Annotated in this window: 52 protein-coding genes (2 of these 52 only partly in view); 10 read left to right on the top strand and 42 right to left on the bottom strand. The window is 42.5% G+C overall.

Going from position 1 to position 57,671, the window contains the following annotated elements:
• The 8 genes from MKY99_RS12230 to MKY99_RS12195 all read right to left on the bottom strand — a co-directional run.
• Positions 1-897 carry the 5' portion of a response regulator gene (locus tag MKY99_RS12230; RefSeq protein ID WP_339270726.1) on the bottom strand. 702 nt of this gene lie to the left of the window's left edge, so the window shows 897 of its 1,599 coding nt (coding positions 1-897); its start codon is at positions 895-897; the stop codon falls past the left edge of the window.
• A 16-nt stretch (positions 898-913) separates the two neighbouring features.
• On the bottom strand, positions 914-2,260 hold the full coding sequence (locus MKY99_RS12225) for an extracellular solute-binding protein (RefSeq protein WP_339270724.1): 1,347 nt from the start codon (positions 2,258-2,260) through the stop codon (positions 914-916).
• 33 nt (positions 2,261-2,293) lie between these two features.
• Positions 2,294-4,018, bottom strand: a complete 1,725-nt coding sequence (locus MKY99_RS12220) for a sensor histidine kinase (RefSeq protein ID WP_339270722.1) — start codon at positions 4,016-4,018, stop codon at positions 2,294-2,296.
• 83 nt (positions 4,019-4,101) lie between these two features.
• Positions 4,102-4,965 carry a carbohydrate ABC transporter permease gene (locus MKY99_RS12215; RefSeq protein ID WP_094868591.1) on the bottom strand — a complete coding sequence of 288 codons (864 nt, stop codon included), beginning with the start codon at positions 4,963-4,965 and terminating at the stop codon, positions 4,102-4,104.
• The gene (locus tag MKY99_RS12210) at positions 4,962-5,915 is read right to left on the bottom strand and encodes a sugar ABC transporter permease (RefSeq protein ID WP_042187483.1); all 954 of its coding nucleotides are present in this window, start codon (positions 5,913-5,915) and stop codon (positions 4,962-4,964) included. Before MKY99_RS12210 ends, MKY99_RS12215 begins: the two co-directional genes overlap by 4 nt.
• A 156-nt stretch (positions 5,916-6,071) precedes the next feature.
• Positions 6,072-7,427, bottom strand: coding sequence for an extracellular solute-binding protein (locus MKY99_RS12205; protein WP_042187481.1), 1,356 nt, complete (start codon positions 7,425-7,427; stop codon positions 6,072-6,074).
• A 136-nt stretch (positions 7,428-7,563) separates the two neighbouring features.
• Complete coding sequence (locus MKY99_RS12200; RefSeq protein ID WP_339270721.1) at positions 7,564-8,166, bottom strand: hypothetical protein; 603 nt, start codon at positions 8,164-8,166, stop codon at positions 7,564-7,566.
• A 329-nt stretch (positions 8,167-8,495) separates the two neighbouring features.
• Positions 8,496-9,089, bottom strand: coding sequence for a manganese efflux pump (locus MKY99_RS12195; protein ID WP_339270720.1), 594 nt, complete (start codon positions 9,087-9,089; stop codon positions 8,496-8,498).
• Positions 9,090-9,270: 181 nt separating this feature from the next.
• On the opposite strand from MKY99_RS12195, the gene MKY99_RS12190 reads away from it, so the two are divergent.
• The gene (locus MKY99_RS12190) at positions 9,271-9,483 is read left to right on the top strand and encodes a hypothetical protein (protein WP_042187476.1); all 213 of its coding nucleotides are present in this window, start codon (positions 9,271-9,273) and stop codon (positions 9,481-9,483) included.
• A 72-nt stretch (positions 9,484-9,555) separates the two neighbouring features.
• Here MKY99_RS12190 and MKY99_RS12185 read toward each other — a convergent pair whose 3' ends face one another.
• The 4 genes from MKY99_RS12185 to MKY99_RS12170 form a co-directional block, all read right to left on the bottom strand.
• Positions 9,556-9,720, bottom strand: a complete 165-nt coding sequence (locus MKY99_RS12185) for a hypothetical protein (RefSeq protein ID WP_179085705.1) — start codon at positions 9,718-9,720, stop codon at positions 9,556-9,558.
• A 144-nt stretch (positions 9,721-9,864) separates the two neighbouring features.
• Complete coding sequence (locus tag MKY99_RS12180) at positions 9,865-10,758, bottom strand: polysaccharide deacetylase family protein (protein WP_339270717.1); 894 nt, start codon at positions 10,756-10,758, stop codon at positions 9,865-9,867.
• A 127-nt stretch (positions 10,759-10,885) separates the two neighbouring features.
• Positions 10,886-11,479 carry a TIGR00730 family Rossman fold protein gene (locus MKY99_RS12175; RefSeq protein WP_339270715.1) on the bottom strand — a complete coding sequence of 198 codons (594 nt, stop codon included), beginning with the start codon at positions 11,477-11,479 and terminating at the stop codon, positions 10,886-10,888.
• Positions 11,480-11,567: 88 nt separating this feature from the next.
• Entirely contained in the window at positions 11,568-13,124 is a 1,557-nt protein-coding gene (locus MKY99_RS12170) for a stalk domain-containing protein (protein WP_339270713.1), read from the bottom strand.
• 192 nt (positions 13,125-13,316) lie between these two features.
• Between MKY99_RS12170 and MKY99_RS12165 the strand changes: the two genes are divergently transcribed.
• A complete protein-coding gene (locus MKY99_RS12165; protein WP_149644218.1) occupies positions 13,317-13,988 on the top strand; it encodes a tetratricopeptide repeat protein in 672 nt (223 codons plus the stop codon).
• A gap of 96 nt (positions 13,989-14,084) precedes the next feature.
• Here the strand turns inward: MKY99_RS12165 and MKY99_RS12160 are convergent, their stop codons facing one another.
• The 8 genes from MKY99_RS12160 to MKY99_RS12125 form a co-directional block, all read right to left on the bottom strand.
• The gene (locus MKY99_RS12160) at positions 14,085-15,473 is read right to left on the bottom strand and encodes a lytic polysaccharide monooxygenase (protein WP_339270710.1); all 1,389 of its coding nucleotides are present in this window, start codon (positions 15,471-15,473) and stop codon (positions 14,085-14,087) included.
• A 297-nt stretch (positions 15,474-15,770) separates the two neighbouring features.
• Positions 15,771-18,932, bottom strand: coding sequence for an MMPL family transporter (locus MKY99_RS12155; RefSeq protein ID WP_339270708.1), 3,162 nt, complete (start codon positions 18,930-18,932; stop codon positions 15,771-15,773).
• Positions 18,929-19,384, bottom strand: coding sequence for a MarR family transcriptional regulator (locus MKY99_RS12150; protein WP_076282879.1), 456 nt, complete (start codon positions 19,382-19,384; stop codon positions 18,929-18,931). Before MKY99_RS12150 ends, MKY99_RS12155 begins: the two co-directional genes overlap by 4 nt.
• Before the next feature lie 173 nt (positions 19,385-19,557).
• On the bottom strand, positions 19,558-19,998 hold the full coding sequence (locus tag MKY99_RS12145; RefSeq protein ID WP_076299436.1) for a GNAT family N-acetyltransferase: 441 nt from the start codon (positions 19,996-19,998) through the stop codon (positions 19,558-19,560).
• Between the two features lie 3 nt (positions 19,999-20,001).
• On the bottom strand, positions 20,002-20,481 hold the full coding sequence (locus MKY99_RS12140) for a VanZ family protein (RefSeq protein WP_339270705.1): 480 nt from the start codon (positions 20,479-20,481) through the stop codon (positions 20,002-20,004).
• Positions 20,478-21,158, bottom strand: coding sequence for a ribose-5-phosphate isomerase RpiA (gene rpiA, locus MKY99_RS12135; protein ID WP_143764014.1), 681 nt, complete (start codon positions 21,156-21,158; stop codon positions 20,478-20,480). The genes MKY99_RS12140 and rpiA overlap by 4 nt, the downstream gene beginning before the upstream one ends.
• A 38-nt stretch (positions 21,159-21,196) precedes the next feature.
• Complete coding sequence (locus MKY99_RS12130) at positions 21,197-21,679, bottom strand: GNAT family N-acetyltransferase (protein ID WP_339270703.1); 483 nt, start codon at positions 21,677-21,679, stop codon at positions 21,197-21,199.
• Positions 21,680-21,757: 78 nt separating this feature from the next.
• Positions 21,758-22,210 (bottom strand): hypothetical protein, encoded by a 453-nt coding sequence (locus MKY99_RS12125; protein WP_143759423.1) that lies wholly within the window; start codon positions 22,208-22,210, stop codon positions 21,758-21,760.
• Between the two features lie 235 nt (positions 22,211-22,445).
• Between MKY99_RS12125 and fsa the strand changes: the two genes are divergently transcribed.
• A complete protein-coding gene (gene fsa, locus MKY99_RS12120; RefSeq protein WP_339270700.1) occupies positions 22,446-23,093 on the top strand; it encodes a fructose-6-phosphate aldolase in 648 nt (215 codons plus the stop codon).
• A gap of 55 nt (positions 23,094-23,148) precedes the next feature.
• Here the strand turns inward: fsa and MKY99_RS12115 are convergent, their stop codons facing one another.
• The 3 genes from MKY99_RS12115 to MKY99_RS12105 all read right to left on the bottom strand — a co-directional run bounded on the left by MKY99_RS12115 (position 23,149) and on the right by MKY99_RS12105 (position 28,156).
• Positions 23,149-24,462 (bottom strand): MFS transporter, encoded by a 1,314-nt coding sequence (locus MKY99_RS12115; protein ID WP_339270698.1) that lies wholly within the window; start codon positions 24,460-24,462, stop codon positions 23,149-23,151.
• Between the two features lie 134 nt (positions 24,463-24,596).
• A complete protein-coding gene (gene helD, locus MKY99_RS12110; protein ID WP_339270696.1) occupies positions 24,597-26,948 on the bottom strand; it encodes an RNA polymerase recycling motor HelD in 2,352 nt (783 codons plus the stop codon).
• A 161-nt stretch (positions 26,949-27,109) separates the two neighbouring features.
• Positions 27,110-28,156 carry an aromatic acid exporter family protein gene (locus tag MKY99_RS12105; protein ID WP_042187452.1) on the bottom strand — a complete coding sequence of 349 codons (1,047 nt, stop codon included), beginning with the start codon at positions 28,154-28,156 and terminating at the stop codon, positions 27,110-27,112.
• A 188-nt stretch (positions 28,157-28,344) separates the two neighbouring features.
• Between MKY99_RS12105 and MKY99_RS12100 the strand changes: the two genes are divergently transcribed.
• Entirely contained in the window at positions 28,345-28,878 is a 534-nt protein-coding gene (locus MKY99_RS12100; RefSeq protein WP_076282886.1) for a hypothetical protein, read from the top strand.
• Positions 28,879-28,973: 95 nt separating this feature from the next.
• Here MKY99_RS12100 and MKY99_RS12095 read toward each other — a convergent pair whose 3' ends face one another.
• On the bottom strand, positions 28,974-29,615 hold the full coding sequence (locus MKY99_RS12095) for a phosphatase PAP2 family protein (protein ID WP_339270693.1): 642 nt from the start codon (positions 29,613-29,615) through the stop codon (positions 28,974-28,976).
• 110 nt (positions 29,616-29,725) lie between these two features.
• Between MKY99_RS12095 and hfq the strand changes: the two genes are divergently transcribed.
• Entirely contained in the window at positions 29,726-29,947 is a 222-nt protein-coding gene (gene hfq / locus MKY99_RS12090) for an RNA chaperone Hfq (RefSeq protein WP_042126951.1), read from the top strand.
• Between the two features lie 124 nt (positions 29,948-30,071).
• Here the strand turns inward: hfq and MKY99_RS12085 are convergent, their stop codons facing one another.
• Complete coding sequence (locus MKY99_RS12085; RefSeq protein ID WP_339270691.1) at positions 30,072-31,178, bottom strand: lactonase family protein; 1,107 nt, start codon at positions 31,176-31,178, stop codon at positions 30,072-30,074.
• 181 nt (positions 31,179-31,359) lie between these two features.
• Here MKY99_RS12085 and MKY99_RS12080 point away from each other — a divergent pair, with 181 nt between their 5' ends.
• Together MKY99_RS12080 and MKY99_RS12075 are read left to right on the top strand one after the other, a co-directional pair.
• Positions 31,360-31,695 (top strand): hypothetical protein, encoded by a 336-nt coding sequence (locus MKY99_RS12080; protein WP_042126947.1) that lies wholly within the window; start codon positions 31,360-31,362, stop codon positions 31,693-31,695.
• Positions 31,696-31,880: 185 nt separating this feature from the next.
• Positions 31,881-33,050, top strand: coding sequence for a peptidylprolyl isomerase (locus tag MKY99_RS12075; protein ID WP_339270688.1), 1,170 nt, complete (start codon positions 31,881-31,883; stop codon positions 33,048-33,050).
• 76 nt (positions 33,051-33,126) lie between these two features.
• Here MKY99_RS12075 and MKY99_RS12070 read toward each other — a convergent pair whose 3' ends face one another.
• Positions 33,127-33,321 (bottom strand): DUF2188 domain-containing protein, encoded by a 195-nt coding sequence (locus MKY99_RS12070; RefSeq protein ID WP_339270686.1) that lies wholly within the window; start codon positions 33,319-33,321, stop codon positions 33,127-33,129.
• Positions 33,322-33,394: 73 nt separating this feature from the next.
• The gene (locus tag MKY99_RS12065; protein ID WP_042187439.1) at positions 33,395-33,994 is read right to left on the bottom strand and encodes a nitroreductase family protein; all 600 of its coding nucleotides are present in this window, start codon (positions 33,992-33,994) and stop codon (positions 33,395-33,397) included.
• 208 nt (positions 33,995-34,202) lie between these two features.
• Here MKY99_RS12065 and MKY99_RS12060 point away from each other — a divergent pair, with 208 nt between their 5' ends.
• The gene (locus MKY99_RS12060; RefSeq protein ID WP_339270684.1) at positions 34,203-35,618 is read left to right on the top strand and encodes a metallophosphoesterase; all 1,416 of its coding nucleotides are present in this window, start codon (positions 34,203-34,205) and stop codon (positions 35,616-35,618) included.
• A gap of 103 nt (positions 35,619-35,721) precedes the next feature.
• On the opposite strand, the gene MKY99_RS12055 is transcribed toward MKY99_RS12060, so the two are convergent.
• Positions 35,722-37,242 carry a copper amine oxidase N-terminal domain-containing protein gene (locus tag MKY99_RS12055; RefSeq protein WP_339270682.1) on the bottom strand — a complete coding sequence of 507 codons (1,521 nt, stop codon included), beginning with the start codon at positions 37,240-37,242 and terminating at the stop codon, positions 35,722-35,724.
• Between the two features lie 94 nt (positions 37,243-37,336).
• Entirely contained in the window at positions 37,337-38,005 is a 669-nt protein-coding gene (locus MKY99_RS12050; protein ID WP_339270680.1) for a TraX family protein, read from the bottom strand.
• 473 nt (positions 38,006-38,478) lie between these two features.
• On the opposite strand from MKY99_RS12050, the gene thrS reads away from it, so the two are divergent.
• Positions 38,479-40,392: a threonine--tRNA ligase gene (gene thrS / locus MKY99_RS12045; protein WP_339270678.1), complete on the top strand. Its 1,914-nt coding sequence runs from the start codon at positions 38,479-38,481 to the stop codon at positions 40,390-40,392.
• A gap of 99 nt (positions 40,393-40,491) precedes the next feature.
• On the opposite strand, the gene MKY99_RS12040 is transcribed toward thrS, so the two are convergent.
• The 12 genes from MKY99_RS12040 to MKY99_RS11985 form a co-directional block, all read right to left on the bottom strand.
• Positions 40,492-41,481: an aldose 1-epimerase gene (locus MKY99_RS12040; RefSeq protein ID WP_339270676.1), complete on the bottom strand. Its 990-nt coding sequence runs from the start codon at positions 41,479-41,481 to the stop codon at positions 40,492-40,494.
• 85 nt (positions 41,482-41,566) lie between these two features.
• Positions 41,567-42,283, bottom strand: a complete 717-nt coding sequence (locus tag MKY99_RS12035) for an MgtC/SapB family protein (protein ID WP_042126933.1) — start codon at positions 42,281-42,283, stop codon at positions 41,567-41,569.
• Between the two features lie 169 nt (positions 42,284-42,452).
• Positions 42,453-43,244, bottom strand: a complete 792-nt coding sequence (locus MKY99_RS12030; protein WP_094868564.1) for an SDR family NAD(P)-dependent oxidoreductase — start codon at positions 43,242-43,244, stop codon at positions 42,453-42,455.
• 114 nt (positions 43,245-43,358) lie between these two features.
• Positions 43,359-44,471 (bottom strand): rhamnogalacturonan acetylesterase, encoded by a 1,113-nt coding sequence (locus tag MKY99_RS12025; protein ID WP_339270671.1) that lies wholly within the window; start codon positions 44,469-44,471, stop codon positions 43,359-43,361.
• A 30-nt stretch (positions 44,472-44,501) separates the two neighbouring features.
• Entirely contained in the window at positions 44,502-45,341 is an 840-nt protein-coding gene (locus MKY99_RS12020) for a carbohydrate ABC transporter permease (RefSeq protein WP_042126927.1), read from the bottom strand.
• 3 nt (positions 45,342-45,344) lie between these two features.
• Positions 45,345-46,265: a sugar ABC transporter permease gene (locus tag MKY99_RS12015; RefSeq protein ID WP_339271605.1), complete on the bottom strand. Its 921-nt coding sequence runs from the start codon at positions 46,263-46,265 to the stop codon at positions 45,345-45,347.
• A gap of 142 nt (positions 46,266-46,407) precedes the next feature.
• Positions 46,408-47,745 (bottom strand): extracellular solute-binding protein, encoded by a 1,338-nt coding sequence (locus MKY99_RS12010; RefSeq protein WP_149644202.1) that lies wholly within the window; start codon positions 47,743-47,745, stop codon positions 46,408-46,410.
• 120 nt (positions 47,746-47,865) lie between these two features.
• On the bottom strand, positions 47,866-49,434 hold the full coding sequence (locus MKY99_RS12005; RefSeq protein ID WP_339270668.1) for a response regulator: 1,569 nt from the start codon (positions 49,432-49,434) through the stop codon (positions 47,866-47,868).
• Positions 49,427-51,202 carry a sensor histidine kinase gene (locus tag MKY99_RS12000; protein ID WP_339270666.1) on the bottom strand — a complete coding sequence of 592 codons (1,776 nt, stop codon included), beginning with the start codon at positions 51,200-51,202 and terminating at the stop codon, positions 49,427-49,429. The genes MKY99_RS12005 and MKY99_RS12000 overlap by 8 nt, the downstream gene beginning before the upstream one ends.
• Positions 51,203-51,383: 181 nt before the next feature.
• A complete protein-coding gene (locus MKY99_RS11995; protein WP_339270664.1) occupies positions 51,384-52,178 on the bottom strand; it encodes an ABC transporter ATP-binding protein in 795 nt (264 codons plus the stop codon).
• On the bottom strand, positions 52,171-53,094 hold the full coding sequence (locus MKY99_RS11990) for an ABC transporter permease (RefSeq protein WP_076282900.1): 924 nt from the start codon (positions 53,092-53,094) through the stop codon (positions 52,171-52,173). Before MKY99_RS11990 ends, MKY99_RS11995 begins: the two co-directional genes overlap by 8 nt.
• Before the next feature lie 61 nt (positions 53,095-53,155).
• Complete coding sequence (locus MKY99_RS11985) at positions 53,156-54,226, bottom strand: ABC transporter substrate-binding protein (RefSeq protein ID WP_042187416.1); 1,071 nt, start codon at positions 54,224-54,226, stop codon at positions 53,156-53,158.
• A 325-nt stretch (positions 54,227-54,551) separates the two neighbouring features.
• Between MKY99_RS11985 and MKY99_RS11980 the strand changes: the two genes are divergently transcribed.
• Positions 54,552-55,487: an NlpC/P60 family protein gene (locus MKY99_RS11980; RefSeq protein WP_339270660.1), complete on the top strand. Its 936-nt coding sequence runs from the start codon at positions 54,552-54,554 to the stop codon at positions 55,485-55,487.
• A gap of 95 nt (positions 55,488-55,582) precedes the next feature.
• Here MKY99_RS11980 and MKY99_RS11975 read toward each other — a convergent pair whose 3' ends face one another.
• Positions 55,583-57,671, bottom strand: partial view of a calcium-translocating P-type ATPase, SERCA-type gene (locus tag MKY99_RS11975; protein WP_339270658.1) — the 3' portion only. Its footprint extends 638 nt past the window's final position; only the last 2,089 of its 2,727 coding nucleotides appear in the window; its start codon lies off the right edge, out of view — the gene reads right to left on this strand; the stop codon is at positions 55,583-55,585.

The raw sequence follows: 57,671 nt of genomic DNA, 5'->3' as shown, positions 1-57,671 counted from the left end.
CCCGGCAAGACCATAATAGAAACGTTGATACAAAGCCTTCGCAGCCAATGGATACACCGTACTTAATTGATCAATCCCTTGTGTACAGCGGCTGATTCCTACAGAGCAGCTTAGCTTGGAGTATCTTTTGATCCCTGTAATTAAATGTTCACCTAGTTCTCTTCTGCTCGCGCTTAAAGATCCAGGAAAGAGCAATATCCACTCCCCGTTATGAAAAGGAAAGACTGTAAGTACTCCATGTTCCAGAGACCACTCTTCAACAATATTACGGATCGCAAACAGCCACAGCCGCTTTTCTTCCACACTCCACTGCCCAGTAAGCACAGAATAATCATCCAATTGGACAACAGCCATGAAATATCCACTCTCAAGTTCACTGTTCTCCAGCCATTTCAGGTGCTCAAGCGGCCTTGCATTTCCCAAAGTAATTTCAGCAAACATCCGTTCACGAGCTAGCATCGACAGCATCTGAACGGAATGCATCATCTGATCGTTCTCTTTTTGCTCATCCAGCCTCGTTTTCGCTCGGTATAGCATTTCAACCAGTTCGTCATGGTCGATGGGCTTCAGCAAATAATCAAAGGCTCCCTGACGCAAAGCTTCTCTCGCATATTCGAACTCCCCATAACCACTTATAAAGATAAATACCAGCTTAGAATTCTTTGGTAATACTTCCTTCATCAAAGTGATTCCGTCAATCACAGGCATACGGATATCGCTGATTATAATATGCGGTGTAGTTTCTTCTATTAAGCGGAGGGCTAGTTCTCCATTTCGAGCCTCTCCCACAATTTCCATCTGGAGATCATCCCATGGAATAGCTACTTTTAGACTACGAAGAATTATCGGCTCATCATCTACGAGCAGTACTTTATATTTCTCTTCTATCTCATCCATTCCAGCACCTCCATGCTTATTGAACACTTGAGTTTTGGATCAGATTCCAGTATTCCATCGATGATGCCTGCACTAGCTTTAAAGCGTGATCTGCAGACATTTCTTCGTTAATCATTTTTTCGATGACACTTAGGAACATTTTCTTAACTTCAGGTGATAATACGTTATCGTAAGGCACAAAGCTCTTGCGGTTCACTTCCATCATTTCCATCACTTGCGCGAATACCGGACCGGTCTTCTCCGGATCAAAAGCAATACGAATGGATGGAATTCTCAGTCCTTCATATACAATTCGGGTCTGAACTTCCTGCGTGTAAAAAGCCTTCATAAGATCCAAAGCGGCTTCCCGTTTAGCTCCATTAAGTTCGGAGGAAAGACCGATGCCGATGGTATATCCCCCCGCAATCGAAGGCTCCTCTCCTTGCTTCAAGGCAGGAAATGGAATAACGCCTACCTCATTCTGAAAATCAGCTGGAGCCGCACTACCAGAAAATAAATTGATATCCCAGTTCCCGTTTAAATACATCGCAGCCTTGCCACTTGTAAACAAACCGACTGCATTTTCAGTTGAGAGATCATTAGACTGGGTGCTAAAGGCACCTTCTTTTATCCATTGATCCAAATGCTCAAAAGCCTTTAAATAGGACTCATTCTGAAAGCTCGCTTGATCTTCACCTGTAATTAGCTTCTGAATCAGCTCGGAGCCAGCATAACGATCCATTAAATAATGTGCAAAGATCCCGGCTGGCCAGCGATCCTCGTTCCCGAGTGCAAACGGAATATATCCTCCAGCCTTGAGCCCCAGTATGACATCATCGAGTTCTTGAAGCGTTGTAGGCGCCCCGAGACCAAGCTTGTTGAAAATAGTCTTATTGAAATACAGTGGTTCAGCGTTTCCTTCGATGGGCAATCCATAAATATGGTTGTCAAAGGTCCATAGATGCAGATCCTTGAATTGATTGGTTAGACCGTTTTCTCGGACAAAATCAGTCAGATCAACCAGCCGATTGGAGCGCACGTACGGCTCTATTTCAGCTCCACCAAATAAGACAAACATATCTGGTGGCGTGCCAGTAACCATTTCGCTTTTCAGTTTTTGTTCACGGTGAATCGTCTGGTCTAGTCCTTCAAAATTGACCTTCACATTCGGATGCGCAATTTGGTATTTATCCACGATCTCTTCAAAGATAGCCAATAGTGGCCGATCATGCTCTTTGATCCAGAAATGACGGAAGGTCAGCGTTATTTTTTCTGGTGAGTTATCTTCAATCGGTTCGTGATCTCCTAAAGTAATAAATAGAACAGCGCCAGATATCAGCACTAGATATATCCACATCCAGCCCCACTTCAATAACCACTTCATGTCAATCTCCCCCTGTTTCCTCTGTATGATCGATTATGGCAGTATTTTTGGTATACGAATTCGAATCGTTGAACCAAATCCAGGGGATGAACACACAAGTAAGCCATATGGACTGCCGAATCGGATATTCAGGCGCTCATGAACATTCTTAAGCCCTACGCCACTGTCACTATATTTCTTCTGGCCGCCTCCCTCGTTATCCCATAGATTCATCATCTTGGCTAAGTCGAAGCCCGGACCGTTATCTTTTACGATAATGATCATATCCGTACCCATTTCATAGGCTGTGATTTCTATGATTCCAGGGTCCTCCATCGGCTCAATCGCATGGTACAATGCATTCTCTACAATGGGCTGAACAATCAGCTTTTGAGTCATAAACGTTCTAAGATTCTCAGGAAGATTTATAATATACGAGAATTTATCCTCGAAACGAAACTTTTGAATATCCAGATAATGGCGAACATGTTCAAACTCCATTTGCAGAGGTATCAGCTCTTGATTCTGACTAATACTGATTCGCAGCAGCTTGCCGAGTGAAATGACCATTTTACTAATATCTTTATTACCTTGCAGCACGGCCATCGAATTAATCGATTCTAATGAATTATAAATAAAATGAGGATTAATCTGCGCCATTAATGCCTTCATTTCCGCTTCCTTTTTGCGACCCTGCTCCGTCTGCACTTGCACAATCAACTCGTTGATCTGTGTGCTCATCCGGTTAAAGCCATCAATCAGAAAATCACTTTCATCATCCGCACGATAACGTGTAGTGATAGGTGTAAAAATCCCCTGCTTCACCCGTTTCATCCCGTTGACCGCGCTGTTAATGCTATAAACGAGCCTTCTAACAAAATATCGGTCAAACAAAATGGCGGATAACAATGAAACCGTACTCAAAATAATCGCAATATTACGAATAGATATAGATTCCGAAGAGATTAGATTCATCGGTGTAATCGCTGCCAAATACCAGTCTTTATTATGTGAAGGAAGGAAGGTTATGAGTGATTTTTCCCCCTGATAGTTGTCGATGTAATAGTTTTGTTCCTTGGCATAATCATTTTCTAAAAAAGGGAACTGCGTGCGCTGCCCAATATGTTCACCGGATTTGTTAAAAACGATATTCCCCAGCTTGTTCACCAGCAGAATATCACCCTTCTTAAGAGTTGCTGCCTCCCAGAAAATCTGATCCAGTAAATCAGGTTTAACATTAACGACCAAATAGCCTATATCTTCAAGAGAATAATAATCTTTGATTACTCTGGCTTGCACAAGTACCGGATGGCCCGATAACGCCGAACCGTTCTCACCAGGTCCTGACCATACAGGGCGACCCTCAGCACTTTCCATAGTATGAAACCAGCTCTGCTTCTTCATCTCCTCAAAGGACATCGGCGCATTGTATTGATAAAGCAACCGATCTTTACTATATAAACTAAATGAAGTAATCATCGGGTGATTAATGAGTAAATTGTTGAGTTCCTGCTTGCGATCATAGGTGAGCACAAAGTTAGTCTGCTTTAGCGATTGTTGAATAACCGGTTGTGTGATCGCAGAATTTGAGATCGAGGAGATCTCACTAAGGGCGAATTTGAGCTTTCGATCCGTTTCGAGTAGTGAAACCCAGTAGAAGTTACTTGATTTTTTCTCCATAGCGTTAGAGAAGTTAACGTAAGTAACAATCCCCATCAGAATCACTGGAATAAAGACGAGAAGAATAATAGCGAACAAGATTTTACGGCGGAGCTTCATGGTATTCCCCTTCCCCCTGCTGTCTCTGTCCTCTAGTATTCTTCACGAAACCGCCCATTCCCTTGTAAATGTTAAAAGTAAAATCAGCTCTTAATAGCTCCTGAGGTTAGTCCTGCAATTACCCAACGACTAAATAACAGGAAGACGATCAGCAGTGGCAAGGTCGCCGTAAACGTAGCTGACATGATCATTCCATAATCCAGACCGTCGCGATTGGAGAATAACTGCTGGAGCGCGATTTGTATTGTAAAATGTTCTTGGTTCTTTAACACGACCAAAGGCCAGAAGAAGTCATTCCATACGGTCATAAAATTCAGTATGCCTAGAGTTGCCATAGCTGGAGTGATAACTGGAATGGCGATGTTCCAGAAGATCCGGAAATGTCCTCCGCCATCAATCCGTCCAGCTTCGATCAGTTCCGTATGTACAGCTGTAGAGATATACTGCCGCATCCAAAAGATCCCAAAGGCATTAACCATTGCAGGAACAATCAGCGCCTTGAAAGAGTCGATCCAGTGGAGCTTGGCCATAATTACATAAGTAGGTAACACACCAAGCTGCTGGGGTACAAATAGAGTGGCAATAACAAAGTAAAATAGAATATTTTTAAACGGGAATTCATATTTAGCAAAAGCATAACCAGCCAGTGTACAGAAAAATACGACCGATATGGTTACCATAGACGAGACGAATAATGAGTTTCCAAGGGCTTGGAAGAAATCCGTTTTATCCAGAACCCGCTGGAAATTATCAAAAAACTGGTTCCCAACCGTAAGCAAAGGGGGGACATGGAATACTGCGCCCCTATCATTTGTGCCAACTACAAACATCCAGTAAAAAGGAAAGATGGACACGAGTGCACCAAGAATCAGAATGAGATAAAATCCTACTTTGCCGAAAATCCCAAGATCATCCGGATCTTTTTTTAATAGACGCACAGTACTCACGCTTTACCCCCTCCTGTATCTCCACCCATGCGGCTTGAAACCAGCATATTAAGGACAGAAAATATAATCGTGACCACAAACAGCAGGACTGCCGTAGCCGCCGCCGTACCGAAGAATCCATTGCGGAATGCCTCGCTGTACAAATAGGTAACCATAGTGATGCCTTCCTGACGTGTAGATCCCGTTCCTGATTGTCCTAAGAATACATAAGGCTCAGTGAACAGCTGCAGGGCGCCTATAGTCGAGAGCAAAGTGACAAATACGATGAACGGTTTCAGTAATGGCAATGTAATGAAGGTTAATTGTTGCCTTCTGTTCGCTCCATCAATACGGGCTGCTTCATACAAATCCGTCGGAATACTTTGAAGTCCTGATAGAAAAATAATGGCATTATACCCTGTCCAGCGCCACATCACCATGGTTGAGATCGCGATTTTGACCCCCCACCAGCCAGAGTTGAAGGCCACACTATCAAGCCCTAAACCACTGAGCATCCAGTTGATCATCCCGTTGTTCCCAAACAGCGTACTAAACACCAGGGTAACCGCAACGATAGACGTAATATTGGGCATGAAAAAGAGAACACGGAACGTTTTCTTGAAACGAGTCATCCCCGAATTCAACAATACGGCAATCAAAAGCGCCAATAGGATCTGTGGAACAGTTCCGAGCAGTCCCATAATTAAGGTGTTGCTAAAAGAAATCCAAAAGGTAGGGTCGCTTGTGACCAATTCATAATTTTTCATTCCTACGAATTTCATAGGATTCAAGGCATCCCATTTAAAGAATGAGAGGTAGATCGTAAAGAAGATCGGATATAGTCCAAATATCGAGAACAGAATAAAAAAAGGAGAAATGAAAGTATAAGCGGTGATGCGGCTCCTTCTTTGTTCAGTTAAAAACGGGCGCTTGCTCTCGGCATGCGGACTCGAAATAACAGGCTCAGCCATGTCACACCTCCAGGTAATCTAACGTATTAAGCAAAAACGTCTTCCGCGTCTCTATAAGGACGCTAAGCGTTTATGCGAGATAAATCCGAATTCATAGAGAATACCGTTCTCCATGAATCCGGACCTTCTAGAAATAGAGTGCTTTTATTAGAAGTCTTAACTGCGTTCAGCCAGTGTTTTCGCTTGTTTTACAGCTTCATCCCACTCTTTAGCCGGATCAGCCTTTTTCTCCAGCACATTTTTCAGTGCATTTTTGAAGAAGGTATCGGTTTGGTCATGAAGAGGACCGTAGTATACAGGTTTTACACGATTAGCAGCTTTACCAAATTCAACAGCTGTTTGTTGTCCACCGAAGAATTCATCTTTGAAATCTACGAATGCCGGATCTTCGTACAGTGCTGGAATGGAAGGCATCAAACCTTTTGTTTTGAATGATTCCAGTTGATTATCCTTGTTATCCATCCATGCGATAAAGTCATAAGCTTCTTTGGAATGCTTACCTTCTTTAGGGAGTGTCAGGAACGAACCACCCCAGTTACCAGCACCTTCTGGAAGCTGCGCGATTTTCCATTTGCCAGTGGAGTCTGGAGCATTACTCTTAACATTCCCTGCCATCCAAGCAGGTCCCATAACCACTGCAAATGATCCGTCGTTCATGCCTTGGCCCCATTCGGGAGACCAGAGCATCACATTGCTGATCCAGCCTTCTTGGATACCTTTAACTGTGAAATCATAAGCTTTGCGAACTTGCGGATTGGTGTCTCCGATAAAGCTGCCATCCGCTTTGCTGAAATAGATTTCATCCGCAGATTGGTCACGTAATGCGTTAAATGTAAGATCAGTAAGGTCTACAAAAGGTTTGCCTGTCTTTTCCTTGAAAGCTTTGGCTACAGCTGCGAACTTGTCCCAAGTATCAATCGCTGCGCCGAATCCCTCGGAGTCACTTGGCAATCCCGCTTCTTCAGCCAAATCTGTTCTGTAATACACAACCGTTGGACCGATATCTGTAGGAAGACCCAGCTGGAAGCTTCCATCTACGGAAGAGGCTTGTTTCCATTTCCAATCCAGATAGTTCGCTTGAATATCTTTGGCTCCGAGATCATTCAGGTTATAGAATTTATCCTGTGCATTGATAAAACGCTCCATGAAACCGATTTCAAGTTGGAAAATATCTGGTGCGCCCGACCCCGCCGATAAAGCAGTGGTCAAATTATTATGGTGAGCCGTTTGGTCACCGGTATTTTGAACCTTGATCGTAACGTTTGGATGTTCCTTCGTGTACTCTTTCGCTAGATCCTCGTAGTTCACGTTACCGAGTGTCCAGAAAGAAAGTTCGATTTTCTCAGCAGGCTCAGTACCCTCGTCTTTTGCAGGTTCACTTGTGCTTGCTGCGTTGTTACCTGTATTTTTACTCGATGCATTATTCTCGGCGTTGTTGCCTCCGCATGCTGCCAGTGAACCTACAAGCATGATAGCGACTAACGAAAGCGCCAAGTGTTTTACTTTATTCATTCCCCTGTACCCCTTTCAAAGGTTTCTCTTACAAGATTTAGTGTACAGGGTTTATATTCTTTTTTTGAGGAGGCAAACTTCCGATTTATGGTGGAAATACTTCTGATTCAATTAAAAAAAGCCCTCATAAGAGGACTCAAAGTTCATTACCATAAAATTTGTTTTCCCCACCAGCGTTTTTATAGGCTCTGAGAACGTTTAGCATGGCCTGTTTCTGACGTTTACTCAGTACTATGTCTTCCTGGTATAAACCCAATCCTGTCAATCGCACAATTGTTTTCTCGGCATTAGCCATCGCCTTTATCATCTTTAAATCTTTAAGATAAACAGTATCTTCATAAACTTCACGTACAGTACTATAAGAAAATGATTTCTTTATTAGAATTCCCGCATTATTAGTAACTTCAAAAACTTCATCATCTGCTCTAATCTCAATCCACTTTGTGTCAATCTGACGATTACCTATATAATCAACCACATAATGAAGATTTGAGACAATACCTTCTTCGTTTTTTATGAAATAAACGTAAAAATCATTCTTGTCTATGTTATCAATGGTTGTTTGTGCATAATAGACTGAGAATTCTCCAAACTCATCCCTCTCCTCAATCAGACCAGATAATGCTTTATTGACTTCTTCGGGTGATTTCGTGGGTTCCGGTGGTGTATTCTGCACATTTGAAGAACATGCTGATAAAGATATGACTAGGAGCATCAAATAAAGTGTTTTTCTATTCATGCCTCTTCTCCAGCTCTGTAGCTTGCGCGCTGTCATCGGTAGCATTATGCCCTAAAGTTTCGATAATCTTCTTTTTCAATGTCTGACCTCCAATATATTAATATACCAAGTATATCCAAAAACCGGGTGATAGGGTAGGACATTGTTAAGAGACTACGAATGTACCGCTGCAGCTAACTACATCTACAATGCCGTCGATATGAGTTCCACGATTAACGGTTTGTGATTGTTTTCGTTAGATTTTCCAGCAAGCGTTCAAAAATCGTTGCTAACAAACCACATTCAATTGAATGTGGTCTTAAACATTTACTTCGTATCTTTGACCTTCCTTAAATCAATATTTCATACAGACCTATGCCTACTAATAACAATCCACCGATAAGATCAGAATGTTTACCTAGCCAAGTTTTGGACATTCGATTCCCGATTTTCATTCCAGCAGCAACAGTGATAAACGAAAAGGCACCCACTGAGATCGCTGTGAATGTTGCGTTCACGCCGCTGATCCCTGCTCCAAAGCCTGTAGCAATGCAGTTTATAGCCAACGCCACACCAAGCCAAATCGATTCTTGCCATTTTAAAACATGACGATAGCCAGTATCTGTAGAAGATGTGCTGAGGACGTTGCTCTCTATATCCATGCTTACATTTGAAGTTGGTTTTTTATGCACAGCTCTAATACTCCAGATTCCCATAAACAGAATCAAGCACCCTCCAATGGCATTTCCATTCGCTTCAGTAAAATATTCTGACACATACTCACCTGAAGTTATTGAGATATATGTAGCCAGCATCGACAGAACAGCAATAATCAGATTAGAAAATGTTGTAATTCTTGTGGACCTAGCGCCAAAGGAAACGCCTATTCCTAAGTTATCCAAATTTGAAGCCAACCCAATAATGATGATGGAAAGCCAATGCATATCTAGACCCCCTTAATACATTCATAACTATGTTATGTCTGAGATGGGCGTATAGAATTTTGTCCAAATGTGCTGCTCATAGAATGTTCGTCAGCTTCATTTATATTGGATTTCTCATGCTTCCACAGGTATACTATTTTTATTTCTAACTTCATTAATGATCAAAAGGAGTTAAATACTTATGCCAATTAACCGCCCGCTGCTAACAGACAGCGATTTCCAAGAAGCCGTTGACCGCAAACTACCTGTTCGTGTATTTCAGGACGATCATTTGGTGAATTCAGGGGCCACTGTTGTCCGCTTCACCGATTCTGATGTAGTTATTCAGTCGAGGGTTAGCGATCTGACTTATTACGCTCGTAAGAGTTGCCAATTTTATGAGGTTAGACCCTAAAAAAAGCCGGAACACACTGACCCTTGGGATCAATGCGTTCCGGCTTTTTTCAGCAGACATATGTAGTAGCTCTTACTTAATATTTTTGTATGTGCCATACACTTTCATTTTTTCATTCAAGACTTCCTGAAAACTCTGCTTCTTCTTATTAGCTCTCTCTTGTTTAGGATTGACCACGGGCTGAGGTCTAAAAAACTGATGATTGTAAGCCATAAGATTATGTACCATCACATTCATTGAATTCTAACCTCCTTCCGTGTCGTTCCTGAAATTTCTATTTTCGCTTAATTGCATATGGTTACTTACCCAGCTTCTCCAAAGTTTAATCACTTTTATGACTTTCTGTTTAAACAAATTTTAATGATCCCTTTTTGCAATGCGCTAAATACCTCTTTGTAAATCACGAATGTCTCTCCACGAAATAAGTTTGATTTGCTCATTAGTAATCACTTGCTTAATTTCAATATCATTTAGTAGAAGATACTCCAATTCTCTTTCTGTATAACATTCCGTTATCGCTATTAACTGCTCTGTTTTTTTAGAAGGATGTATAGTTAACTGGGTTACTCCAGGTTTTAGATTCTTTAATAGATCAGTTAATCTCCTTTTCATTTTGCTGTACTCAGCAGTGGGGTTAAAACAATATGGAAGAGAAACTATATCATCGATTAATAAAATCCCCCTCTCTTTTGCTGAAGAAATTCTTTTTTGAAACAATCTCAATTGATCATTATTAAAGAATGGTTGGTCTAAGATCCTACTAGGTAAATTAAAGGGTAATTGGTACTTTTCACATAAATCAAATGTTATTTCTATAAAATCTCGCCCTGTGAATAACCCCATAATGCTTCCACCATGACTATCCAGATGAGTTGGATCAATGCCTTGTACAATTGCACTTTGGATTTGCGATTCCATCTCTAATTTAACCTCATTAGCAGCAGCGTTTCTTTCCAGAAGAGTGGCATCTTGATGAAAATATCCTTCCGCCGTAATTAAACTATTTAAATTTCTTTCTTTGAATACTGGTTGATACAGATGTTTCTCGCCGCTTGTTAAAGTTAGATGAATTCCAATATTCTTTATCCCTTTACTATTGACAATCTCCATTGCTTCATTTGAGTCTGGGCAAGGGATCATAATAGATGTGGACGTTATAGCTTTTTCTTCAAATAAGTTAACAATAGCTTCATTAGTTCCTTTAGTTATTCCAAAATCGTCGGCATTAATAATTAACAAACGGTCGTCAATCGCAAAACCTAATTTTTGAATCATAAACCTTCCCCCTATTAATGAGTGATTTTCTTAAAAAATAACAATAAGGACGAAATCACCGTTAAGTGTTTGCGTCCTTATTGTGTAAACCGTTCATTGGCTCCCTACAGCAGTGGAAACCTAGAATCTAACGTTGTGACGGGAACCTTGCTTTCCCCTTTTCTTTACTACTATGATCAACTTGACCTCTCATCAGTTCAAGCAAATATTCGGGATCAGAGTTCATATCTAACATTTTCAACGCATTTTTTGGAGCAAACCCTTCACTTACACTATGAGTGATCATGGCTAGTAATGGACTAAAATAGCCTCTTATATTCAGCAGCCCTATAGGCTTCTGATGAATCCCAATCTGCATCCAGCATAGAATTTCAAATAACTCATCAAAGGTTCCGAGACCACCCGGCAGGGCAATAAACGCATCAGCCATACCGCTCATAACGGCCTTTCGTTCATGCATACTAGAGACCTCAATCAGATTCGTTAGCCCAGAATGCCTGATTTCATCTTTAAAAAGATCCACTGGCATGATACCGACGACTTCACCACCATTTGCCAACACTCCGTCTGCCACCTGTCCCATCAGGCCATTTCTTGAACCTCCATAAACCAGCCTACAACCTTGTGCAGCTATATGATAACCCAACTCTCTAGCCATTTCTGTATATTCTGAATTAAGACCTGGATTCGAACCGGCGAACACACATATTGTAAAAGCCATACCTATCACTCCAGACTGGTTATTATGGTTCAATTGAGATAATTCACTTATTGTACATCAGAATATTAAAATAAGTGTTAAATGAAAGTCATCTTTTTGTTTGTATCGTTAATTGGTACAGTTTACTATTCCACTCTGCAGTAACACCTAGTGCCTTAGCCAAAGCTGCCGCTGGAACAAGTGATGCATAACTTACTTTAATGGCTCCCTCTTTAAAGATGATTTTCTTGCCTTCTTTCGAGAACGTCATATCTCCGTCCCATGAGAGGGTGTAGCCCAGATTTTCCGCCACTTCCCTGATCGGTACTCTTACACTTCCATCCAAGAATATAGCAGACTGTGCGGAGTCGATCTTCTTCCCATCCACGATTACAGTAACAGGCTTCAAGATAGGAGATACAGTAAAAGGACGTGAATCAAGCGCACTGATTCCAAGTTGACCAAACATATTCGTCCCCCAAGCTACTGCTGTTCCATCCTTCAAAACTGCATATTTACTATTTTCCCCCGTGGCAAAAGAAATCGGATTGCTCAAGCCTTTGATTTGTTTAGGTTTAGTAAAGACCCATTTACTGTCGGTTGATGATTGGGTACTCCAAGTCCACACGGTGCCATCTTTTTTAACAGCTACAAAGCCACCTAAATCCAGCGTAAGTTTGGAGATCGGCTTTATGACTGTGATCTTTTGCAGACCTTGCAATAAAGTGCCAGCTTTCCATACCCAGTATTCTCCTTTTTTATTGGCAACAAGATTGAACCCATTTTTCGTCTGAACAGATACAATATCCGTAAGACCTGGCATCTTCTTCATCATGATTTCGTTATAATTATTGCTGTCAACCGTTGCCCAGACACTTCCAGTCTCAGTTAACGCCAGTATACTCCTCCAGTTCATAGAAACGGACTTCACATGGTATAAATCCTTGACTGGGGTCGGCTTCTTCACCGCTTTTGTATTCTCTATTTGCGGGTTAGCGCTCCAAATCCAAAGAGTACCGTTGGTGCGAATTGCGGCCTGATAGTCACTGTTACCGACCCACATTACCTCACTTAAACCCTGAACCTTGGTAGCAGCAGGCAACACTGTAAAACCTACATCAGTGATTTCTGGAGGATTCCACTGGAGTACGCTTCCATCCTTTCTCAAAGCTAAGGTATTGTGCATGCCTGAAGCTATACTGACTACATCGGTCATCCCAGAGATAACCTGAGGAAGCAGCACCTTCTGCTGTTTAGCGCTTACCCCATTGCCTGCTTCTATAGCATTCTTATCCCGGTAATCTCCCCAAGCTTTAACCGTCCCGTCTTCGTTCAGCGCAACATAATAAATTCCACCGATCTCTAACTGCTTCGTACGATCAAGCGCTGCTATGCTATGGGGAGTAATCGTCCACCCTTCAGGACCTGCAGTTCCATTTGCAAATTGTCCAAAAACATTGCTCCCCCAAGACCATACGGTTCCGTCAGTCCCCAGTGCGAAGGAGCTGCCTCCCCAAAATCCAGAAGTGGCAACAATCTCCTTAATTCCACTCAGCTTCGCGGATGAGGGATCCGCGCTTATCACTTGTGGGACTGACGTAACAGCCATAAAAGTAGAACAAACAGCCAAACTAAACAGCTGTAGCTTCCTTGCTAATAAGTTCATCTTGTTTTTCCCTTCTTATGATATTATTGTAATTATTATTCATCTTACACTAAGACGCTATTAAGCTGCTCAAAGTTGTATAATTTTTAAATCCCGGGATTCAGATTGCTTTGAATTATGTTATAATTACGCTGCCTTGGATCTACTCTTTTCAATCGCAATACCGGAACCAAATGATTATGGAGGGAAGTTATGCTTAAATTTATAGGTGTTTTACTGCTCTTCAGATTAGTGGGCAACCCTTTTCTGGCTATATTCATCCTGCTTCTTATCTTGTATTTCTTGGATCGGCGATATGTGGGCATCTTCCCCAGCATTACAAAGCCCTTCAAAAGAATGCGTCAAATTTCCAAGTTACGTACAACCATTTCTTTAAATCCTAATGATGTTTCATCCAAATTTGATTTAGCGCGGAGTTTGGCAGAACGTAAAAAATACAGGGAAGCGAAGGATCTCCTACTGCAAATCGAGGACCGTTATGAACAATCTGCTGAATATTGGGTAGAACTCGGACATGTGAATCTTAAGCTAGGCGCTTTGGAGGAAGGCGAAGCACAAATGCTTCGTGGTCTGGAGATCAACCGTAAGGCTCGATATGGACAGCCATATCTTTGGTTAGCGGAAACTTTCCGCCATACGAATCATGATAAAGCATTACATTACGTTACTCAGTATCAAGAAATCCAGTCTTCTTCTTCTGAGGCGTATTATCTGGCTGGCTCGATGTATAAAGCGCTTGGCAGATCAGAGGATGCGAAACGAGCTTTCGAAGAATCCACCGCTGTTTATCGTTCACTGCCTAAATATAAAAAACGGCAGGAGCGCGGTTGGGCGTTGCGCAGCTTTTTCGCCAAGATGAAATAAACTTGACGACTCCTTAACCCAAAAAACGGAGATCACTTCTGATTATCAGAAATGATCTCCGTTTTTTTATAATAAATTGGGGGGTAAACGATGTTATTAGTTCGTCACTAATTTCCAAAGCGATAATGCCGACTCCGGATTCCAGTTGGTATCACCGAAACTTCTAAATGTCACTCGAGCTTCATAAACGTTACCCTTGTATTCAACTTTTGTTCCTACAATGTACAACCCGGTTGCATTCCAAGCTGCTACATCTGGTAATACAGGTTTCACAAGGGTTGTGACTGTATACAAAGAGCTCTTGTCTGAAATATTACCAGCAGCGTCTACAGCTCTCACATGATAATTGTACGTAGTGGAAGCTTGCACCGATAAATCCGTAAAGGAAGTTCCCTTAGTTTGGGTCAATTCAACACCCTCTCGATACACAACATAATGATCAACACCTACATTATCTTGGGCAGAGTTCCACATCAGATTAACACTATTGTGCTTCACTGACATGGTATGCAGCCCCTCAACCATCGAAGGCTTCACAGTATCTGGTGTTTCCACTGGAGGTATAACCACTTCCGGGTTTGGTGTGCTAACAACAATAATATTACTTGAGCCTGACGTGTTTCCTGCACGATCTACCGCAACAATATAATATGTATAAATTTTGCCTGCTTCTACAGTAATGTCTTTAAAGCTCGTTGTTGAGGATGTTCCGATTTGTTTCGCTATACCGACGCTATCCCCGCGATAAATCATGTAATGATCTACGCCTACGTTATCTGTTGCAGCATTCCACATAAGATCTACACTGCTCGATTCTACACTCATCGTGTGTAACCCCGTTACTGTTGACGGCTTCTCCGTGTCTGGTTGTACCCCAGGTCCTGATTCACCGTTCTTTAGATTCACATCAATGACTTGGTAGAAGGCATTCGCTGTATCATCAATATCCCACACCGCCAAAATAACATGGTATCCACTGCGGTCAGTTGGGACATTTACTTTGTGCGTCACAGAACGCTCAGGCTGTTTACCGCCATTTTCAAAAGTTCCAATAAGCTCTAAATCGGAACGTTTAATTGGCGTATTAGGATTCCAACCTTTTTTCGTAATATAGTAATGCCATTTTGTTGTTCTATGTTGTGCTGTATGATACCAAGTGATGTCATTGACTCCGCCAACCATATCGTGCTTAATCCAGCGATCACTTGATTGTTGATCCAGAATTCCTCCGAACATGCCACCAGCAGATGCAATCTTCCCGTCCGCAGGACCCGCCAATGGGAAACCCTTTGGTGCCTCTAGACTCTGTGGCTCATATTGAACAGAACCCACATTATTCGCTGCACCAAGCTTCGCACGACTTGCTGGTTCAGATACATAACCGTGTCCTAGCGCTTTATCGGTATCGATAAGTCCTACTCCGGCAATAACCCCCGCTGTAATAACAAATGGAGCAACCTTCTTTGCGATACTGCTGTTCTTCATGCTTACTTTCATCATTCATCATCTCGCTTTCTAGTTGTAATTTGGAGACTTTGAAAACGAATCCAGTGTTATTATAATTTTCTAAAAACATAATAACAATAACCTAAAGAACCAGACGTCAATGGATAAAAGACCCATGACAATTGAACGGATTAGTAGTTCTCCCCGCTAATAATGCCCCATCGAAACGATTCATTCTACTCGAATAAAAAGCCAGCCACCGATAAATATATCGGTGGCTGGCTGCAAAAAACAACTTGTTATGACTTCTGATTCATAAATGGGGTATAGTCCCATTTACATATTTAAATCCTGCTTGTTAGCTTCTCCGCTCTGTTTAACCGAAAATGGCCACCAATTTCCTCGGCCGAAGATCCGTACCATAACAGGGACAAAGAACGGCAGGAAGATTAAAGCATACAAGGCCAATCCTACGAGTACCACTGTAGCAATCTGCATCATCGACAATACCCCAGAAGGATACATCGAAGCGAAGGTACCACCCAGAATAACTACAGCTGAAAGGATAACTGTACCCATATTGCGCATAGCGTGTAGAATCGCTTCTTTTACGTCCCATGTTTTATTTTCGTTAAACCGGGCCATTAAGAAAATGCTATAATCCACACCTAGTGCAATCAGCATAACAAAACTAAAGAATGGCGTCGTCCAGGTAATCCCTTCATAGTGCAGAAGATTAACGAAAATAGCCTCTGTAACGCCCAACGCTGAAAAGTAAGTGATCAAAAGTGAAATGATAAGGTAAATCGGCATTACGATTGAGCGAAGCAGCAACACTAATATGATGAAAATACCGCTCAACATCAAGATTACTGTACGCGTATAGTCTTCATTGGAAATATTCCGCAAATCGCTTTGACTACTTGTAACCCCGCTAATAGCTTTTTCAGCATTTTCAAGCTTCGTACCTTTAACTGCACGATCTACTGCTGCTTGAATATCACCCACACTATCTATAGCCTCTGAGCTGTAAGGATTCTCGGTGAATACCACGTCCAATGTCATCACCTTACGGTCATCAGATAAGTACGTGTCAAATACCTGCTTTATACCTTCAGCTTTAAGTGCCTCAGCCGGTACGAAGAATCCGCTCAGCTCTTCATCCTTAGCCGCTTGAATCTGATTCAAGTATTCTTGTGCCGAGCCCAGACCGCTTGTAATTTGTTTCAATCCATCAGCACTATCGCTTAGTCCAGTGGTTAAGGCTCCAATCTGACCTGTCAATTCACCAAAACCATCTGCAAGCTGCTTCTGTCCGCCTTGCAATTGATCAAGACCACTTGTGATAGATGGAATCTTTTCTACGATCTGTCCTTGACCTGTTGCCGCCTGATCGAGTCCAGATTGCAGTTGACCGAGTCCAGCTACAAGCTTAGCTAAACCTTGCGCGAGCGCGGTTTGCCCAGCCGCAGCTTTGGCATAACCGGCATTCGCTTCATTTAAGCCAGTAGCTGCACCTTTAAGCTGTTCTGAAACCTGACCAAGACCGGCTGCTAGCTGCGCTGCACCCGTACCACTTTGTGCTACTGTACCTTTGATCGTCAAATAATTTACATCCTGAACAATTTCCGGATAACTGCTCTCTAGGCCAGCGAAGGAACCGTCCAGTCCTTTCAATGCCTCTGCAACACCTTGTAACTGCTTCGGAAGCTGCCCGAGTCCTTCATCCAGCTGGGTTAAGCCTCCACCGATTTTTTTATAGCCCTCAAGTAACTTCGCATTTGCATCTGCTAACTGTTTAGCACTTGTTGCTGCCTGCTGAAGACCGGATTTGATCTCTCCTGCACCCGCTGAGCCACTCTTAATCCCGCTCTCAATCTGGGTGAGCCCAGCGCCTAAAGCAACAATTCCGTCTTTGAGATCCGCTGTGCCCTCTGTCAGCTTAGCACTCCCTGCAACAGCTTCTGTAAGTTTAGGAGCATTATCGCTAAGCTGTTTACTAGCTTCTGACAAGCCGGTCTGAATCTTGGTCAGACCTTCGTTACTCTGGTCCAGTCCATCAGAAAGTGTACCGACCTGATTCGGAATCAAGAAATCACTAATCAGCTCACCTGTTGGACGTGACATGCTCCGAACAGATTTTACACTATCCACTTTTTCCAGCTCGCGGCTAATTTTCTCCGCAAGTCCCAGATATTCTGAATTGTCCATACGATCATCATTCTTGATAACGACCTTGCCAGGCATCGATTCACCTGGTCCGAAGCTCTCCGAAATAATATTAAAACCTTTTACCGAAGCATATTCCGAGCCAATTTCCTCCAAGCTGTTAAAGGACAGCTTACCGCTATAGGTAACTAGAAATGGGGATACGATTACTGCAACGATTAGAAGTGCGGCCCACGGTCTTTTTAAAGAAAAAGAACCTGCCCATCCCCAAATACGGCTCTCACTATGCTCCAGCTTGCCACGGGAGGGCCAGAATAGCTTTTTGCCTAGAACAGCCATAAAGAATGGAACAATCGTCACAAGTGCCAATAGCATAACTGCAATACCAACTGCAACAGCTACTGCTGAACGATAAAGGATAAATTTCGATAACCCAATCGCTACAAAACCTACAAATACCGCTAAGCCCGAATAGAACACCGTTCCTCCAGCTTTTCGATAAGTTGCAATGATTGCACTTTTAGTATCTTCTGCGGTCATCAATTCTTCTTTAAAGCGACTGATCAGCAGAATACAATAATCCGTACCGATCCCGAACATGACCGCAACCATAAAGATTTGAGTAAACGTTGATAAAGGAAAATCATAACGATCCACCAAAAAAGCCACGACAGATTGGGATACAATATAGCTGATACCCACGGTCAGCAGCGGTACAAAAGGCGCTACGAACGAACGAAACACAACAAATAGAATAAGTAGGATAAAGACAACTGTAATATACTCCGACTTCTTTAGCCCTGCTTCTGAGCTTGCAATCATATCCTCTGTAATCAGACCTTCACTGGTCAAATAATGATCTGCTTTAACACCTGAGAGCATCTCATCCACTTTATCTGGCAGCGCAGTAACAGCCTCTCCTTCACCTTTTACGGACAACGCCACCATAATAGTCTTGCCATCTTTGGCAATCAGTGTATCTTTAAGCTCACTTTGTGAAAAAGGATCGGTGATGGAATCTAACTGCAGAGCTTCCTTATTTGCAGCCAGCTTCTCAACGCCTTGTTGAATACTTGCTGTTTCTTCCGCTCCGATTCCCTTCGGGTTATTGAACACAAGGGCTACTTGATGGAGTGATTCGCCTCCCTTGTCACTTGACGCTTCCTTCATGATTTCTGCTGCTCTAGATGAAGGGTATCCCTCTGGAACCGTAACCTGCCCCTTCTCACGGACAAGATCAGAGAAAGACGGGGCCGTCATCACTAGCACCACCGCTACAGCGAGCCAGATTGCGATAACCGCCCATCTTGCTTTTAGAATCGTCTTCATTGGCTCTTCCCTCCATTATCATTCTGAATTAGACTTGCCAGTTTCTCAAACATCATGATGAACGTCTCAATATCCTTCTTTTCAAAATGAAACAAATACGGGGCCACTACTTCATGTACTTGCGACTCAGCTGCTTCAAATACTCTTTTACCATGCTCTGACATCGATAAATACACCTGACGACGATCATTCTCGTCACGAGTGCGCTCAATAATGCCCGCTTGCACCAGTCTGTTGATTATTGCTGTAATGGAGCTTTTACCCACGCAAAAAGTTTCTGCTAGATATGTAGATGTACATTGTTCCTGAGCATTAATCAGACGCAGAATTTGATACTGATCATTCGTTGTATCTGCAGCAATGCTATCTTTAATTCTTGCGGCTACTTGTCTAGTCACCATCATATAAGCATCCATATAACGGTTAATCCAATGCTGAACTTCATCTTCCAAAGCTTCCTACCTCCAAATATAGTTCAACTGTAGAACAGTTTCATTGTCAAACTATAATCCCATTTATTTCAAAAGTCAACTTTACAATTCTAAGGAACAATTTAAGGTGACCCAACAAAAAAACAGGCCGAGATTTCATCTCGACCTGCCATTGTATGTCTTCTAAAAATTGTTTATTCCTCATCCTCGATCTCTTCTACTTCATAAACACATCTCAGCGTTTCAATGCCTGCTGCATTTTCGCCGAGGCTGTACACCATGAACCCAAGACTACGGTAGAAATCTGCAGCAATCTCATCCTCTGTTTCAGCTACCAGATAACGCGGCTGACGCGTAGTAAGCAGCTCCAGAATCATCCCTCGTGCATAACCTTTTCCTCTGTTCTCTGGCAATACAGCAATATGCCGAATATCCAAGGAACCATCTTCTGTTTCTTCAAAGCCTACAAGACCAAGCAGTAATTCTTCCTCTTCCCAGCCATATAACTTTAGCCCGGCTTGTTCGCTATACTCAGACGAAGTCTGCTTTAGAGCATTCGGATCATCTATGACCGCATAGGTCAGCAGCTCATTCACCTCAGATGTACCAATGAGGGGTTTAAGATCAATCAACATTCTTCACATTTCTCCTTCTTTGTTCCTTTTACAGCTAATCACTCGAAACAATCCGTAGCCTGTCCACACACCCAGCATGTTTAATAGTAAATCATCAATATCGAAGCTTCCCACATGCAGCAGCATTTGCAAGCACTCCAAAAGCAGAATACAAGGGACAGCATATAGCGAGATTCTAAGCCAAGAAACAGGACGTATCTTTACTAATGGCGAAAGAAAACCAAATGGAATAAAAACTACAACATTTCCTAGCAGATTTACTAGCCGATTGATAAGTGATAAACCGTTATCCAAGTTGAAATAAAGTGACACCGTGCGAAATGGAACCAGATTATACTGAAGAGGACCTCCGGTATGTACCTCACGTCCAAATCCGATAAACATCCAATAGATAACAGTAGCACTATACAGAGTTAGCACTACCCGTGTCAATCCTTTTAGCGGCCATGAACGGTAAGTTTCTTTATGTCTGCGGTTAATCAATTCTTAGGTTGAGCTTCAATAATTTCGATAGTTCCATCAAGTTTACCTACGATCGCCATCGCTGCAATTCCAATAAATAGGCCGTGATCTACAACACCCGGGATGTTTTGGATAGTCAGTGCTAGCTTCGGTGCAGCTTCTATCGCTTCAAATCGGCAGTCCGCAATGTAATTGCCATTATCCGTCTTATACAACTCTTCTCCGCTGCGACGCAATTCAGGTTGGCAACCCAGTTTGGCAAGCTCTGCCACAGTCCATTCCCAGGCGAAAGGAACGATTTCCACCGGCAACGGAAATTTGCCTAGCGTGTTTACAACTTTACCTTCATCGGCAATCACAATCATTCGGGTACTATTACTAGCTACAATCTTCTCACGAAGCAAAGCACCGCCGCCGCCTTTAATTAGTTGCAGACTGCTGTCTAGCTCGTCCGCTCCGTCAATGGTTAAGTCCAGACTATCAATATCACCAAAAGCTACCAGTGGAATTCCCAGCTCTCGTGCTTGCTCTTCGGAAGCGCGTGAAGTAGCTACTGCGGTAATTTTCAAGCCTTCACTGACGCGTTCACCGAGCTTGCGGATTGCCCAGTAGGCAGTTGATCCCGTACCCAGACCTACCTTCATTCCATCTTCTACATATTCCACTGCTTTTTCAGCTGCTAGTTGTTTAACGTTGATACTCATTTTAATACCCCCATGTTATCCATTATAAAGTTTTATAGTATTTTGCCGTAACAGAGACTATCCGGATCACCTATGTAGGGTCCAAATAAATCAATCGGTTGGTAGCCATGCTTGACGTAAAGCGCAATCGCTTCTGGCTGCTTAATTCCGGTCTCCAATCGGATCTCCTTAAACCCCGCCGCTAATGCTTGTTCTTCAAGGAATAACAGCATATTTGTAGCTATGCCCATTTTACGATAACTAGAATCTACATAAAAGCGCTTCAACTCCATCGTTGCGATCTCTATTCCGATATAATCCAGTGGACGAAGCCCACCACATCCCACTGGTTTTCCGTTTAAGTAGGCTACTATGAAAGTCATTTCTTTTACTTTGGGATCCTCGAAATCAACAACATAGATCGTCTCATGCGGATAACGCATCTTCAGTTCCTCATCCAGAAACGTAATAAGTTCTCTTAAATCAGCGTTCTCTGGATCAACTACTTCAAAATTGACTTCTGTTACGGGCGACACTCTATTTCCCTCTTTTCTTGTATCCAAATTCGTATTATCCTTCTTGCAGCCAAAAAAATCAATATTCTTCATTCTGTCTTATGTATATTGTAATTTCACTACATCCTCTAAGTTTAGGATCATCTCTTTTTCAGCGTGGTTAGCAGCCCTATGTAAGTAAGCTTTATGCTCAATGAAAGCATCTGAGGGGGCTGCCAATTTAATGTGCTCCAGCACACTGCGTTCGACATCAGCGAGAACTAGATTTCCTCTACCCGCACTTACTCTACAAAGATTAATGATTGCTAAAGGCTTATTCACAACTGCCTGCCCGCTGGACTCCACAAAAACTGTGTATTGAACTAAAGGAATTACGTCTGGGTCTTCCACACTAGCAGCGCAAGATTGGTCAAAGATAGAATACATTAGTGAAGGATTGCGTGATAAAGTTCCTAATTTTTTCTGATTAGATACCAATTTGCTGTTCTGGTAGGCCAAGAATCCGGCAACTGACAACACGAGCACAAGCAAAATAACTAATATCGAGTACATTTCATCACGTCCCACCCAATACTCCATAATAACAATACCGATTATATATTATCATGGATAACTGCATAGACCAATCCTATATTATCAACACTATAACAAGTGTAAGCGATATTCAATCTATAAAGTTATTTTGAAATATTCAAAATAACAGTTGAAACTTCGTTTGACATGTCTCATAATGAAAATATGAATATTGTTTGTCAATCCATATGGAAATCAAGGGAGGAAACTTAAAATGAAGTTTTTCTTGGACACCGGAAATATTGAAGAGATCAAACGTATTACTCGCCTCGGATTAGTGGATGGCGTAACGACTAACCCGTCGCTCATCGCTAAAGAAGGAAGATTGTTTAAAGATGTTATCAAAGAAATCGTAGCAATCGTTCCAGGTCCAGTAAGTGCAGAAGTAATCGGACTTACAGCAGAAGAAATGCTTAAAGAAGCATATGAAATTGCTGAGTGGGCTCCAAACGTTGTCATTAAACTCCCTATGACTGAAGATGGCTTGGAAGCTTGTTATGAGCTTACAAAAAAAGGTATCAAAACTAACGTAACGCTTGTCTTCTCAGCGGCTCAAGGCTTAATGGCTGCAAAAGCAGGCGCAAGTTATATTTCTCCTTTCGTAGGACGTCTGGATGATATCGGTGTTGACGGAATGAAGCTGATCAAGGATCTGAAGACCATCCTAACTAACTACGGTATGACTTCCGAAATTATTGCAGCATCCATCCGTAACATTGCGCATGTTGAGCAAGCCGCTCTTGCTGGTGCTCACATTGCTACCATCCCAGGTTCGCTCCTGCCTACCCTCTGGAAGCATCCGCTGACAGATAACGGTATCGAACGCTTCCTGAAGGATTGGGAATCCGTACCACAAGCATAAGATTGTCTTTCATTCTTTTATCAAAGGGCTATCCCGCAAGCTACGGCAACGCAGCTTAAGGATAGCTCTTTTTTCCATCTAAAGTCCTTGCAGAAGTCTGACGAACACGCTTTGACAAGAGTCGCGCATCTACCTGCTCCGTTTCTTTCACGTCAGATTCTCCCTTGCTCCCCTTGCTTGGCGTTACTGCAAATAAGGTCAGCAATCCACCAATTGCGCCGACTGTAGCCATCAAAGCGAATAATACCCAATGACCACTGCTTAACAGCAGCGATACCACTGGCGGTCCTGCGGCTACCCCTATAAACCTCATACTGCTATAGAGAGCGGTTATCGTGCCGCTATTTTCTTTCTCAATTCCCTCCGTGATCAAAGCATCCATACAAGGAAGCACAATCCCGATTCCAACACAACCTAAGCCCATAAACCCGACTAAGAAATAAATACCTTTATTGAACCCCGCAAAGATCATTGCTGCAGTAAGTAACACCATACCTCCAAAGCCCAGCCATTTCATTAGCGTTTTGTTCTGACCAATGATCTTTCCTGTTCCGTATGAAGACAGACATAACAAGGCTAATGGTATTGCCAGCACAAATCCCTTCATTGCCCCATGCATATTAAATTTAGATTCCAGCATTTCCGATAAATAGAATTGAACGCCAAAGGTTACAAACATACAGATACCGCCTATGGCAAAAATAGCATACAACCATCGTCCCTTTTCTCGCAAAATGCTCACAATTCCGGATAAAAATTCTCTTATACCCTGTTTCTCAGGTTTTTCCTTCGCTTCCGGCTTTCGAACCAGAAAAAGAACTAAAGCAAATGAAATTAGACATAGAACAGGAATAGCGATAAAAGGTGCAAACCAGAGCCATATTCCAAGATAAGCACCAAGAATCGGACTGAGTACTTTACCAAAGGTATTTGAGGTTTCAATAATTCCCAGACTTTTGCTTACATCCTCTTCTTCCTTGAATAAATCACCAACGAAGGGCAGCACAATAGGAAAAGCACCAGCCGCACCTATCCCTTGTAATAAACGTCCGGCCAGAATGACCCAATAGGCGCTAACGCCCTTCATAAACCAAGCCGCCACCACGCAGACAGCTCCACCAATAGCAGCAATGATCAGACTCGGAAGAATCACCTTTTTACGTCCATAAGCATCAGACAGGTACCCTGCAATTGGGATCATCACGATAGCCATCAATCCATAAACAGTAATCAGCATACTCACCTGAAAAGAGCTAATGCCTAGTTCTTTAGAAATCTGCGGCAAAATAGGGAGCAGCATGGAGTTACCGAGGGTCATAATTAGTGGAATGGATGCCAGTGCAAGCAGATCCCATTTTCTTTCCTTCATGAACTGACCACCTTTGTCATTGTTTGCGACGACTCTCTATATTGTGGTTTGTTCATCTCTCTTTATTCATACATATAAAAAGACCGTCCCCCCGCCAATGCGAAAGGACGATCTTATGATCAGAAGATGGGGCTTTACAGCGAATTTGTAATCATGGTCTTCGCTTTTACAGATGGAAGAAACCGGTTTGGTTCTCCTAGGCTAAAAATATGCAGCAAGTGCATCGCTCGAGTGCAAGCTGTATAAAACAATTTACGCTCACTTTCTCTGCCATATCGTTCAGCTGAACCATCGTAGATGATAACAGCATCAAACTCCACACCTTTAGCTAAGTAAGCAGGTAACACCAATGTTCCCTTCTGGAAATTCGGCGTTTCTTTCGTAACGAGCCTTACTGGCAGCCTACTATGTAGTTCATCATGAACTCTTGCGCTTTCTTCTGCTGTTTTACAAATGACAGCCACATAATGATACCCCTTGGATTGCAAATTCCGGATATCCATTTCAACTGCATTCAGAAGCTCATCCTCGCTAGACACCACACTTAGCTGAGGTTCTTCTCCTCGTCGATTAAACGGCACAATTCTTTCCCCTCCAGGAATCATTGAACGCGTAAATTCTACAATTTCAAAAGTGGAGCGATAGCTTCGGGTTAACGAGATCACTTCTGTATTCTCTTCCCCATAAATGCTTACCAAACTAGACAAATCACCGAGCACCTCACCTTGTGCATAGATCGCCTGATTCAAATCACCCAATACGGTCATTTTCGCCCTTGGAAACAAACGGCGCATGAACTCTAATTGGAAAGGTGAGTAGTCTTGTACTTCATCCACAATCACATGACGAATCAGCGTATTGGTACGGAAGCCTTGGCTTAACTCCTTCAAATAAAGGAATGGTGTAGCATCTTCGTAGGCAAGCTCGTTCACTGCGATAGATTTTAGTGTTTGTTCACAGATTTCATCCCAGATTTCCGGCAGAGAATTAACACCATTTAGGCGTTCCATAAGCTCACGATCCGTAAACAGCGTACTGTACAACCCCTTAACATCCACAAAACGACCTCGTTTAGTCCATCCGCGCAGTGGTTTTAAGCGTTGGCTGACTACATACCGGGATAACACTTCTTTTTCAGTATCAAAATCATCAAAACTATCCTGTGTAGCTTTCTTCTTACGTCGTAACATCTGATATGCACGATGGTAATCACTGGAGTCCAATAGCTCAATTTGATCTTCAACCCATGAAGCATTTCTTTCCTCATGGCTAAAATCAGCGATCTTCTTCAGTAACCAGCGTGTCATTAAGTCTACACGGTTCGCAAGCTTAATGGCGGGATCATAGGCATAGAAATGACGTTCCATTTCTTCTTTACTGACTACCGCTCTACCTTGAAACATTAAAGGCTTGAACAGCATGCCCTCATGTTCCAGCATCGTAGCATACCGACGAATCACATCGAGAAAAGGTACGGATGATTTATAAGCGATGCCTTCTCTGCGTATACCTACTTCAGGGCCATCAGGGGCATTCAGTAGGTTTTCCGTCTGACTAAAGACATCTTCCAGCTGGAATTCATGTCCTAAACGATGCTCAAGATACATTTGAAAAGTGGTTTGTTGCATATTTTCTTCACCTAGCTCTGGGAGAACAGTTGAAACATAGCTATTAAACAGCGGATTCGGTGAGAACAACAACATCTGGTCTGCTTGCAGAACTTCACGGTATTTATACAAAAGATAAGCAACCCGCTGCAATGCTGCAGAGGTTTTCCCGCTTCCTGCGGCACCCTGAACGACCAGCATTCGGCTTTTGTCGTTGCGGATAATCGCATTTTGCTCTTTCTGGATGGTAGCTACAATACTCTTCATTCGATCATCTGCACTATGGCTAAGCACTTGCTGCAAAAGCTCGTCGCCGATCGTTACCCCAGTATCAAACATAACTTCAATAACACCATCAGAAATCACAAACTGTCGTTTAAGATTCATTGTACCGGAAACAAGTCCACCAGGTGTCTCATAAGCTGCTGGGCCAGGAGCTCCGTCATAATATAAGCTCGATATAGGCGCCCGCCAGTCATAGATCAAGAAGGTGCCATCATCCTCCATTAAGGATCCAATCCCCAGATAAATCTTTTCCGTTTCTCCATTTGGTGCTTCTGTAAAGTCAATACGCCCAAAGTAAGGAGAGACGAGTAGCTTTTTATATTTTTTTAGAGCCTTGCTCGACTGTAAATGATGGCGTTCACGTTCATTCAAGATTTGGGATTGTTGGCGCAGACTTGTTGAAGTTTCCCCTAAATCATCTGGACTACTGAAGTTTACTGTTACCTCTTCCCAGAAGTCTTTCCGCATATCCACCACATCACTGCGATGGAGTCCGAGCTCCTCAGATAATCGTCGGATATGGGCAGACAAAAGCTTAGTCAATCCGTCAACCCGCTGCTGTTCCTCTTTCCATTCAATTTCATGATTCTCCACTACATTTCATCCCCTTTGGAAGGTTGATATTTCAAGTGAGGATACTCTTAATAGATGAATCCGGCCCCTCAGGGACCGGACTTATTAACAAAATAAGAAGTATAAGTTTCACCCTGAACATAATCCTTAAGCTTATATGTTGCACATCACAAGGTTATGTTTTAAGCTTCGCGATCCGTTTCTTTTTCCTCAGTCGCTATACGATTCATCTGATCTGCCACTTTATCAAGCCGTTCTAATTGATATCCGTAATCGTAAATAGCTGCGGCTACAACATACAATCGTAGTTGACCTATTTTCTCCGCATTATACCCCAGGATCGTTGAATTCAAAAATCCATCATTCTCGTCTCCCAAGGGTTCCGATTCATTAGTGTTTGGTTTTAGTTTATCTTCAAATTTCAGTAAGATCAGTTGATGATATTTGATTAACTGCTCCAAATGACTGTCAAACAATGCATCTGTCTCTTCACTTCGATCCGCTTGAAAATAATGCCGATCCACAGCCTCAAGAACATCGAAGCCCTTTTGCAAAGAAGATAACAGGTTCTTATAGACAACCATTTGTCTAGTCTGACTGTACTTCGCCCTCTTTAGCTGTTTCTGCTCTTCCTCAAACAAAGCGTACTTATCCGCTAAAGATTTAATAGATGATTCCAGTGCAAGTTTTTCATCACGAAACACACTTTCCTTCATCTCATGAGATACAGCCGTTCTTAGCAGCAAGGAAAGACTGGCAAAGACGTTCTCAATTTGCTTGATGTACTGTTTCCGTGGTTTCGGAGGAACTACTATAATATTGATTAGAAATGCAGAAACAATCCCTGTCAATGTTAATAAGAACCGATTCAGCGCGAACTGCCATTCACCAGAAGCCTCCATCACTGTTATAACGGTGACCAGTGTCAGGCTAATAGTATCCGCCCGGTTAATTTTCATACTGATCATAATGACAAGAATGCAGACCAACCCAACCGCAATTGGACTATTGGATAACAACATTCCTCCCAGAAGAGCGAGTACCGCGCCCATTGTAGTCGTTGTCAGCTGATCAAGAAAATAACGCCAAGAGCGATAAATAGATGGCTGCATCGCGAAAATTGCTGCAATCGCAGCGCCCACAGAAGATGGAAAATGTAGCAGTTCGGCTAAATACAAGGCAAGCGTGACTGCCATTCCTGTTTTAAATATGCGAGCTCCAAAAGCCAAAAATATCCCCCCTAAAAATTGGCCCACTCTGCAATATGGACATCTACGAATCCCTCATTCCTCTAATTACCCAAGCCTAATGTTGATGAATTTTATGATCATTTAAGCTCTCACTTATGATTCTTTCAGCTTTCAGGGAATACTAATTCAAGTAAGTACCTATCACATATAACATACGAGGTGAGTGAATGAATAACAACATCAAAAAATTAGTGACCATCACAGCTGTTCTTTTCCTCAGTCTGTCTCCAGCACTTGCTCCTACTCGGAGCGTGTCAGCTGAGAATGTAACTTCCACTGCACCTGATTCTGGGCCTTCGGAAAAAGGTCATAGACCCCCACCAGGGAAAGACGGGAAATTCAGAGCCGGCGGACATTTCATTATTTTCGAAACAGCCAAGCTGCTTGAGATGGATCGTACGGAGCTAATCAATAGCCTAAAAACAGGCAAAACCCTCCCTGAGCTTGCCCTTGAAAAGAAAGGCTGGACAGAAGATCAATATATTCAAAAGCTCAGCGAATCCGCAAGTAAGCGGCTGGATCAAGCCATCAGCGAGGGACGTCTAACAAAAGACGAAGCTCAAAAGCTAAAGGCTGGACTTCCTTCTATGCTGAAGAAAAAAATAAGTAAAATGGGTCATTTCCAAGATCATAAATCTTCGGAACATCATGTGATGAACCCTCAAGCAAAAACGCCTTCGGTGTCCTATTTAGGACGGTAAGTGTTTATGCGAGAAATATAAGGATAATGAATAGCGTGAAACATATATATTCTTATATTTTAAAATATCCCCACAAAAACGGATATCTTCATTTCTTATGAGGATATCCGTTTTTTATAGGCTTCAAATAGACTGATGGATAACATCAGCCACGCGCCACTTGCAGCATAACCACCAATTACGTCGCTAGGATAATGAACTCCCAGGTAAATACGACTCCAGCCAATGCCCACAGTCATGAATACCGCAAATATTATTAACAGGATTCTTTCACTTCTTCGCGGCAAATGACGCCACAGTAAATAGGCAATTACCCCATACAGGGAGAAGGCTGCCATGGAATGTCCACTTGGGAAACTATAACCGAGCTCTTGGACAATACGATTGAAATTTGGACGCTCCCTTTGAAACCATAACTTCATAAGTGTATTCAATAGCTGTGAGCCTAGTCCAACCCATAGGAACAGAATTAGCTCAAGCCGATGTTTCAGCAGAAAATACAGCAGTGCCATCGTGACGATAGATATGCCAATCGCTACCTTGGAGGAACCAATCAGAGATAGTCCTTTGGCGAATGTAGTCAGTCCAGGTGATTCAGCGGATTGAACAAAATGAATCATATAATTATCAAATGATGATACCTTATTCATATGAACTAGAATCGCAATAACGACGAAACAAGCAGCAAACCCTATAAAATAACGAAAACCTCTAGACCAGTTCTGATAATAAAGCATAAATACCTCCGTGTCTAATTTTGTGCCTGTCGATCACATTTCCTGAGAAGCTATAACCCGTGCTATAATTATAGAGAAATAAATATACAAAAAGATGGAGTGCTGCCAAAGTGGAGAGTCTAAAATTGCAGGAACGTTTGTTGAATCAGTTTATTTCCACAAAGGTGCCCGTGACGATTTTTACAACAAATGGTGTAAAAATGCAAGGCGTCGTAACCTCGTATGATGCATTCACAATCACTTTACAGGGTCAAGGTGATGGCAGACAGAATGTGCTCTTCAAATCTGCAGTATCCACTATTGTACCTCTTAAGCCCGTCTCACTCAAATAGTTCACACATTCATTAAACTTCTTCATCCTATTTTCAATAATAAAGGGAACACCGGGCTACATCTCCGGTGTTCCCTTTATTATTTTCTTAAATTGTCTTATTCACTCTTCAAAACGAGTTTCTTTTATACAGGGAAAATCACAGGCTTCACACACACCGGCTTAGATACCTCGGCAGTATTTCCTGTAAAGACGAGACGACCACTGGTCTCTTCAATAGAGAACACAACCAGGTTATTAGCGTCACGATTTGCAACAATAAGATAAGCCCCATCCGGAGTTAATGAGAAGTGTCGTGGATGCCCTCCACGAGTAGATACATATTCAATTAGTGTAAGCTTGGCAGTAGCGTTATCCACTGCAAACACTGCGATGTTATCCGCTCCACGATTAGAAGCGTAAAGATATCTTCCATCTACTGAAGTGGCAATTTCAGCGCAAGTATTCTCTTCCTTAAAATCCTCAGGCAAAGTTGAAATTGTATCTACCGTGTGAAGAGTCCCTGTAGCACTGTCATATGTAAACGATGTTATCGTGGAATCCACCTCGTTTATAACATAAGCAGACTTTCCATCTGGATGAAAAGTAAAATGACGAGGTCCCGCCCCTGGATGAAGCGCAGTATCTCCGTGAACTTCTAGTTTGTTCAAGTCTCTATTGATTTTATAGGACCGAATAATATCAAGCCCAAGATCAGAAACAAACAGATACTGTCCGTCCGGACTGAAAATAGCCGAATGGGGATGCGGGCGATCCTGACGTTCAGGATGGTGACCATGACCGGAATGAATCGCGACATCCGCCAGTTGATTAGCAACTTTTTCTTCATCTAATGTGATCAAGCCTACACTGCCACCATGATAACTACATACAACAATGTATTCATCGCTTAGATCTCTTGAAATATGGCATGTGGTCGTTTGACCATTACCTGAAGCAGGCATTGAGGCTATACGGTTCAATTCGCTCAATTTCCCACGCTTAGCATCGATAGCAAAGGTAACGACTTCTCCCTCTTTTCCACCTTCACCATTTGGCTTTTCTCCTATGGCATATAAACGCAGGGCTGTAGCATCTACATTAACAAAGGTGGGGTTAGTTATACCCTGAACCGAGTCGATTAATTTTAACGTACCTCCTGCTTCGCCATCGAATTCAAATACCTGCACACCGCTTTCCGTGGCACTTGCATAGGAACCCGTAAACAGCAATAACTTAGTCTGCTTTTCCATCTTTACATCCTCCTTCAAAGTATTGCTATTATATAATTTACAATTTTTAAACGTTAAAGACAAACTATAAAGTAAAAAGTGTGACAAATAGTTCAAAAATAAGGCTTTCCAATGATTAGGGATTGTGCTATAATGAAAGCGCTAACATTAGTCTTTTATTAAGTATAAAGGGGGAACATGAATGAGTAGCATCCTGCTGGAAGCCAGAAATGTATACGAGGACTTCGAGGTGGAAACAGACATTCTGTTCTTTAAGGTCGGGGACCATGATTTGGTCATTTTTCACGGCAGAAACTACAACATAAAAAAGAGAATGACTGCCGAGCAATTAAAACGATTGTTATCCAATTCTACTTACTATCATGTGTACGGTGGCTGTTATGTCAATCTAAACAAGATCAGTTCTATCGAAGACGACTGCATTTATTTCGGAGAAAAGGGCCTATTCGCTAAAAACGTACGGGTCCCAAGACGGAAACAAGAAAGTATTCGTCATCTATTGAAAGGACTGAAGTAAACATCTTATTCCCATAAGCCGGAAGGGCATGTTACCGATGCCATTTCCGGCTTTTTGCTTTTTATTAATAGAAACTTAAAAAGATCCTATCTTTTTTTATACTTTCTTAAGGTTTAGGATCTGGATTTCTGTTAAAGTTGTAAATAGACAAGCAACACCTATATTGAAGGGAGTCATTACTAATAATGGACAAAAAAGATCTGAATGGAAATGAGAACTTAGAAAACAACGGTACTCCGGAAGAAGAATTGAACACTACCGAGAATACCAATGAAGTAAATGAAGTGGAGATCGAAGCTGCTGAAGAACCTGTGAATACAACAAAAGAGGAAAGTGTTCCAGTAATGAACAAAGTCGGCAGCAACAATAATACGACGCCACCTGCTCCACCAGTTTCTCCTAAAGGTAACAAGGGCTGGATGATTGCCTCTGTGGTTCTGGCTGCGGCACTCATCATTGTATTGATTAAGCCTCCATTCCAAAAGGACGACAGCAGCACAGCTGTTGCTAGCGTTAACGGAACTAACATTACTAAAGAACAACTTTATGATAAATTGATCGAAGCAGGCGGAGAAAGCACACTGCAAGCCATGATTACTACTGAACTCGTTGATCAAGAAGCTAAAAAAGCTAACGTAACTGTTACTGATGAAGACATTAATGCTGAATTAGAAGACCTAAAAGCACAATTCGGCGGAGAAGCTGCATTTAATGCTGCGTTGCAACAAAGCTCAATGACCGTTGATGACTTGAAGAAGCAAATGCCGCTGCAAGTAAAACTGCGTAAGATTCTTGAGCCGCAAGTGACTATAACGGATCAAGAAATCAAAGACTACTATGAAGCAAATAAAGCTACTTTCAATGAAGAAGAACAAGTTCGCGCTTCCCACATTCTCGTTGAGACTAAAGAAGAAGCGGATGCAATTCTGAAGCAATTGAAAGATGGAGCAGATTTCGCTGAACTTGCTAAAGAAAAATCTTCAGACACTGGTTCCAAAGCTAATGGCGGAGATCTAGACTTCTTCAAACGTGGAGATATGGTAGCTGAATTCTCCGATGTAGCCTTTAAACTTAAAGTTGGGGAAACAAGCGGTGCTGTGAAATCCGATTACGGTTATCACATCATTAAAGTAACCGACCACAAAGACGCTAAAAACTACACCTTGGAAGAAAAGAAAGATGAAATCAAAAAGACGCTTGTGTCTCAAAAGGTTTCCACTCTTTCCACTACTTGGTTGTCAGATACAACTGCAAAAGCAAAAATCACAAATTCACTTACGGATGCCAAAAAAGAAGCAACAGCTTCTCCTGAGCCATCTGCAAGCGCAGAAGCAGGAACTGAATCTGCTAAATAATATGACTGCAAAAAGCAGGACAAGCGTTAAGAGACGCTGTTCTGCTTTTTTTGTACCTCTATTTTCGAACTTTTAATTAATGTCCTTTTTTACGGACCTGCTTATCACGATTCTCTCCCCACTCTTTCGCTTGTGCGGTAGCAATAGAAATCGCCCTTCCCTCTTCATATCCATCTTCTAGCAGTGCATTAGCAATATCAATCGCCTTATTACGAATAGGTGCAGTGAAGTTCTTGAGTGAATCTGGATAATCTTCTTCGTTCCACGGCATACAAAAAAACCTCCTTAACCTGACTATATAATTAATTAGCCTGGTCTAGGAGGTTTTAAACACTCTCTTAAGCTTATTTAAAGACTTTAACGCGATCTTCAACCGGTTGGAATTGTTTCTCACCTGCTGGAGTTACTGTCTTACCAAATGGCAATTGAGCAATTAGTTTCCAGTCTTGCGGGATGCCCCAAGCTTCTTTCACTTCGTCATCAATCAGTGGGTTATAGTGCTGCAAGGATGCACCTAAACCTGCTTCAGAAAGTGCAGTCCATACTACGAATTGCAGAATGCCTGAAGATTGGTTAGACCAAACTGGGAAGTTCTCGGCATACAAGGCGAAGTTTTCTTGAAGGTTCTTCACTACCGCTTGATCTTCAAAGAACAATACGGAACCGTATCCTGCTTTGAAAGATGCTAATTTTTGAGCTGTTCCTTCAAATTGTTCAGCTGGAACGATTTTGCGCAAAGTTTCTGTCGTGATATCCCATAATTTATCATGCTGTTCACCTAAAAGAACAACCGCTCTAGAGCTTTGGGAGTTGAATGAGGTTGGGCTATGCAAAACCGCTTGCTCAACGATTTCAATAATTTGAGCATCGGCTACAGTGGATTCTTTACTGATGGCATAGATGGAACGTCTTCCTTTAACTGCTTCAAGAAAATTGTTAGACATAAAATAACTACCTCCATTTATTTAAGTAACTTACTTTTGTACATCTTATCACCTTTTTTCTGAAAATACAACATCTATTCACAACTTATTTTGTCGGATATACAATTAGCCTCGAATAGTAACATCTCCCCTTCACTTTTCCGATATACATTTCGGCTAAAAATAAGCTACAATAGTGCAGCAAAAGTGCAGAAGGAAGGTTATATAAATGAATTTTTCAACAGATAAAGTTCTTATTCTACATAAAAAAACAGTCATATTCTCTTGTGTAGTGCTCTTTTTCCTTAGCTTGGCACTTACTGGCTGTAAAGACACAAAATCGTCTAATTTAAACGCTATGGAACTTGATCAAGCTGAGCTTAAACCTGTATCTTTCTGGGTCGCCACAGACACTCACTTTTTGGATAAAGATCTTCAGGATGGTGGGCAGGCTTTTCAGACCTATGTCACTGGAGGCGATGGAAAAATGCTGCCCTACAGTGATGAAATGGCTGAAGCTTTGGTCTATGACGCTGAACAGAAAAAACCTGCGTTTATCATCCTCAGTGGCGATTTAACTAATAATGGAGAACGCAGCAGCCATCAAAAGTTAACCGAAAATTTAAAACGAATCGAACAACAAGGAACCTCTGTTTATGTCATTCCAGGCAATCACGACTTATTTAATCCTTGGGCTAGATCCTTCAGTGGCGATAAACAGCTCCTTACGGATTCAATTACAGATAAGGATTTCGTCAAAATGTATGCGGATTTCGGCTACAAAGAAGCTGCATCACGTGATAAGGAATCACTAAGCTATATCGTCAAGGCTGCCCCCAACTTATGGATTCTGATGATAGACAGTAGCCAATACCTTAATAATAAAAAATACGGTTTCCCTCAGACAGATGGGCGTATTACTTCTTCTACGCTTTCATGGATCGATGAATCCGTTAAGCTTGCAGCCAAAGAGCATGCTTCTGTGATCACGGTGATGCATCATAATTTATTAAGTCACACTTCTATGTCTGTTTCAGGCTTCAAGCTTAATAACAGCCAGGTAGCTATAAAATCCTTACGAAAGAATGGACTTAATCTAGTTCTCTCAGGACATATTCATATGCAGGACATTCAAGTAGATCCAGCAGACGCGAATCAAGATACAGCATCCTCTGAACCAATGCCAATCTATGATATCGCTACGAGTGCGATGGCCGTCAATCCGCATCAATATGGAGCCATGACCTTCGATCCCGTCTCGCGAACCGTAAATTATAAAGCAACGTCTTTGAACGTAGAAGGTTGGGCTGAAGCTAACCAGATTACAGATCACAATCTCTTAAACTTCAAGGCTTATGCCGAAGAAGCCTTTGCTACTAACTCCTATGACAAAGCTATGGATAGTCTTAAGGAAAGTCCTTTAACGGAGTCTGAAAAAGAATCCATGGCGAAGGTAATGTCCAAGCTGAATGTACGATACTTCGCAGGAACTGCAGGTACCTTTGCTAAGGATATAAAAGCGTTGCCGGGCTACAAGCTTTGGGAGGAACAGCAGGACGGTTTCCTAGGAGGGTATGTCCAAAGTATGGCTGAAGAAAAAGCGCTAAGTAATGTCGACCTAGAAGTGGTTTTAACGAAGCAATAAAAAGATGCCATACTTCATATAAAAAAAACCAGCTTCACCCGCATTTCTGCGAAGTTAGAAGCTGGATTTGTTTGTGTTATTTAGCCAATAAGGATCGAACTAACTATTTACGTGTAATAGTAATCCAACCATCTTCATCTACATACACAGTAGCATGAAGTGCTTCAGCAAGCAGACGCAGCGATACATAGGCATCACCATATTCGTCAACAAATACAGGCTCTGCAAGCTTCACTTTTTCACCGTTAATTACTGCTTCGGAAGAACCGATTTTGAATACCAGCTTATCACCGTACACACCATCAGTTACGATAATAGCACGATTGGCTGTATCCCATTCCACAATAGCATCTAAATCTTCTGCAAAATACCGAAGAGGAATGTACGTCGTATTATTGTCAACGATCGGATAATAATATTCGTCGTCTGGTTCGATGACAATCGTTCTCTTGGTGATACCAAGATCGTCTTTCAATATACGATAAACGTTAGAATTTGGATCAAAATTGTTCAAAGTCTCTCCAGGAGTCAGGTCACCAGAAGAAACATCAAGTGCTCCTTCAGTACTGATTGGATCTGCCGTTACAGCACCACCAATGTTCCAAATCTGACTGGAAGCCTTAAGAGAGAAGCTCTTTAATGGCATATCTTCAGTACCTGGAAGCGCCACTTTCAGATCAACATTCTGTTTACGAACATGTAGTCCACTGTCTACAAAAATGTCGACAGCAAGCTTCGTATCCTTACTCAGAACCGTCTTAAGCTCAGGGGTAGCTTTGTAAAGACTGTCTAGTTGATTGTCATAAACCAGCAGTAACGCATCCACAGCCAATTTTGCTGCATCATGCAGTACAGTTACAACAGCTTCTTTATCACCCAGAGGAATTACTCCAATACCTGGAATTTCATAATCACCGGAGGCTTTTTCGTCCATTGCTTTGATCACAGGATATAGATAGTCATACAGACCACCAACCAATTCTGTAAAGCCTTCCGTATCTTTAGAGATCGATTTCAGGAATCCTTTTAACAATGCCGGAAGCTCATCACCCGTCACTTCGGTATGTAACTTCGTCATATTCACCTGCTGGCCATACACAGCCTCACTAACGGGTGTTACGCTAATTGCGCTTGGATTAGGAAGATTCTTCACCACAAACTTCGTTAGCAGCTTACTAAGATCTTCAGCTTTAGTCAGATCCAATCCAACTTCAGCAAAGACCTCATCATAACCTTGAACCGGGAAGTAAAACGGTTGTTTTGCTCCTTCAACCGTAAAGACTAAAGTTTTTTTGTCCATAAACAATGAGAATGGAATATTCAATTGTTTATAGCCGATCGTTCCATTGGCAGATACATTACCATTCTCTTGTAACTTTGCATTGCTAATACTCAGGGAAAAAGAATTTATGAGATCGACCATTTCCTTATCTTCTGCGCTAATTCCTTCTGAAGGTTCAGCGTTCATAGAAAACGTCATGCTGGATTCTGATGATTTAACATCGACATCCCCGATCAATGCCTTATTAACATCGAAACCTCCAACCGATTGACAACCGGCCAGAACAAGCAGCAGTGCGACAAAAGGAATAAACCATTTTGCCCTAGCTTTCATTCTCCTCATAGCAAGTCTCCTTTTTGTAAGATTTTTTGAAATCAATCCATTATCTCAGCAAAGGCAACATTTGTAAATCAAAGTATTACTTATTGTAAAAATACTATAGATTCAACAAAGTTCGCCATTCGATAGAAACCCATTCATTGTATATTACGCCTTTAAATAACGCTAAAATCAGTAAATGCGCAGGATAAAAAGACCACCACACCCAGCGTGGTACCCGGTGACGCTCTAAATATCCCCAAAGTACAGGCGCCAAAGCAATCAACAGCGTTGGTAAAATACTAAGCATTTGCACAACCCAATAATTATAAAACATGTAGAACAGATTAAGTGCCAAATGTGCTACAACAAGCCAATATGACTTCGCATAACGGAATATCAATACTAGCAGCAGGCCGTACGCATTATAATCTATCGGGAAATAATCCATTAACGCGATAGCTGCAATGACGACTGGTATTCCAAGCCATGGAGTAGGCAGTTTATCTAAAATAACCAATACGGTTGCGGATAACAAAAGCGTAAACACCACGTTCCATCCACCAGGATTAATCGCTAAATTGTATGGGATCTGAGCAATAATAGCGATAATGAGCAGTCGGAACAAGTATTTCGGTCTGGATGATGTATGGATATGCCCCTGCACAAGCCCGTAACAGTAAATTGGAAAGGCTATTCTTCCTACATATCTCCAAGCAATATCCTCTGGAAAAAAGATATAGCCAATATGGTCGATTAGCATCGTCAGCATGGCGAGAATCTGCATATCAAACCTCCTTAAAATAAGTTGATATCATACATTCGCCAATGAGTACTTCATCTCCTTCGCCTGTACACAAATGATGACTGCAATAAAAGAGAACTGAATTTCTGGTTTCTTGCCTCTTGACTTTATGGGGTGCAATTGAGTACTATGAACGAGCAACATCATATGGCAATGATCAAAGACATGATTTCCTATACGAACTGTCCAGAGAGAGAGGTCTAGGCTGAAAGCTTCTCCAGTACACGATTGTGAAGTTACCCCTTTGTAGCCGTGACGCTGAATCCGCAGATCTAAATTTTGCGGTAGTATGTGGCACCGACTTATCCACGTTAAAGGATACCAATGAGGTCCTATCCTTGTGATAGGTCGAATTAGGGTGGAACCACGAGCTGAACGCACTCGTCCCTTTCTGGGAGAGATGCGTTTTTTTGCGTTCACCACTAACAATTTTTGAGAAATGGAGGCTAACAATCATGGAGATCAAGGTAACACTGCAAAACGGAACAATTAGAGAGGTACTGCAAGGAACGACGATTAAAGAAGCAGCAGGTGCCATAAGTACCAGTCTGAAAAAAAATGCTGTAGCTGGAATTATCGATGGAAGATCCGTTGATCTAAACCAAACGATCGAACATGATTGCCAGCTCGAAATTGTTACGTTGGATAGCAAAGAAGGCCTGGAAATTTATAGACACAGTACAGCACATATCATGGCACAGGCCATAAAACGTATATATGGAGATAAGGGTGTCCAGCTCGGCATAGGTCCAGTAATCGAAGATGGCTTCTATTACGACATTGATATTGAGACACCTCTATCCACGGCTGATCTTGTAGCAATCGAACAAGAGATGGCGAGAATTATTCAAGAGAATCACCCGATTGTCCGCCGTGTCGTTCCCCGCGCTGAAGCAATCAAGCTTTTTGAAGCGATGAATGAGCCCTTAAAGCTGGAGCTTATCCGTGATCTACCGGAAGACACAGTATTATCTATTTATGATCAAGGTGAATTCTCGGATCTCTGTCGAGGCCCACATCTTCCCTCAACTGGCTTGGTCAAGGCTTTTAAGCTGTTGAATGTAGCAGGTGCCTACTGGCGTGGAGATTCGAATAATAAAATGCTGCAACGTATTTACGGAACTGCTTTTCCTAAGAAAGCTCAACTTGAAGAGCACTTACTCTTTCTTGAAGAAGCTAAAAAACGTGATCACCGTAAGCTCGGCAAGGAACTGGAATTGTTTATGTTCTCTGAAGAAGCTCCAGGTATGCCCTTCTATCTTCCCAAGGGGATGACTATCCGCACAGAGCTTGAGAATTTCGCACGTGAATTACAAAGACAGAGAGATTACGATGAAGTTCGTACACCACTGATGATGAACAATCGGCTTTGGGAGCAATCCGGACACTGGGATCACTACAAAGACAATATGTATTTCACCAATGTAGACGAAACAAAATTCGCACTCAAACCGATGAACTGCCCAGGTCATATGATGATCTACAAAAATAATCTACATTCTTACCGAGAGTTGCCTATCCGAATTGCCGAATTTGGTCAAGTACATCGCCATGAGTTCTCTGGGGCACTTAACGGGATGATGCGTGTTCGTACTTTTTGTCAGGATGATGCCCATCTCTTCGTATTACCAGAGCAGATTGAGGATGAAATAAGCCGGGTAATCTCACTGATTGACCATATTTATCAAGTGTTTGGCTTTGAGTACAAGATTGAATTATCTACTCGCCCGGCAGATTATATGGGATCAGAAGAACTATGGGATCTAGCTGAACAATCATTACAAAGTGTATTAGACAATCTCGGGATCGAGTATCGTGTGAATGAAGGTGATGGCGCATTCTACGGACCAAAGATTGATTTCCATATTTTAGATGCGCTAAAACGAAGCTGGCAATGTGGAACCATCCAACTAGATTGGCAAATGCCAGAGAAATTCGATCTTACTTATATCGGGGAAGATAACCTTAAGCACCGCCCGGTCGTAATCCATCGCGCTGTTTATGGGTCGATTGATCGTTTTATGGGGATTATTACGGAGCATTATGCCGGCGCATTCCCGCTATGGTTAGCACCCGTCCAAGCGAAGTTATTGCCCGTCTCTGAGAACTACGTTGCTTATGCGTTTCAGGTGAAACAATCCTTAGAACAAGCTGGCATTCGTGTAGAGGTTGATATCCGAAATGAGAAGCTAGGTTACAAAATTCGTGAAGCCCAACTTGAAAAATCACCCTATATGCTCGTTCTCGGTGAGAATGAGAAAAACTCTGGCAGTGTTTCTGTAAGAAAACGTGGTGAGGGTGATCTTGGTTCAAAGAGTATCCAAGAGATTATTGAGCAGATTAGTGAAGAAATAGTTAGTAAAAAATAAAGTTCTGCGTCAAATTAAACGTAAAAGGGCTGTCTATTCGTAGAAATCTACGAACAAGACAGCCCCTTTTTTGATCACATATTAATATTCACAGGAACACTATTTCACGTACAGACGACTACTTTCATCCCAATACTCGCCTGGTTTGAGACTGAATAAGCCGATCTCATCCGCTGGCAGATCTACCATTGGTGCATTAACCAAGTTGATTTGCGGCTCTGGGCAGAAGAACTGCTCAGAAGCACCATTATTCCAGATCATCCACTGCTTGTATGAAGTCCCAACGTCATAAACTAAAGTGACTCCAGCTTTGCTGTCGGTAAGCTCCATCCGGTTACGTCCATTCTGAGCTACAGCTGTGTAATGGTTGTCCATCGAAGCGAAATAAGGATTCACACCTTCATCACGAAGCTGAGCTTCACCTGGCTCCAGCTCTTGAAATTTACCAGTCGGCAGCATACGGTCGTTCAATTCCCAGCGATTACCGATGGTCGCTTTTACAAGGTAATCTTGTGGTGTGCTACCTGGTGCAAATGGAGCATTAATCGCGGTATGGAATGCCAACAAGCAAGGCATCTCTTCATCACCATCATTATGCACTTGTACCTGTTGAGATAAGCCACCTTCACCAAGGGTATAACGTAGTTTCATTGTGTATTTAAACGGCAAGTATTGATAAGAAGGATGGCTCTCATCCACTTTGATGAATACGGTTACGAAGCTTTCGGTCTTCCCGCTACCGAACTCTTCCACTTCCCAAGCTGCCGTATGTAAAAATCCATGTAAATGGTTGCCTGTTGCGACTTCATTTACCGGGAGTTGATAAGTTTGACCATTCCAAGGAAATTTGCCATCTTCATAACGATTCGGAGGAAATAATACAGGAATACCATGGATGCCTGGACTTGCTTTGAAAGCTTCCATTTCCTCAGCTCCCGGTTCATGCAAGAAACGGTAACCGTTTTCGGTATCACGGAAACAGATCAAGTTGCCACCGATGCCTGGTAAGATAGCTGCCTCATAACGGCCAGCTTTCAACCAGATGGCTGCTTCTCCTTCATATTGTCCTTCATAGGCTGTGATAGACATAATAATGTGTTCTCCCTTCCAGTGTCTGATAATTGTCTCTACTTGATAGATTACCACATCTGGTCATGACGTGACATGCCCTTTTTTAGAGCTGTTCCACTTCAACGCTCATGACATGATCAATTTTCTTCACATCATAATAGATCTCTGTAGCGTAATCTTTATCCGGCGCTGAGATCACCATATCGATCATTTGTCTTCCATCTTCCAAATCCTTAATTTTCATTCTGCGGATCGCCCGGGATGGACTTCTAGTACTTCGTTGGGTACTAACCTGGGGTCTCTCAATTTTTTGGATCACTTCAGTAAGGACAAAATTAGCTTCCATGATGATTCTCACCGAAACTTCATGCTTGTTAAGCACTTCAGGACCAATCGAACGAATTAAATGAGGAACTAAATTCACCGCAAACATTAGAAGAATAACCGCATATGCTGCTTCAATATAGAATCCTGCTCCCACAGCTATGCCAATCCCCGAAGCTGTCCAGATGAGTGCTGCCGAGGTCAAGCCTGATATCGCATCACCGCCTCTACGCAGGATAACACCAGCACCCAAGAACCCTATCCCACTGACAATTTGAGCAGCGAGGCGCATCGGATCCATATTTGGATGCTCAGGACCTGCAAACTTATCAAAGGCATGAATAGACACTACAGTTACAAGACAAGAGGCAATACTAATGACCATACTGGTCCGAATCCCCAGCGGTTTCTGCTTGATCTGTCGGTCAATCCCGATGAACAGCCCGAACAGCATGGCCACTAGCAGCTTAATTAATGATTCAATATGAAAATCCATAGTTCATTCTCCTTTCTCCACAGATACTCCATTATAACGGAAAACGGAGATTATGATTAGCTTTATTTTACAGCAAAAAAACGGCACTCCTATCCTCCATGTATATGCGCCGACAGCTTATAAAATCCGCATAACGAAGAGGATAGAATCCGTTTTGGTGAAAGATTATTTAACCATGCAGCAACGATTCTGCACCGTCACAATAAATCTCAGTTCCTGTAATATGATCGGAATCCTCGGAGGCCAGAAAAAGTGCCAGCTTTGCAACTTGATCAGGACGCCCAGGACCTTCCTCTAGCGGTTGATCCCCTTCCGGAAATTCGACAGGGATTTTTACCTCTTTGAGATCCTCGGATGGAAAAGTGTTGTCATCTATATTGGTCTTAATAGCCCCAGGACAGATTGCATTTACGCGAATTTGAAATTGAGCCAGTTCTAATGCTGCCATTTTCATAAAAGCAACCTGACCTGCCTTTGTCGTACTGTAAGCAGAAAAACCGATGTTAGAAAATACACGATTTCCGTTAATGGAGCTGTTAATCAGGATGCTGCCACCGCTTTCTTTTAGATGCGGTATCGCATATTTAACAGTCGCGAAGGTTCCACGAAGATTGATGTGAATCGTCTGGTCCCAAGACTCAATATCCATCGTTTCAATGGGCGTCATGGCTCCATTAATCCCTGCGTTTGCAAAAACAATATCAAGACGACCCCATTTCGCGGCCGCCTTGTTTATGGCAGCTTCCACTTGCGGGGGTTCAGCAACATCGCATTCAATTACGAGGGCTTCTCCGCCTTCTTTCTCCACTTGTTTTCTAACCTTTTCTGCGTTCTCAACAGTTCTATCCAGCAGCACAACTTTGGCCCCGTTACGAGCGAACTCAAGCACAGTTGCTCGTCCAATGCCGGAACCACCTCCTGTTACAATCGCTACCTTACCTTCCAGCTTCTTATCTGCCATGTTTAAGTATCCTCCTTCTTGTCATGCAAGCCTTCCAGTTAAGTTCTTTCCTTAACCTTAACCTCGCATACAAAAGTTGAATCGATAGATCTTTAATACCCCAAAGGATTATTTTTATTCACCCTGCCGAAGATGGATAATGAGATCATTTAAACCGGCTTCACGGATGCCCTCTACAATAAGATCAGCAAGCAGACGTGCTCCTAAAATCTGAAAATGTGTATTGTCTTGTACGCCAACTGGATGCAAGATATATTCTCCCGGATAGGACCACATGAACAGATCCTTCGTTCCTTCCACACCATAGGCTTCAAAAAGCTTACGACTCTTCTCCGCCAAATCGATTAGGGGGATCTGCTCAGTCTCAGCCAACTCTTTCATTGCCGTTAAATACTCTCCATGACTGTCTACTATAGCTTCTGCAGGATCAAATCTCCGCCTATGTACAGCGGTCACCAGTACCGGGTAGGCTCCTGCTTTCCTAGCAACTGTAATCATCCGCAGCAAATATTCTTTATATGTAGTGAAAGGTTCGGTGTGTCTATGTTCATCCCCTTTTGAATCGTTATGACCAAACTGTATGAACATATAATCTCTGGGCCGAAGCACAGTAGAAATGTTCTCCAAATGCCCTTCCTCAATAAAGCTCTTGGAGCTACATCCTGAAATGGCTCGATTATCCACTACAAGACCTGCTTTGAAGCAGCGAGGCAGCAACTGGCCCCAGCCAGCATAGGGATAACCAGCTTCTCCTTGATCGGTCACCGTAGAATCACCAGCCAAATATAAGACGAGAGCTTCGTTGTCAGGCTCAATGTCGAGAGCATTTATTCGAGGCGCAATACCTGAGAAGGAGAGCTTTAGCTGACCACCCATGATTCGCATCGCAAATGATTCTCGTATATACTGACCTGCCGGGACATTCAATGTGTCTAATACGTACTTACCATCACCTGCTCGAATTATTGTACTCGTATCTGCTAAGGAGTCACCAAGTAACATAGAAATCCGGTAAATCCCATCAGGAATATCTAACAGAAAGACAGCCTTCTGCGGAATGCAGAAATCACGTCTTAATGGATCTGCTCCTCCCCTGGAACGCCCGAATACTGTCGAGTCTGAAGTAAAACCAAATCGCGCATCCGGAGAGTATCGTGAGTCCGGCCGAATTTTGGTGTAGCCGGGCGCTGTATCTTTAATCCCAAAGTCAAAATGATAGCTATCCAAATTCAGCCGCACCTTTCTTCATTAGATATTTTATCCTTTCAAACCACTGGTGCTGATTCCTTCCACAATCTGCTTTTGAAAGATAAAGAAAATAATCATGACGGGTGCCAAGCTAAGAACGGACATAGCAAACATGGGTCCCCAGTTGGACACGGACTCACTGTCGAGGAACATTTTCAGTCCCATAGAAACTGTATATTTAGATGGAGAGTTCAGGTACAACACTGGCCCAAGCAGGTCTTCCCAGCGCCAATAGAAGGAAAAGATCGCTGCAGTAGCCATAGATGGACGGATGAGTGGGAGAATGATTCTGAAGTACAGACCAAATTTCCCGCACCCATCAATCGTAGCCGCTTCGTCAAGTTCAACAGGTATTGTCCGAATAAACTGCAGCATTAGGAAAATAAAGAACGGAACACCGAAGAACTGTGGAACCACAATCGGCTTGATACTATCGAGCCATTCCAATTTCGCATAGATGATATATTGCGGGACTAGCACTACATCTGAAGGAAGCATAAGCGTCATCATCATGATACCGAACCATAAGCCATGCCCTACAAACTTATTACGTGCAAATCCGAAGGCTACCAGTGAAGAAGAAACCACCGCTCCTAGAGTGGCTACAACGACAATAATTAATGAATTCTTTATGAAGACACCAAAGGAATATCCGGCAATCCCTTCCCAGCCTTTAGCATAATTCCCCCATACCCATGGATCGGGAAGAAGCTGCTGAGCGGTAACGAATACAAGCCGGCTCTCTTTAAAAGAGCTCATGATCATCCACAAAATCGGATACAGCATAATGATAGCGAGGCCACCGATAAGAATGTGATACAGCGGCCATTTCAGTTTCATTTTCGCCATGGATTATTTTCCTCCTTCCGATTCGTAGAAGACCCACGATTTGGATGTCTTGAACAAAATTCCGGTCATGATGCCTACTAGCAACAACATCACCCACGCCATAGCTGAAGCGTAACCCATGTTATTAAACATAAAGGCCTGACGGAATAGATATAGAGAATACAACATCGTACCGTCCATTGGTCCGCCTTCACCTTTAGAGATAATATAAGCTGGAACAAAGGTCATAAATGCACTGATCGTCTGCATGACTAGATTGAACAGAATAACTGAGCTTAGGAGGGGCATTGTAATCTTAAAGAACTTTCTGAAAAAGCCTGCTCCATCTACACTAGCTGCCTCGTACATTTCACCAGGAATATTCTTTAGACCTGCCAGAAAGATCAACATGGATGAACCAAATTGCCACACGGATAAGGTGATCAACATAATAAGCGCAGCGCTCGGATTACCAAACCAACTTACTGGACCAAGGCCGAAAAAACCGAGCATGCCATTAATAATTCCAGTATCACTAAAAATATTACGCCACATGATGGATACCGCCACACTGCCACCTATAATAGAAGGTAAATAATAAGTTGTACGATAGGCTCCGATCATGCGCGATTTAGTATTTAGAATCATAGCCACAAATAATGCAAAGGTGAGACGTAAAGGCACACCAACGAATACGTAAAGCAGCGTGACCTTTAGTGAATGTAAATATTTCGGGTCATTCGAGAACATTTTGATGTAATTATCAAATCCGATCCATTTAGGTGGAGCGAACAAATTGTATTTGGTAAATGAAAGATAAAGAGAAATGATCATCGGGATCAATGTGAAGCAAAGGAAGCCAATGACGAATGGACTGATAAAGGCATATCCTGTAAGGTTGCTTCGTAAACTCCGGCCTGTTAGCTTCTTTTTCTTAAAAGCCAGCGGATTCGAAGGAAGGGGATTCGTGGATGCCAAGGGTCTCCAACTCCTTTTTATGTGAATAATAAGGGAAACGGACTGCCGCCTAACCAAATGGCATGCCGTTTCCCATGTTAGACGCAGTATAGTTATCTATTACCTTCTATTACCGGCTGGAGAGAATAGCGTTCGCTTCTTTTCGGAACTGTGCGGCGGCTGCGGCTGGGTCAATCTTGCCGAAGTTCATTTGTTCAGCAAGGTCTGTAAGGAGTGCTACTACTTCTGGCGATCCAACTGGCGGACTCATTGGAGAAGTAGTAGGCTCCATGTCAGCTACGAATTTAAATACTTGCTTACCGGAATCCGTTAATTGTGAAGCTACAGATTCTTTGATTTTGCTTGAAATTGGCACACCACGTTCGCCTTTGATTAAATTGTTGGCTTCGGGATCATTAATCCAGAAATCAACGAACTTCGCTGCTTCTTCCTTCACTTTTGAGTTAGAAGTAACCGACCAATACATACTTGGCTGCATGTAGAGTCCTTTTTCCATATCCGGACCAGGCATTTGTGCCAGTGCCATAGGACGATTTACAGCGATTTGCAAAGCAACATATTGGTTAGACCATTGCCATACGCCGATACCTGTTCCTTTTACAATATCCGACTCCTCGATAACGCCTTTGTTTTGGCTCAGTTTGTCTTGGGATGGAACCGCTCCATCTTTAATTAAACCAGACAACATTCCGAAAAAGTCAGTGAACAAGGCATCATCCTCATATCCAAGCGCTGAACCATCATTGTTATAAAGTGCCAGCCCTTTTGTACGCAGATAATAGTTGAAGAATACGTCAGCTGCCATAGAACCGTCGATATACAGTCCAGCTGATTTAGCTTTCGCAGCAATTTCTTTGTATTGATCCCAAGTCCAGTTCTCCGGAATGGAATCCACCCCTGCCTTCTTTAGCAATTCTGGGTCATATTGAAAACCAAGTACGTTAACGCCTAATGGAATTCCGAATTGCTTCTCATTGATTACCCCAGTACTAAGGACGTTCTCATTCACATCGCCGACTTGGATCTGAGAGTTCAAATAAGGCTTCAAATCTTCGAGCTGTCCGTTAGACCCATATTGATTAATATAAGAAATATCCATTTGAACGATATCAGGAAGTCGATTCGCTGCTGCTTGAGGGGCAAGCTTCTTCCAATAATCATCGAATGAAGCATATTCAGGTTCAATCGTTACATTCGGGTATTTGGCTTCATACATATCAATCACTTGTTGAGTATAAGAATGCCGTGTATCTCCACCCCACCAAGCTATACGCAGAGTTACGGGTTCTGCTGAAGTTGTAGCTGCGGGTTTCGTTTCTGAAGGCGTGTTTGTAGCGGAATCCGTCGCGGCAGCACTATTATTGTTATTACCTCCACCACAACCAGCTAACATCGATGACAACAACAATGGTACGGCTAGTAAAGCGAATCTCTTTTTCAAATTCATGTCCCCTTTTCCTATAATAGTATAAAGGCTCTGATCCCTTTAGGTAGCGCTTTCATGTATAAATCTTCTCAAATATTCAGTGATTGTTGAATACAAAAAACCGTCTTGTTTGTTCAATAATCAGTTCCCTTGAGAGGGTTTCATAAATTCTGTGGGTGTCTGCCCAGTTACTTTTTTGAACACTTGACTAAAATACTGTGCATTCCCACCGAAACCGAACATTTCAGCGAGCTCAAATACTCTTACATCACCACTATGCATAATGTGTTCTGATGCTTTAGTAATCCGGTAATTGGTAACGTAATTAGAGAATTTCTCCCCCGTGATTTTCTTAAATATTTTCCCGAGATAATCAGGATTCATATATAACATCTCAGCAGCGACTGAGCTAAGTGACAGTTCCGCATTCTTATAATCATCCGCAATAATTTTAAACATTTTATCTACGATTAAGGATTGGCGACAGCGAAAATGACGATCATACATCGCTGTCAAACGAGCAGCAGCATCTTTTACATAGGCTTTAAGACCACTTAAAGTCCTGATCTCAGCCAGTTCCACCATACTTGAAGTAAAGGTATTTCTTTCATCAGGGACGGCTAAACGTATCATCGCAGAATACAATTGCAAAACATAAGATCGCGTTACATTAATATCCACACGCTGCTCAGCTAGCAGATTAAATAACCGCTCTAATTCAAACTCTACTGCACTTTGTTCGCCCGCCTTAATCAGCAGACAGATTTGCTCTTCATCTAGTTCAATGTCATTTCTTCCGCTTAGTTCATCACTAGGAATATCACTTCCTGTGATCAAACCTCCCTCTTCCATATAAAAACAGTGGTTAAGGCATTGCAGAGTCTGACGATACAATCTCCGTGAATGTATCATGAAGTCCGCGTCACTAATCGCAATGGTTACATCCACTTTATAAAATTTGTAGAACATTTTTCGTACATCAGAAATTCGTTCAAGCAGTGTACTATTCAGCGTAGTCTCTCCTTCGACTTCCATTAGTGTCAGAATAAATCCGCCTATCCTTGTACTAAGCAGCGTTTCTTGCAGCATATCCTGTGCAATATTTTGCAAAGCAAATAGTTGCTCATATTCATAAGAACCTTCCAGTCTGAACAAGATCAAACGCACCACTTTGTCATTTAATTCGATGCCTAGCAGCTCCTGATAATACTCTAAATCTTGACTCCCGTACGTTTTGTTAGAGATCCATTCCTTCAAAAATTGTTCCTTTACATGCGGTAGTACTTTAGTAAAACGTTGCTTCATGTCATTTACAAATTCCGTCCGGCCCTTAAGTTCATCGAGCTCTGCTACCAGTTCAACTAACGCATCATAAATTTGATTCTCGTTGCACGGCTTAAGCAGATAATGCTTCACTCCATGTTGCATAGCGATACAGGCGTAGTCAAAATCCTTATACCCCGTCAACATAACGAACTTTACCTCAGGAAACCGTTCACTGCATTTCTGCACCAAGCCTAGTCCGTCCAATCCGGGCATGGAAATATCAGTAATCACTATTTCAGGGCGAAGCTCCTCTATTTTCTCTAAGGCTTCTATCCCGTTTCGCGCAGTACCCACAAGTTCCGTTCCTGCCTGTGCCCAGTCCACTACCTGAGATATGCCTTCTAGTATCAACCGTTCATCATCAACCAGCAGTAACTTATACATTCTCTTGCACTCCTTTTAAATAAGGTATACGTACATGTATTGTCGTTCCTTGACCTGGCTCACTTTCAATCACTGTACCCCATTCTGGGCCAAATACGATTTGAATACGCTCTGCGATGTTCGCTAACCCAATGCCTTCGCCACGTGTCTTAACTCTTCCCTGCTGTAAATCTTTGATGAACTCGGCACTCATCCCCGGCCCATTATCACTAACACGAATATCAAGGCCCTGTTCTTCCTCACTCACGGTTATAGAAATCGTGCAAGGCTCGATATTAGGCTCCAATGCATATCGGATCGCATTCTCGATCAACGGCTGAAGCGTCAGCTTCGGGATTAAAGCGTCATGCAAATGTTCTGGAAAATCCATGCGGAAATCAAGTCTCTCGTCAAAACGCGTCTTTTGGATAATGACATAATTGCGCACAATGGTGAGCTCTTTTTCAATCGTAATCAACGGGTCTTTAAGACCAATCGAACTGCGAAACAAATAGCCGAGCGCTTCTACCATTTCTGAGATTTTAGCTTGCTTGTTCATCTTCGCTAACCAATTGATCGATTCAAGTGTATTGTACAAAAAATGCGGATTGATCTGTGCCTGCAATGCTTTAAGCTCGGTCTCTCTAATGATGAGCTGCTTCGCATAATTCTCATCGATAAGTTCTCTGATTCTGCGGATCATCATTTTAAAGGTTCTGTTAAGCTGGCTTACCTCGTCCTGCGCAGTTTGCGAAACGACACCTAGCGACTGTTCCTCCAGATTATCCAGATCTCCCTTTTCGATTTGTTTCATTTTTTTGGTCAGCTTTGAAATCGGGCGTACAATACTTCGGGCTAATCGATAGCCTAAGAGCAATCCAATTAGTAATATGAGCGCGAATATGATGACGACCAATTTTTTTACAAAAGTAATATGTTTGAACATCTCATTGAAGGGGGTCGCATTGATATACATCCATTCCATATAAGATGATTTAGTCTTCGTTATAAAATATGTTCCTTCTTCATACTTAGCCGTACGATAAAGCTCGGAACGTTCCGTTTCCGCTTTAAGCTCATTTGGCAGCAACATCGGAGTTTGGGGATAAACCGCTAACCCTGAAGTCGCATCTGCAACAATTAACTGATCGGCATCCGAAGTGTTACTAGTGCTATCTGCAATAATACGATCAATCCGAATTCGAATGACCAGCGTCCCTAAATCGTCCAGCGTAAAGGTTGATCCGGTGTAAGATTTAATCTGCCGAACAGCCAGGAGTGAATTCTTATTCCCTTGGGGATACCACACAATACTACCGCTAGCTTCCTTAGCCAGAGGCTTTAATTGATCCTGGAGATCCTGTGATACACCTTCCCGATTACCCGCAGTCATAGCGCCGCCATTCGTATCCAACAACATCATGGAATAAACGTATTTCTCTGCTCCTGCAAAGGCAACTAACCTGTTAATGATTTTATTATGTAGGACCTGCCGCTCATATGGTTGAGGATCATCCTGTAACTGGCGAAGACATTCCTGAATTTGCTCATCAGAGACCACTGTAAAAGAAAGTTGTTCCAGCTCTCTCAAAGTACTCTCTATACTGATAGATGACATTCCCAGCACTTCAGATGCCTTTTCATAGATTTGCTTGTCATAAATTCGATAAACATACTGCAGGACGGTTAAAGAGAACAGAAAGGACAGCAGCAGTAAAAATGAAATGATCAATATCATTTTATTAAAAATACCCGAACTCCTGTAAGCGCTAACATTCTTCCAAAACATAAGCATCCTCCAATTCACTCCAAACCCTTATTATGGGAATAATATTTATCGTCACTATATCCTATCATAAATGATATTGAAGCATTCGGGAAAACTTACAACAAAAAGGACTTAAAGTGAAATCCAGAGTCAGAATTCACTTTAAGCCCCTATCCTGAGCCTAAGACACTCCTATAAAAGACTAACCAAGCATCATTCGATCATCCGCCAGTTTATGACCACTGATGGTCTCAAATTCTCCCAGCAGGCGTTCTACCGTAAGATCCTTTTTCCTTGTTTCATCAATATCAAGGATAATACGGCCTTTATCCATCATGATAAGACGATTGCCAAGACGTATAGCCTGCTCCATGTTATGGGTAACCATAAGCGTAGTCAGCTTCATCTCACGGACGATAGACTCTGTCAGTTTAGTAATCAGCTCCGCTCGTGAAGGATCAAGTGCCGCTGTATGTTCGTCTAATAACAAGATTTGCGGCTGGGTAAAGGTTGCCATTAGCAAACTCAGTGCTTGTCTCTCCCCACCAGATAATAACCCTACCTTTGCTCGCAGACGATTCTCCAATCCAATCCCGAGACGACTTAACTCCTCACGAAATATCGTCCGTCTCGCTGCATTTACACCAAACGATAGTCCTCTACTCTTCCCTCTTTTGTAAGCCATCGCTAAATTTTCTTCAATCGTCATCCGTGGAGCCGTACCTGCCATCGGGTCCTGAAAAACCCGTCCGATCCAGCGACTGCGCTGATATTCTGCTAAATGGCTGATCGAATTCCCTTCAATACTTGCTGAACCAAGATCCGGCTTCATCACACCAGAAATAATGTTCATTAGCGTCGATTTACCAGCACCGTTGCTTCCAATAATGGTAACAAAGTCACCGGGAAGAAGCTCCAAATCAATGCCAAGTAGCGCGATCTTCTCATCCGGTGTTCCAGGATTAAACAGCTTAGATACGTTATCCAGTTTAAGCATCGATGGTGCCTCCTCTCTTGCTGCTAAACGCTTGTTCAGCTAATTCAAGCGAACGTTTACGCGCCATATTCTTCTGCTTCAAGAAACGCTGAATCGATGGGAATACAAGTGCGAAAATAACGATAATCGCCGTAATCAGCTTAAGATCCGAAGGTCTCAACCATGGTACATACAAGGCTAGTGCAACTACGATTCGGTAAACAATAGATCCCAGAACAACTGCCAACGTCGCACGGAATACATTTCCAGCACCGAAAATGGCTTCACCAATGATTACCGAAGCTAATCCGATAACAATCATCCCTATTCCCATTGAGGAATCCGCAAAAGTGGAATACTGAGTGATCAATGCACCTGAAAGTGCCACCATTCCGTTGGATAAACTGACGCCGAGAATTGTCGTATTATCTGTGTTTACACCCAGACTACGGATCATTCTTGCATTATCTCCGGTAGCCCTTAAAGCAAGCCCAAGATCAGTACGCAAGAATAAATCCATTAGAATTTTCACGAATAAAACAATAAAAGGAAGAACAAGAAGTGGATTGATGGACGAGAACAACGTGGTATCACCCATTAGTGACCAGTTAGGCTTACCGCCAAAAATTCTCAGATTGATGGAATAAAGTGCGATCATCATTAGAATCCCGGATAATAATCCATTAATCTTACCCTTCGTATGTAGTAGACCCGTACACATTCCTGCCAGCATCCCACCAGCAATAGCAGCAAGCGTGGCTAACCAGGGTGCATAACCATTGGTAATCATAACGGCTGCAATAGCACCACCAGTAGTAAAGCTTCCATCTACAGTCAAATCAGGAAAATCCAAAATGCGAAAAGTAATATACACCCCTAAAGCCATAAATGCATAGAGCAAACCCATTTCCACAGCCCCGAGCATTGAATCATACATAGAAGTCTTCTCCTTTCAAGCATCAAGGGGCGCCCTCATGGAATCGCCCCTATAGAATGTCTTATTGAATAATATTGTTAGCTTGATCGGCAACTTCTTTTTTCATCGCATCCGTCACTTCTATGCCTTGTGCGGCAGCGGCTTTAAGGTTAAGGATAAGATCGAGCTTTTCTTGCATCGTTACTTTCATATCTGCTGGCTTTTTACCATTCTTCAGAATGTCCACTGCCATTTGTCCAACTTGGTAACCATGATCGAAATATTTGAAGCCAACGGTTGCAAATGCGCCTTTTTCAACGGTATCCCGGTCACTGGAGAAGAACGGAATTTTCTTATCATTAGCTGTTTGAATGATGGTATCAACAGCACTCACTACTGTATTATCCAAAGTAATGTAGAATGCATCTACACGACCAGCAAGTGATTCAGCAGCTTGCTTCACTTCAGAAGTATTCGTGATGGCTGCTTTCACAAGCTCAATGCCATGTTTATCCAGCTCTTTCTTAGCAATATCCGCCATAATTACAGCGTTCGGTTCACCTTCATTGATAACAATGCCCAGCTTCTTCACATTAGGAAATTGAGTAGCAATGAATTGCATTAATCTATTAATAGCTTCAGGATTCGTATCTGATACACCAGAAACATTTCCACCTGGGTGCTCCAGATCAGTTACGATCTTTGCATCGAGTGGATCAGTCACTGCTGCGAACAGTATCGGAGTGTCCTTACTTGATTTGCTAAGCGCTTGAACAACCGATTGAGCAGAAGGTGTTGCAATAGCCAATACCAAATCATTAGTGTCAGCTGCAATCTTCTGAGCAATGGTCAAGTTATTCGCAGGGTCAGCTTGAGCATTCTCAAGGTCAACCTTCAGGTTCTCTCCTTCAACAAGCCCGGCATCCTTCAAAGCAGCAAGAATACCTTCGCGTGTAGCATCAAGTGATGGATGTTCTACGTATTGCGAAATTGCGATTTTGTACGTTTTGGAATCAGCGGTTCCAGCATTCGTTGGCGCATTTCCAGTGCTTGTTGCGTTTCCTGAGTTTACAGCGGCATTATTGTTGCCACAGCCAGCAGCTACTAGCATGAAGCATAAGCTTAAACCTGCAAAAATGTTTCTCTTTTTCATTAAAGTACCCCATTTCATTAGATTATTAACGCGTGCATCAAAGTGAGCGACTCAGCATTATCACTTTTATCGATAAAAGCATTAAAGCATAAGCTTACACGTACCTCACAATAATGATGGAAATCTATTAAACCTATATTATATGGAGGTTGTTTATCCGTCAATCACTTATCCCACTTCCAGAGATCACAAATTTTATAGCGCATAACTCACCAATATAGGAAGGACTTGGTTATGTCTTACAGTGATTGCCTTGGTCCTCATTACATAAAAAAAAAGCCCCCTGCACAAACTTAAACTACAGTTTGAACATGGAGCGTGTCATATGCCTAATAACCACAAAAAATTACTATCCACTGCTACTGTATTGCTCGCTGCCGTTTTATCAAGTACCGCATGCGGTTACTCTTCACAATCACAAAAACCCAAGGTAAACGCCGTAACTCCTGATGGCATGCAAGCCTCAAGTTATTATGAAAAGTCTTCCATCACCGATGCTCAAGGAAAGTACTGGATTCCACTCAAACCTGCGATTACTTCACTTGGCTATCGAATGAAAGATGATGCTACTCATGGTGGATACACCAAAATTGGCTACAGTGATGTTATGTACATGCTGCGCCCTGGCTCTACTCAAGTCTTCTCCCTCGGTGAGAAAATCACACTACCGCAGGCACCTAGACGACAAGAAGGTCAAATCTATATCACACCGCTAGCTCTATCCAAATTTCTTCAAACGGAGGTGGGTTGGAATCCTCAGTCTGGTGAAATCAACATAGCCACACCGACCGACCATGAGGCTATTATAAAAACACCATCTGCTAAATCACTGGATGGATCAAAACCATTTCACATCCAAAGCATTTCTGAAGCAGACAAGAAGGAATTAGTTTCTTATGCCAAAAAATTCTTAGGTGTACCTTATGAATTTGGTACCGGGCCTTATGAAGAGACTAAGAAATTTGATTGCTCTTCTTTTACAAGGCATGTATTCAAACAATTCGGTGTAAACTTACCGCGTCTAGCCAAGGATCAAGATAATATAGGTTCTCGCGTGCAACGCAGTGCACTAGATGTCGGCGATCTTATATTCTTCACTGTCCCAGGTCGGTTTGAAAGTGATGCTATACCCGGACATGTCGGTATCTACATTGGGGATGGAAAGTTCATTCATACCTGGGGTGATCCCGGGGTTCAGATCAGTGAGCTCGACTCAGGGTATTGGAGCAACGTAATCCTGCATATGCAGCGCATTCTGTAACCTACATTCACTGACTAAAGGCACCTATAAAGAAAGCCTGAATCCTCCGCTATGGAAGGGTTCAGGCTTCTTTGTTGCAGCATAAAGCGGTATTCTTAATCCCAATTCTTGCCCTTGCCACTTAAACGTACAAACAGCTTTACAAACTCTACAATCACTATAATTGCCAGTGCTGCAGCAATTACAATTCCCCACTGTAACCCGCTTAAATGTGAGACACCAAACCAGTCATTCAGTCCTGGGATGATAATCACCAGCACCAGCATAAGTGTAGAGATCAGTGATGCCCACAGCATATACCGATTGCTGAACCAGCCAATCTGGAACAACGATTTCGTATTGGATCTGACGTTAAATGCATGAGAAATTTGCAGCAATCCTAATGTGGCGAATGCCATCGTAACCGCAATTCCCTCAGTGTAATGGGTATGTGCCCACTGGTATACAAACAGCGTAAGCGCCGCCTCTAATATACCCTGGTAGATGATCCCGATTCCCACGCCACCAGCAAAGATACTACTGCTGGCTTTGCGTGGTTTCTTCGACATCAAATCATCCCCCGCCTTCTCAAGCCCAAGAGCTAATGCCGGTAGGGTATCGGTAACAAGATTAATCCACAGAATATGAATTGGCTCGAGTATCCGCCAGCCGATCATGGTTGCAATGAATAGCGTAAGCACTTCCCCAAGATTGGCTGAGAGTAGGAACTGGATGGCCTTACGGATATTGCTGTAAACCTTCCGTCCTTCTTCAACAGCAACAACTATGGTCGTAAAGTTATCATCAGCTAGCACCATATCTGAGACGCCCTTAGCTACATCCGTTCCTGTGATGCCCATCCCGACGCCGATATCTGATGATTTAAGCGCAGGAGCATCATTCACACCGTCACCCGTCATGGCAACAATCTTCCCTTTTTTCCTCCACGCCTTAACGATCCGAACTTTATGTTCAGGAGATACACGTGCATAAACCGAATAATTAGTGACTTTCTCAGCAAATTCCTCTTCACTGAATTTATCCAGCTCACTGCCGGTCAATACGCCTGTCTCATCTTCGATAATACCTAATCTTTTAGCAATGGCCGCTGCAGTATCTCGATGATCTCCTGTAATCATTACAGGTCTAATCCCCGCTTTACGACAGATAGCTACCGCATCCCGTACTTCCTCTCGTGGAGGATCAATCATACCGACTAAACCGATAAATACAAGTTCTTTCTCCGTAGCTTCCGGGGAGAGGTTAGTCGGTAGCTGCTGTTCATCTCTGAAAGCAAATGCCAGCACCCGCAGTGCATCATTCGCAAGCATTGTATTACTTTCCATGATATGTCGTGAATGTTCATCATTAAAAGGAACGATCTCTCCATCCACATAGATATGGCTGCATTTGGACAAAAGCACATCTGGTGCACCTTTCGTTAACACACGATAACGTCCGTTCTCAACTTCATGAATCGTCGTCATCAGCTTGCGATCGGAGTCAAATGGCAGTTCATTTTTACGTGGGAATTTCTTTTCTAAATCCCTTTTGTCAGTACCTATACTGAGCGCGTAGTCCACTAACGCTGTTTCCGTTGGATCCCCGATAATCGCTTTACCACTCTTAGTTTGTGGGTCCTTAGCTCCTTTATTCCCTCCAGGTTCTTCAGAAGAATTTCCTTCGTCAATGCTGGAATCATTACAAAGCGTCATAGCCTGAAGCAATAGTTCACCACCCGGTGTCCCTTCAAGGCCTTCAGCAGCTTCTTTCGTAGTTCCATTGACATGCACTTTTTCGACAGTCATCTTGTTTAGAGTCAAAGTACCTGTCTTGTCAGAGCAAATAATTTCGGTGCTTCCGAGCGTTTCTACAGCGGGGAGTTTGCGAATGATCGCTTTACGTTTAGCCATCCGCTGCACTCCGAGTGCCAAGATAATCGTCACAATTGCTGGCAGCCCTTCAGGAATCGCTGCTACTGCAAGTGAGATCGAGGTGAGAAGCATATCCAGCAGCTCTCTACCCTCAAATATACCGACGGCAAAAATGACTACACAGACACCAAGAATAATAAAGGTGAAATATTTTCCTAGTTCATCCAGTTTCTTTTGCAGCGGTGTTACATCATTCTCTTCCTCCGAGATAAACCCAGCAATCCTGCCGACTTCAGTCTGCATTCCTGTAGCTGTGACGACACCAACCGCT

The organism is Paenibacillus sp. FSL R5-0470 (assembly GCF_037975205.1).
GTDB lineage: Bacteria > Bacillota > Bacilli > Paenibacillales > Paenibacillaceae > Paenibacillus_AQ.
Note: the sequence above shows the minus strand (reverse complement) of the source record. Positions and strands in the feature narration are given on the sequence as shown.

Bases quoted from the DNA above. Each gene is read 5' to 3' on its own strand.
- MKY99_RS12225 (WP_339270724.1), bottom strand. From the start codon at position 2,260: ATGAAGTGGTTATTGAAGTGGGGCTGGATGTGGATATATCTAGTGCTG.
- MKY99_RS12220 (WP_339270722.1), bottom strand. From the start codon at position 4,018: ATGAAGCTCCGCCGTAAAATCTTGTTCGCTATTATTCTTCTCGTCTTT.
- MKY99_RS12210 (WP_042187483.1), bottom strand. From the start codon at position 5,915: ATGGCTGAGCCTGTTATTTCGAGTCCGCATGCCGAGAGCAAGCGCCCG.
- MKY99_RS12205 (WP_042187481.1), bottom strand. From the start codon at position 7,427: ATGAATAAAGTAAAACACTTGGCGCTTTCGTTAGTCGCTATCATGCTT.
- MKY99_RS12200 (WP_339270721.1), bottom strand. From the start codon at position 8,166: ATGAATAGAAAAACACTTTATTTGATGCTCCTAGTCATATCTTTATCA.
- MKY99_RS12195 (WP_339270720.1), bottom strand. From the start codon at position 9,089: ATGCATTGGCTTTCCATCATCATTATTGGGTTGGCTTCAAATTTGGAT.
- MKY99_RS12190 (WP_042187476.1), top strand. From the start codon at position 9,271: ATGCCAATTAACCGCCCGCTGCTAACAGACAGCGATTTCCAAGAAGCC.
- MKY99_RS12185 (WP_179085705.1), bottom strand. From the start codon at position 9,720: ATGAATGTGATGGTACATAATCTTATGGCTTACAATCATCAGTTTTTT.
- MKY99_RS12180 (WP_339270717.1), bottom strand. From the start codon at position 10,758: ATGATTCAAAAATTAGGTTTTGCGATTGACGACCGTTTGTTAATTATT.
- MKY99_RS12175 (WP_339270715.1), bottom strand. From the start codon at position 11,479: ATGGCTTTTACAATATGTGTGTTCGCCGGTTCGAATCCAGGTCTTAAT.
- MKY99_RS12170 (WP_339270713.1), bottom strand. From the start codon at position 13,124: ATGAACTTATTAGCAAGGAAGCTACAGCTGTTTAGTTTGGCTGTTTGT.
- MKY99_RS12165 (WP_149644218.1), top strand. From the start codon at position 13,317: ATGCTTAAATTTATAGGTGTTTTACTGCTCTTCAGATTAGTGGGCAAC.
- MKY99_RS12160 (WP_339270710.1), bottom strand. From the start codon at position 15,473: ATGAAGAACAGCAGTATCGCAAAGAAGGTTGCTCCATTTGTTATTACA.
- MKY99_RS12155 (WP_339270708.1), bottom strand. From the start codon at position 18,932: ATGAAGACGATTCTAAAAGCAAGATGGGCGGTTATCGCAATCTGGCTC.
- MKY99_RS12145 (WP_076299436.1), bottom strand. From the start codon at position 19,998: ATGTTGATTGATCTTAAACCCCTCATTGGTACATCTGAGGTGAATGAG.
- MKY99_RS12125 (WP_143759423.1), bottom strand. From the start codon at position 22,210: ATGTACTCGATATTAGTTATTTTGCTTGTGCTCGTGTTGTCAGTTGCC.
- fsa (WP_339270700.1), top strand. From the start codon at position 22,446: ATGAAGTTTTTCTTGGACACCGGAAATATTGAAGAGATCAAACGTATT.
- MKY99_RS12115 (WP_339270698.1), bottom strand. From the start codon at position 24,462: ATGAAGGAAAGAAAATGGGATCTGCTTGCACTGGCATCCATTCCACTA.
- MKY99_RS12100 (WP_076282886.1), top strand. From the start codon at position 28,345: ATGAATAACAACATCAAAAAATTAGTGACCATCACAGCTGTTCTTTTC.
- MKY99_RS12095 (WP_339270693.1), bottom strand. From the start codon at position 29,615: ATGCTTTATTATCAGAACTGGTCTAGAGGTTTTCGTTATTTTATAGGG.
- MKY99_RS12085 (WP_339270691.1), bottom strand. From the start codon at position 31,178: ATGGAAAAGCAGACTAAGTTATTGCTGTTTACGGGTTCCTATGCAAGT.
- MKY99_RS12080 (WP_042126947.1), top strand. From the start codon at position 31,360: ATGAGTAGCATCCTGCTGGAAGCCAGAAATGTATACGAGGACTTCGAG.
- MKY99_RS12075 (WP_339270688.1), top strand. From the start codon at position 31,881: ATGGACAAAAAAGATCTGAATGGAAATGAGAACTTAGAAAACAACGGT.
- MKY99_RS12070 (WP_339270686.1), bottom strand. From the start codon at position 33,321: ATGCCGTGGAACGAAGAAGATTATCCAGATTCACTCAAGAACTTCACT.
- MKY99_RS12065 (WP_042187439.1), bottom strand. From the start codon at position 33,994: ATGTCTAACAATTTTCTTGAAGCAGTTAAAGGAAGACGTTCCATCTAT.
- MKY99_RS12060 (WP_339270684.1), top strand. From the start codon at position 34,203: ATGAATTTTTCAACAGATAAAGTTCTTATTCTACATAAAAAAACAGTC.
- MKY99_RS12055 (WP_339270682.1), bottom strand. From the start codon at position 37,242: ATGAGGAGAATGAAAGCTAGGGCAAAATGGTTTATTCCTTTTGTCGCA.
- MKY99_RS12050 (WP_339270680.1), bottom strand. From the start codon at position 38,005: ATGCAGATTCTCGCCATGCTGACGATGCTAATCGACCATATTGGCTAT.
- thrS (WP_339270678.1), top strand. From the start codon at position 38,479: ATGGAGATCAAGGTAACACTGCAAAACGGAACAATTAGAGAGGTACTG.
- MKY99_RS12040 (WP_339270676.1), bottom strand. From the start codon at position 41,481: ATGTCTATCACAGCCTATGAAGGACAATATGAAGGAGAAGCAGCCATC.
- MKY99_RS12035 (WP_042126933.1), bottom strand. From the start codon at position 42,283: ATGGATTTTCATATTGAATCATTAATTAAGCTGCTAGTGGCCATGCTG.
- MKY99_RS12030 (WP_094868564.1), bottom strand. From the start codon at position 43,244: ATGGCAGATAAGAAGCTGGAAGGTAAGGTAGCGATTGTAACAGGAGGT.
- MKY99_RS12020 (WP_042126927.1), bottom strand. From the start codon at position 45,341: ATGGCGAAAATGAAACTGAAATGGCCGCTGTATCACATTCTTATCGGT.
- MKY99_RS12010 (WP_149644202.1), bottom strand. From the start codon at position 47,745: ATGAATTTGAAAAAGAGATTCGCTTTACTAGCCGTACCATTGTTGTTG.
- MKY99_RS12005 (WP_339270668.1), bottom strand. From the start codon at position 49,434: ATGTATAAGTTACTGCTGGTTGATGATGAACGGTTGATACTAGAAGGC.
- MKY99_RS12000 (WP_339270666.1), bottom strand. From the start codon at position 51,202: ATGTTTTGGAAGAATGTTAGCGCTTACAGGAGTTCGGGTATTTTTAAT.
- MKY99_RS11995 (WP_339270664.1), bottom strand. From the start codon at position 52,178: ATGCTTAAACTGGATAACGTATCTAAGCTGTTTAATCCTGGAACACCG.
- MKY99_RS11990 (WP_076282900.1), bottom strand. From the start codon at position 53,094: ATGTATGATTCAATGCTCGGGGCTGTGGAAATGGGTTTGCTCTATGCA.
- MKY99_RS11985 (WP_042187416.1), bottom strand. From the start codon at position 54,226: ATGAAAAAGAGAAACATTTTTGCAGGTTTAAGCTTATGCTTCATGCTA.
- MKY99_RS11980 (WP_339270660.1), top strand. From the start codon at position 54,552: ATGCCTAATAACCACAAAAAATTACTATCCACTGCTACTGTATTGCTC.